Origin of the sequence: Roseiconus lacunae, from assembly GCF_008312935.1 — a bacterium.
GTDB classification, from domain to species: Bacteria; Planctomycetota; Planctomycetia; order Pirellulales; family Pirellulaceae; genus Stieleria; species Stieleria lacunae.
In genome coordinates this window covers 57,672-102,654 of sequence record NZ_VSZO01000006.1, presented here as the reverse complement: position 1 = coordinate 102,654, position 44,983 = coordinate 57,672, and the positions used below count along the sequence as shown (strand labels likewise).

The 44,983-nt window shown below is 53.9% G+C and carries 27 protein-coding genes (1 of these 27 running past the window's edge); 17 read left to right on the top strand and 10 right to left on the bottom strand.

Annotation, left to right across the window (positions count from 1 at the left end):
• Nucleotides 1-900 precede the first annotated feature (900 nt).
• The gene (ltrA, locus tag FYC48_RS10230; RefSeq protein WP_235034189.1) at nt 901-2,136 is read right to left on the bottom strand and encodes a group II intron reverse transcriptase/maturase; all 1,236 of its coding nucleotides are present in this window, start codon (nt 2,134-2,136) and stop codon (nt 901-903) included.
• Nucleotides 2,137-3,093: 957 nt separating this feature from the next.
• On the opposite strand from ltrA, the gene FYC48_RS10220 reads away from it, so the two are divergent.
• On the top strand, nt 3,094-3,393 hold the full coding sequence (locus FYC48_RS10220; protein WP_149496609.1) for a hypothetical protein: 300 nt from the start codon (nt 3,094-3,096) through the stop codon (nt 3,391-3,393).
• Nucleotides 3,394-4,008: 615 nt separating this feature from the next.
• Here the strand turns inward: FYC48_RS10220 and FYC48_RS28620 are convergent.
• Complete coding sequence (locus tag FYC48_RS28620) at nt 4,009-4,134, bottom strand: hypothetical protein (protein ID WP_261345064.1); 126 nt, start codon at nt 4,132-4,134, stop codon at nt 4,009-4,011.
• A 374-nt stretch (nt 4,135-4,508) separates the two neighbouring features.
• Between FYC48_RS28620 and FYC48_RS10215 the strand changes: the two genes are divergently transcribed.
• From FYC48_RS10215 to FYC48_RS10180, 8 genes are all read left to right on the top strand, one after another.
• Complete coding sequence (locus FYC48_RS10215; RefSeq protein WP_149496608.1) at nt 4,509-4,958, top strand: GNAT family N-acetyltransferase; 450 nt, start codon at nt 4,509-4,511, stop codon at nt 4,956-4,958.
• Between the two features lie 131 nt (nt 4,959-5,089).
• On the top strand, nt 5,090-5,986 hold the full coding sequence (locus tag FYC48_RS10210) for an alpha/beta fold hydrolase (protein ID WP_149496607.1): 897 nt from the start codon (nt 5,090-5,092) through the stop codon (nt 5,984-5,986).
• A 1,849-nt stretch (nt 5,987-7,835) separates the two neighbouring features.
• On the top strand, nt 7,836-7,976 hold the full coding sequence (locus tag FYC48_RS27720; protein ID WP_160149439.1) for a hypothetical protein: 141 nt from the start codon (nt 7,836-7,838) through the stop codon (nt 7,974-7,976).
• 526 nt (nt 7,977-8,502) lie between these two features.
• Entirely contained in the window at nt 8,503-8,937 is a 435-nt protein-coding gene (locus FYC48_RS10200) for a hypothetical protein (RefSeq protein WP_149496606.1), read from the top strand.
• A gap of 543 nt (nt 8,938-9,480) precedes the next feature.
• Complete coding sequence (locus FYC48_RS10195) at nt 9,481-10,809, top strand: TlpA family protein disulfide reductase (RefSeq protein ID WP_149496605.1); 1,329 nt, start codon at nt 9,481-9,483, stop codon at nt 10,807-10,809.
• Between the two features lie 350 nt (nt 10,810-11,159).
• Nucleotides 11,160-11,831 (top strand): metallophosphoesterase family protein, encoded by a 672-nt coding sequence (locus tag FYC48_RS10190; RefSeq protein ID WP_149496604.1) that lies wholly within the window; start codon nt 11,160-11,162, stop codon nt 11,829-11,831.
• 243 nt (nt 11,832-12,074) lie between these two features.
• Nucleotides 12,075-12,362 (top strand): hypothetical protein, encoded by a 288-nt coding sequence (locus tag FYC48_RS10185; protein ID WP_149496603.1) that lies wholly within the window; start codon nt 12,075-12,077, stop codon nt 12,360-12,362.
• Between the two features lie 240 nt (nt 12,363-12,602).
• Entirely contained in the window at nt 12,603-13,019 is a 417-nt protein-coding gene (locus FYC48_RS10180; protein ID WP_160149438.1) for a hypothetical protein, read from the top strand.
• A 294-nt stretch (nt 13,020-13,313) separates the two neighbouring features.
• Here the strand turns inward: FYC48_RS10180 and FYC48_RS10175 are convergent, their stop codons facing one another.
• On the bottom strand, nt 13,314-18,590 hold the full coding sequence (locus FYC48_RS10175; RefSeq protein WP_149496601.1) for a protein kinase domain-containing protein: 5,277 nt from the start codon (nt 18,588-18,590) through the stop codon (nt 13,314-13,316).
• Nucleotides 18,591-18,821: 231 nt separating this feature from the next.
• Between FYC48_RS10175 and FYC48_RS10170 the strand changes: the two genes are divergently transcribed.
• Nucleotides 18,822-19,661, top strand: coding sequence for a hypothetical protein (locus FYC48_RS10170; RefSeq protein ID WP_149496600.1), 840 nt, complete (start codon nt 18,822-18,824; stop codon nt 19,659-19,661).
• 48 nt (nt 19,662-19,709) lie between these two features.
• Here the strand turns inward: FYC48_RS10170 and FYC48_RS10165 are convergent, their stop codons facing one another.
• The 4 genes from FYC48_RS10165 to FYC48_RS10150 all read right to left on the bottom strand — a co-directional run bounded on the left by FYC48_RS10165 (nt 19,710) and on the right by FYC48_RS10150 (nt 24,929).
• Entirely contained in the window at nt 19,710-21,329 is a 1,620-nt protein-coding gene (locus tag FYC48_RS10165) for a Ppx/GppA phosphatase family protein (protein ID WP_149496599.1), read from the bottom strand.
• Nucleotides 21,322-22,368 (bottom strand): AAA family ATPase, encoded by a 1,047-nt coding sequence (locus tag FYC48_RS10160; protein WP_235034188.1) that lies wholly within the window; start codon nt 22,366-22,368, stop codon nt 21,322-21,324. The genes FYC48_RS10165 and FYC48_RS10160 overlap by 8 nt, the downstream gene beginning before the upstream one ends.
• Before the next feature lie 384 nt (nt 22,369-22,752).
• A complete protein-coding gene (locus FYC48_RS10155) occupies nt 22,753-23,673 on the bottom strand; it encodes a lipase family protein (protein WP_230775253.1) in 921 nt (306 codons plus the stop codon).
• Between the two features lie 233 nt (nt 23,674-23,906).
• Nucleotides 23,907-24,929: an AAA family ATPase gene (locus FYC48_RS10150; protein ID WP_149496597.1), complete on the bottom strand. Its 1,023-nt coding sequence runs from the start codon at nt 24,927-24,929 to the stop codon at nt 23,907-23,909.
• Between the two features lie 343 nt (nt 24,930-25,272).
• Here FYC48_RS10150 and FYC48_RS10145 point away from each other — a divergent pair, with 343 nt between their 5' ends.
• Nucleotides 25,273-27,123 carry an ABC1 kinase family protein gene (locus tag FYC48_RS10145; RefSeq protein WP_149496596.1) on the top strand — a complete coding sequence of 617 codons (1,851 nt, stop codon included), beginning with the start codon at nt 25,273-25,275 and terminating at the stop codon, nt 27,121-27,123.
• A gap of 226 nt (nt 27,124-27,349) precedes the next feature.
• Here the strand turns inward: FYC48_RS10145 and FYC48_RS10140 are convergent, their stop codons facing one another.
• Nucleotides 27,350-27,688 (bottom strand): scaffolding protein, encoded by a 339-nt coding sequence (locus FYC48_RS10140; protein WP_149496595.1) that lies wholly within the window; start codon nt 27,686-27,688, stop codon nt 27,350-27,352.
• Between the two features lie 128 nt (nt 27,689-27,816).
• Nucleotides 27,817-30,525 (bottom strand): aconitate hydratase AcnA, encoded by a 2,709-nt coding sequence (acnA, locus tag FYC48_RS10135; protein ID WP_149496594.1) that lies wholly within the window; start codon nt 30,523-30,525, stop codon nt 27,817-27,819.
• 467 nt (nt 30,526-30,992) lie between these two features.
• On the opposite strand from acnA, the gene FYC48_RS10130 reads away from it, so the two are divergent.
• Nucleotides 30,993-32,255 (top strand): hypothetical protein, encoded by a 1,263-nt coding sequence (locus FYC48_RS10130; RefSeq protein ID WP_149496593.1) that lies wholly within the window; start codon nt 30,993-30,995, stop codon nt 32,253-32,255.
• A gap of 58 nt (nt 32,256-32,313) precedes the next feature.
• Here FYC48_RS10130 and FYC48_RS10125 read toward each other — a convergent pair whose 3' ends face one another.
• Nucleotides 32,314-33,522: a hypothetical protein gene (locus tag FYC48_RS10125; protein ID WP_149496592.1), complete on the bottom strand. Its 1,209-nt coding sequence runs from the start codon at nt 33,520-33,522 to the stop codon at nt 32,314-32,316.
• A gap of 717 nt (nt 33,523-34,239) precedes the next feature.
• Between FYC48_RS10125 and FYC48_RS10120 the strand changes: the two genes are divergently transcribed.
• The 5 genes from FYC48_RS10120 to eda all read left to right on the top strand — a co-directional run.
• Entirely contained in the window at nt 34,240-37,263 is a 3,024-nt protein-coding gene (locus FYC48_RS10120) for a PD-(D/E)XK nuclease family protein (protein ID WP_149496591.1), read from the top strand.
• A complete protein-coding gene (locus FYC48_RS10115) occupies nt 37,260-39,785 on the top strand; it encodes a UvrD-helicase domain-containing protein (protein ID WP_149496590.1) in 2,526 nt (841 codons plus the stop codon). The genes FYC48_RS10120 and FYC48_RS10115 overlap by 4 nt, the downstream gene beginning before the upstream one ends.
• A 62-nt stretch (nt 39,786-39,847) precedes the next feature.
• The gene (locus FYC48_RS10110) at nt 39,848-41,131 is read left to right on the top strand and encodes a metallophosphoesterase family protein (RefSeq protein ID WP_149496589.1); all 1,284 of its coding nucleotides are present in this window, start codon (nt 39,848-39,850) and stop codon (nt 41,129-41,131) included.
• 15 nt (nt 41,132-41,146) lie between these two features.
• Nucleotides 41,147-44,698, top strand: coding sequence for a YhaN family protein (locus tag FYC48_RS10105; RefSeq protein WP_149496588.1), 3,552 nt, complete (start codon nt 41,147-41,149; stop codon nt 44,696-44,698).
• A gap of 4 nt (nt 44,699-44,702) precedes the next feature.
• Nucleotides 44,703-44,983: the start of a bifunctional 4-hydroxy-2-oxoglutarate aldolase/2-dehydro-3-deoxy-phosphogluconate aldolase gene (gene eda / locus FYC48_RS10100; RefSeq protein ID WP_149496587.1), read on the top strand. It continues 406 nt past the right edge of the window; the window shows 281 of its 687 coding nt (coding positions 1-281); it begins with the start codon at nt 44,703-44,705; its stop codon lies beyond the right edge, outside the window.

The following is a 44,983-nucleotide window of genomic DNA, read 5'->3' as shown; positions in this document are numbered from 1 at the left end:
CAGTTCCAAGCTGCCTGCATCACGGGTCCGAGTCGCCAGTTTAACGACGAATGACTCCCACCCATCAAACCTCGGACTTACATGGATTCTTTCGTCCATAGAAATAACTGTTACATGAAAGCGAGTCTCAAGCTGTTGTTGTTGTTGACGGCTCTCGTGGCGGTTACCGCGGCGTGGATTCGCGTTCGTCGAGACTACACTGCAATTCAATCTCAGATTCAACGGAATGCAAACTGGAACACGGAGCAAATTACCGTTTCAGAATCGAACTCTCCTCCGAGTCGCTTGACAATTGACGCGTCTGGTGCTGTTTCAAGGGTCTATCTGATGGGGCCAGCAGGGATTGACGCTATACGAAATCACCGTCACCGTGGCATACAGGTCCGCGGTGTCACGTTTGGCTCCGTTGCTGCTGTCTCCGCATTTGATGCAACCGACTTCCCAAACGTGACTCAGCTCGGGTTTGACGACTCGTTTGACCTTGATTTCAATTTCCTCTCACTTGAGTGGTTAGGGTCGCTGCCTCACTTGGAGGAAGTGTGCTTTGAGGCTAGGTCAAGTGACCCGAGGCAAACGTTTCCCACTTTCCCCAAAGACGGACAGTGGAATCTGGATATATGGACCGATCAGATTCAGTCGTTCGATGCTTTTCCGATGCCCCATAGTATTCGAATGCTGTCGGTACATGTGCCGGACACCCATGACGCTGAGGATATCGAAGCCTCTCTCAAGAGTCAGATCACTGGCTCTCACGTTGTCGTGTGGGACAATTTTGGGCCTATGGCCAACCCTTTGTGACCGATCGACTGAGCCAAACCCACGAAGGACGAACCATCGCAATCGGGATAGGGGCGCGGTTGCCCGCGGCCCCTCCCACACCACCTAGCATGCGGGTCCGCACTAGGCGGTTCGCCGTTTCGGAGCAAGCTCCGTCCATCGATCGGCTAATCCAAACAGGCCTTGAGCCGTTAACCACTCGTTCGTTAAAGCTCGCTGAACGCCGGACGTCATCGAGAGACGCCACGGGCCTTTGCCGCTGTGGGCGAAGGGGTATGCTTCGGCCGGAGGGACGCCTAACGCGGACAACTTTCGCAACCGGGTGCGTGGCAAGCGCCAGTTGTTCCAGTAACACGCACGGACCCGGCGACGAAGCCATTTGTCCAGCACGGTCATCTGCGTTCGACGCTGCTCCAGCGCGAAGTAACTCAACCAACCCCGAAGGTAGAGACGAAGATCACGAAGGCGACGACGCATCGAGCATCCGCGAGATCGTCGCAGGATGTCCTTGCAGCGCTGTCGCATCTTCTTCACGCTTGTCGGACTCACCCGGATCTGGCCACCAAAGCCATGGAACTGGTAGCCGAGGAACTCGACTCCCGCAGTCTCACGCACGCGACTTTTGTCACGGTGGATGGCCAGTTTCAATACCCCGGTGAGATAGCGTTCCACCGAACGGAACACGCGTCGTGGCGATAACTCGGATCGTACGAAGACCAGAATGTCGTCGGCGTAACGCACAAAACGCAGACCACGTGCTTCCAAGACCTTGTCGAAATCCCCCAAGAGAATATTCGCCAAAAGTGGTGAAAGCGGCCCGCCCTGCATGGTGCCTTCGGTGGAGGGTTGGAGGAGACCACCGGCGATGACGCCAGCACGCAGAAAACGCCCGATGAGCTTTAGTAGCCGTCGGTCGCGGACGCGACGAGACACGCGTGTCATTAGGACATCGTGCTGGACTCGGTCAAAGAATTTCGACAGGTCCATGTCCACGCACCAGCGGTAGCCGCTGCGAATCGTGCGCTGGATCTGCTGGGTGGCTCCGTGTGCGGAACGCCCGTGCCGAAAACCGAAACTCGATTCGGAGAAAGATGGATCGAAGATCGGGGTCAAGACTTGCAAGATGGCTTGTTGAATCAAGCGATCGACCACGTTGGGAATGCCGAGGTGTCGCTCGCCGCCATTGGGTTTGGGAATCGACTTCCGCCGGCACGGGCCCGGACGGTAAGTCCCTTCCAAGAGTTGTTGCCGAACGACCGGCCAATGGTGCCGGAAGGTCTCGAAGAACTTGTCCAGGGTGATGCCGTCGGGGCCGGGGGCACCGCGGTTCGCTTTGACTTGTTTCCAAGCACGCTCGATGTTCGCTTCGTCAACAATCGCTTCGATCAGTGATCGATGGATCAGAACTCAAGGTTAACTTCTCGGTGACCGCCGAAGCCTCAAGGCTCGTCGGAGTTTTATGCGCTTGCGTCATGCCGGTCTGGGTCTTACCTTCGCGTTAGCGTTGGGATCGTTCGAGGCCACCGTTGGTTGTGTCCTTGTGAAATGACGTTCGGCCCTTCGCCTGACCGCTGGTGTGCGGCCGACCGGCTACTGTGGCCTCAGCTGACTTCTTTGAGCACGGAGAGCGTTACCGCTTCCGCCCCACCTTTCGGGCAAGCCCTACTCGCGGGTACGCGTCAAAGATCTCCCCAGATAAGGGTCGTGAACTGTCCCTGCCCAAGCTCCTGATCTACCTCCGTCCGCTCTTCCGGTTTGCCTTCGCGGTCAGCAGCCCGCTCGTCTGGGATCGTCGGCCTCGTATCAGGTTCCTGTTCGTAGCCTGGCAGGTCTTGGCGGGATGTTGCCGGCTGCGACACCGAGCGAGCATCGCGGGCTTCCTTCCCACGGTCGGTCACCCTTCCGCAGTTGCCCTCGCCTCGTACTCACTTTTGTTAGAATTTCATTTGGTAGAATGCCTCCACAAAAGTTACCGGAACAAAGTACAGGGGACTTCCACCCCATAAGTTCACGCCCGTGCTGGGCGTACTGCACCGGAGTACGCGAGTCGGGGGCCTTTGGGTTTTAGTTTCTATTCGATCGCCTTTTACCGGTGATCCTGGCCGTTCGTCGACAAGTATGTATCAGGGACTTGGCGAAACTTACATCAACGTTTTCTTCTCGCTGACAGCGTGGAGCTTCGTCGCGGCTGCCGCGACCGTGTTGGTAATTCGGCTCTTCAAGCGTTTCGCGATAGGCTGGGGCATTGCTGCAATGTTTTTGCTCGGCCTCGCATTTACATTTGCGTCAAACTCGGTTCTCCATCGAAGGATTTTCGTGCAGCAGCATCAGGACGCCAACACGCTGGTGCCCACTTCTGGATGCGTACGCTACGAACCGTCATTCGGTCACCTGTTTGCTGCTTACAAGATCACGCCCGCCGAATTCGATGCTTGGGTTTCTCAACATCCCTGGGGCTTGGTCGAATACGACCGTGGGCTGATGCAACATGATGAGCAGAGGCTTGGTTTCTCCGAACCCACAAATGCGTACGCCACGGAAATGTCGTCAAACGGTGGCCAACTGCGAGTCTATTTCAAAGATGGCATGATGTATTTGTCGTACAATGTCATGTAGTCGATGCTTGGAGCGACGAACCAAGCGCTCCTGAAAGAGATTAGCTTTTTCAATTGAGTTTCCATCGTTTTGGGATCCTTTTCGTTAGACGAAGACATAAGGATATCGGTGACACGCTTGGCGTGACGTTTTGGTTGGACGCTAGGTTCCGTTTGTTTGACTCCGGTCGTTCATTGCTTGGGTCTTGTTTCGGGCTGTTGTGGTCGTTCTTGTCCCAGCGACCACACCCCATACATTCCTTCGTGGGTTCCTCTGGGGCGATTTGCATCAACGCTTTGACTCAATTGGTCAAACACAATTTTTCGATGCGACCCGCCCACCACACTCCAAGGCTCCAAATCAATGCAACGTGCGACTGTCAGGCCGAGAGACCGAAGCATCTGCGACGAGGTCGGATCTACGCATGGTTACGGGCGAATTGGAGTGGGTGAGCAGCTCAGGTTTGCAAGACTTGCCTCACCATTGTGTTGCAAGCAGCAAGGTGCCGAGCCGATGCAGTGACTGACTAAGAGTTGTTTTCAATGGCTTTGTACCGTGACGATGGTTCGTTGAAAGTGACTTGGGTGACGATAACCTTGCGGCGTTCTTGAGGGGTGTTGAGATGTCTTCGCTTGGTTATGCCGCTCGTTTAGCTTTGCCGTGGATCTGCCGCTTTCGTCGCTCGATCATTGCATCTCGGCATTCGCTATAGGACTGTTGTTCCTTGAGCATGTTGGTGATGATAACGGCAAGTCTTCGCATCACCGCAGTTCGTGCGATACCACTTCCGCGTGGATGCGACCGGGTACGGCGACCTGCCGGACGCCTTTGACAGGCAACCCCTTCTTGAACCTTTGGCGATTTACCCAGAGCAGCCTCCCAGAATCTCGGAGTTTCGAGTTTTTGAATCGTAAGTACAACAAACCGAGTTGAATTAGCCGAAGCCAAGGGTGAGAATCTTCATTGCCAAAGAGGCTTTGATTTTGGTGGGTGGAACGAATGCGACAGGAATTTTCAAGCTGCTCCGATCACTGGTCCGGGGCGCCAGTTTTATGACGAACGACTCCTTGCCATCGAACCTCGGACTTTCATGGAATCTTTCGTCGGCGAGAACCACTAATACGAGGTAGACACACTTGGCATTTCGTTTGGTGGAAATTGATGCTGGCCTTGTCTCTGAAACATTACTGACAGACGCTCCAGAATTGCTCGCCGATGTAGTCTTGGCCTGCAAGGACCTGTATTCGACCGTCGAGGCATTCAAGCCGTGGATTTGCTACTTGGCAGAAGTCAACGGAAGCATCGTTGGGACATGTGGTTTTAAGGGACCACCTTCCAATGGCAGGGCAGAAATTGCCTACTTCACATTCCCTGGCAATGAATCAAGGGGCATCGCAACTAAAATGGGACGCTCTCTAATCGAAATGGCTAAGCTTTCAGATCAAACGATACAGATTGTGGCACAGACCTTACCTGATCGAAATGCATCGCATCGTGTACTGGAGGAGCTTGGTTTTCGACCGTCCGCTACCATTCAGCACGTTGACGATGGCGAGGTTCTGGAATGGATATTTGAACCTGCTTAATCGTCGTCGCAAACGAGCGGCGACGAACCAAGCCATAAACCGTAGCGGTGAAGCCTGGCGGATTTGGATGGACAATCTTTCGTCGCGGCCCAGTTACGAAAAACGTTCGCTTAATTGGTGTACTTAGTGGGATGAATACCTATCGCAATGAGTCGGCACGGAAGAGATTGGACGAGTGGTTCATTCGATTCTGCGAGCGTATTGATTCTCCGTTTGAGAGTCTCGAAGTGCCTACTCGCTTCGGCGATAATCACGTTTTGGTTGCTGGTCCTCCTGGTGCAACTCCCATCGTCTGTCTTCATGCAATGCGCACTGGATCGGCCTTTTTGGTATCTGAACTCAACCCAGTTCTAGATCGGTATCGTGTCATCGCTCCAGATCTTCCCGGTCAGTCTATTCGTGGTTTAGAAACGCGGTTGCCTCTCAATGATGATTCTCACGTCCATTGGCTTACTGATATTCTGGACGAGCTGGATCTTGGAGCGACCAAGCTATTCGGCGTTAGCTGGGGCGGATTTATCGCACGGCAATTCTCAACGAGCGTTCCAGGGCGGGTGGAAAAGCTGGCCCTCCTTGTTCCTGCAGGCATCGTTAATGGATCGCACCTAACGGGCCTCGCTAAGATGGCTCTGCCATTGCTTCGCTATCGCCTATGGCGGTCCCCAGAGAATTTGCGGCGCTTGCTTGAGCCTCTTTTTTCCTCGTGGGACGAGGGATGGGCTCAATACACTGGCGACGCGATTCAAGATATGCCATTCGATTTTCGTATCCCTCCACTGGCAACCGACCAGGAATTGGAAGATCTAAGGATGCCCGTCTTGGCTCTCGGTGGCTCAGACGACATCTCGTTTCCAGGTAAGGACCTCGTAACGCGTATTACGGCGTTGGCGCCGAATGCGCAGGGGGAGGTTCTTCAGAACTGCAAGCATTGCCCTCCTTTGACACAGAACTTCCGCAGTTGGCTTGCAGATCGACTCGTGACGTTTTTCGAACTTGGCGATGACGGTGAATTGAGGGTGTCGGGATAGGAACGCTGTTGTCCGCAGCCCTTCCCAGACCGACTAGCATGCGGGTCCGCGCCAGGCGGTTCGTCGTTTCGGAGCAAGCTCCGTCCATCGCTCAACTAATCCAAACAGGCCTTGAGCCGTTACTACTCGTTCGTTATTGCTCGCTGATCGCCGGACGTCATCGAGAGCCGCCATGGGCTTTGACCGCTGTGGGCGAAGGGGGAAGCATCGGCCGGAGGGACACCTAACGCTGATAACTTTCGAGACCGGGTGTGTGGCAAACGCCAGTTGTTCCTGGAACCCGCACGGACGTGGCGACGGAGCCATTTGTCCAGCACGATCATCTGCGTTCGACGTTGTTCCAGCGCGAAGTAACTCAGGGGACTTGCACCCTATAGGTCGACGACCATGCTGGGCGTACTGCACCGGAGGATGAGAGTCGTGTCTAATGGTCGGCTTGTGAGTCTTTCGTCCGTCCCCGCGAATTCGGTCGTTCGCCAACCTGCAGATGTTCCTACGATCCCATCAACTGAATGTGTCTTCGGCTGATGACATACCGTCTGAATTTGACGTACTGGCGTTTAGCTCGTCGAATTACGCCGTAGTCACTGCGTATGAAACGCATATTTCGAAACAGACTGTCGTTCTCGGAGGTGCGAAAAAGTTGAATGTTCAGCTCGGTATACGGCCGGCTACGGGAGTCTTCGCGCACGCGGATTTTGGCGTGTACCCGGGTGGAGTTGGTTGGGGTTGGATCCCAAACTTCGATTTCCAGGAATTCGCACAGGCGAAAGTCGATGCTAGGCAGATGCTTCTACTGGATGTACTTCATCATGGAGTTGTTGAATTCGCACGAAAGATGAACTCAGATTTGACACCATTCGAGAATGCAATAACTTATATCGCGCGGATAATTCCGCTTGCGGAGGACCGGAACAAATAGTTGGATGTCTTTTGTCAATGAGGCCCCTACCAAGTCTGAATTAAGTGGCGCACTAGACGTTGCGCGTGAGTTATCTGAGGCATCGAGTCAAAGAGGTTTAGCGTATTGGAAGATTTTTCCTGTTGTTGGTTGGGGTGTGAACGTCGACAGTTCTTCCACGGCTTATGAGCTACCTTTGAGCTGTTGATCAATCGGCGCGTTAGTTGTCGCTAGACGCCTAAAGTTGCGGTCTTCGTCGTTATGATTGTTGGATTTTCAGCACTCGTGAATGATCCTTTCTCGGTAGTCCGCGAACGCACGATTTTCGGTAATGACCGATTTCTCTTCTTTGATCCGCTAGATTTAACACATTGAGGGCCCAATGAACGTTTCCTCCCGCACGCCCGAAGGGCGTCAGCACACCTGCGATATATGCGGCTACGAGTTTCGCATGAGTTCCACATCCGCAGGCGATGCTTGTTGTCCAATATGCAATTCGTTGGTTTGGCCTGAAGGTCGAGACGAATCCGAACGGAAAAAGAAGGCTCGAGCCAACGACGCGTTGATCCGCAAGAAAAAGTGTCGAAAATAGCTTCACGTTCCTTGCGACACAACAATCACCTGGAACGTAGCGCCCGATAAGCTGTCCAGCGGGGCCGTCTAACTTTTATTAACAAAGAGTCGTTGGTTTTGGTGTGGGGGGGGAATATCGCAGGAAGTTCCCTATCGATCCGATCGCGGGTCCGAATCCCCAGCATAAAGGCGAATGACCACACTAATCAAATCTTGGACCTACATACATTCGTTCGTCGACAAAGCACAATGACTGCAAAAAACTCCTTGACGCAAGCTGGTGATTCACCGCATAGAAGTTGTCCCCGGTACCTGAGCATGGTGCGTTTCAATTTCGATACCGTACCCAAGGACTACCATGCAAGATATCCATTCATGGATACTCGAACGTACATCTTTTTCGGCGAAATCCCGAACATGCGAGGCCACTGCGTAGTTGCCGACCATGAAACGGGGCAGCTGTATTCCGGTTACCACACTGAAAACTTTGTCGAGCTGACGGACGATGAAGCGTGATAGGATGGGGGCGCTTATCAATGTGCAGTCATAGTCGTATCATTACCCTCGATTTGTGCGCGATCGGAAGTCGCCAATTGCGATGGTCTTTAGCCGATTTATCAGGGCTCGATATTGGCGATCTTTTCACTATTCTCGTCATTGGATTTTGCGAGTTCGCAGGAATCCTTGTTACTCGCATGGATCGTCGCGATCAACCACGCGGTGCAGCGGTTATGCTTTTAGTTGCCGCCGCACTTCCATTCGGATTTTCGATATCGGATTTTGGTTTTCGAATCTATTCGATCGTCGGCGCAGTCGTTGTGTCGTGCCTGATGACACTCGCCTGCGCGAATGCGGTTCGGCACCTTCGGGATGAACGAGACGAGTTTAATGCAAAGCAACTTTTAGACGGGCCCGCACAGGGCAATGGAGAGCGGTCCTACGCACCGTAGTCAGGCTTGCACGCGTTTTGGCGCTCGCTGACCTTCGCTTTCCGCCCGAGCGACGGGCGGCGTTTGTTAATCGGAAAGAGTCCGCCACAATTATGAATCCCTACGCACCGCCTTCTCAGAATGGTTCCCCTGCTTCTGTGTCAGTCGTCGCAATAGGTATACTGACGATCAGTATTTTCAGTCTCGGTTTAATCTCATCTCTTCTTTGCGGAATCTCGTTTTATCTCGATATTCAAGGAGCCAATAACGACGACCTAATGGCAACTGTGCTGACGTTTGGCTGTCCACTAATTGGGATGGCATGCATCGGAATTTCGGCCGGGATGATTCATCTGCGCCGTAATTCCAATCTTCCGAGAATTCCGCTGGCAGCTTACATAGTTGCGGCAGGGGCGTTGATTGTTCTGTCGATTTGGGAGCCTCCGATCGTGCGTTGGCTCTCCATCTCTTTGGTTTGCCACGCCATGGCGGTCGCGATATCAATTCGTACGGCTTTGGGATGCCAGCGTTTGTACAACAAGTTTTAAGCAAACAAATGAGTTGTTTTGAGCCGAGTAATCCGAGCCGTTTTGATTCCAACTGGGGTCACCGTTTGGTCATCTTTTGCTTTCGCGATCTTTATTTGTTCGCTCGAATCCTTTTTGGAAGGCGTCGAAAGCAGAATTTGTGGATTCGTATTGGTAGGGGCGTCCGGCGCAATCGCAATTGACTGACTGGAGCATTTGATGGAGGTGATGTTGGGAGCGTCAAATCTGCGAGCTGGCTAATCGGTGACTACTGAGCTATGAAATCGATTCTGTCAGGTAAACCACCCGTTTATACGCGAAAGCTCTATTGAAATTGGCGATTTGTTTTTTTGAATCCTATACCCCCGTGCGCATCTCGCTATTCGTCGATGAAAATTTCTCCCGATCGTCGAGGATATTGTAGAATCTCGCCGGCGCTAATTCAGAAATCCACTTTGACGATCCTGGGCAGCACTGAGCGAATCGTCGTATGTTCGTTTGTGAATCACCATTGGGACAGTCATTATGTTGCCGAAACCTGCAATAAATAAAGGACACTGACATATGAGTTGGCAGATTGCGAGTGTAAGCTGGGGTCTTCTTCAGCGACAATCCTATAGTTTCTTCCGTCTGTCGCGAGTGAGTGTCGCAACTGTATTCCGACGGAGTTTTCTGGGGTTGGTGGCGTTAGGATACGCGTTCCTGATGATGGTCGTTTTCGAACCGAAGGCAGTATGGTCGCAGCCACCGGAGAGCTCAGTTCGAACTTCGAGCGATCTAGAAGTTCTTGTTCTTGATCAATACTCTCAGCCAGTTGAAGGGGCAAGGATTGGCTTCTCTGCAAGTTTTGGAGATTCTTCCTACGAATCGCCGTCTTGGATATATTTACCGGATCCGGCGTCGCAAGAAAGTTTTCCGCGTCAAACGCGGACCGGCAAACGTGGCACCGCGACGTTGAGCCGTGGCATGGAGATCTTGCGTGATTTCCGTATTAGTCTTGTTGCACGTCATGAGGGACGCCAACTTTCCGGTATTGTAAATTTTCCGCGAAACGTGAACGAAAAAGTTACGATTATTCTTCACCCGGAATGCCGGGTTTTTGGAAAGCTTGCATGCCAAGAACTTGCTGAACATGGCATTGAACTTGAAAGGAACTCTCTTAGCGTTTCGCTTGACGGACGGCTTTGCGTTGAACACTATTCACTCGCGCCGGACTTTGAGATTTTTCTTCCGCCTGGAGAGTATTCAATGACTGCCATCGGAGCGAATGATGGAACACTGGTGGCAAAACGGTCATTTTCGATCTCGGACGGGGTCGCGGAATTGAAATTGTACCCCATGGAGCTCTCACTCAAAGGATCAAAAAAACTGCTTGGACAGCCGGCTCCTGACTTTGCCGACGTGATCGCTTGGAAAGGAACGGGCCCAAAGTCGTTAAAGGACTTAAGGGGGAAAGTGGTCTTGTTGGATTTTTGGGGTTATTGGTGCCACGCGTGTATCGTCAAAATCCCTCGACTAATTGAACTCGACAACCGTTATCGAGAACACGGTTTACAAATCCTTGGGCTTCATATCGATGCCGGGAAGACAATCACTTCGATTTCGGAATACGACGAATTTGCAGAGTCACTAAAGGATGGGATTCTAGAAGGGAAAAACATTACGTATCCTGTCGCATTGATTGCGGAGAAACCAACTCCTTTTCGCGGGAATTCTATGAAGGATGCGACTTGCAGAATGGCTTCCGACTATGGAGTGATCAATTATCCTACAATGATTTTGATTGATAGGGATGGCAATGTTGCTGGCGAGTTCCGCGATACCCCTGAAGGTTATGCCAAGCTGGAAGCATTGCTTGGTATGCCAGAAAGAAAAAAACAACTAGATCGTTGACGCAAACGTATTCGATTGGTCCTATTTAGCAATTAATCATAAGTCTTCGGGGGGAAGCATCTGGATAACACGCTTCCGTTTGAGGGTAGGTCGGACGGGCAATCGGCCGAGGAGGGCGTCTTCTCCGGGTCTGAGAGGCCGACTCTCCCAGTGGGATAGTGAAGCAAATGTCCATCCCAGTCTCACGTGTGATAAAAATGGTGAGTTGAAAATCGATACAAACGGTAGTCGTATTGCGAGAAAGGGAAAAATGCAGGGCTGGCCGGTATTTTGGGGTTGTGATTGCATCGATTAAGACTGCGGCAATCGTGGCATTTCCCGAGTGAAAGTTTTTCAGAGAGGATAGCTAAATGCGAACTTTAGCGATTGGCGATATTCATGGCTGCTACCGATCGCTTGATACACTGGCATCGTTCGCTGCAATTTCCTCCGGTGACCGGGTCATCACGCTTGGCGACTATGTGGATCGTGGCCCTGACACGCGACGAGTGATCGATTGGCTGATCGATCGACAAGCGAGGGAGGGGCTGATTCCGCTCCGCGGCAACCATGAAATAATGTTACTTGAGGCACGTCAATCCAAGCAATGCCTCAAGGATTGGCTGACATGCGGAGGTGATGCGGTTCTGTCGTCCTACGGCACTGATCGACTCGATGGGATTCCGAATGACCATTGGCATTTTCTCGAGTCTTGTTTGCGGTCGCATTACACTACGGAGAGTCACTTCTTTGTCCACGCGAATGCAGATGCCGAAGTTCCGATTGATGAACAACCAGACTATATGCTGTACTGGGAGTCATTTGGAAATCCCAGGCCACACCAATCTGGGTTGACGATGATTTGTGGACATACGGCACAGCGTTCTGGCGTGCCGTGTTCGGTTGGTCATGCAGTTTGCATTGATACCTGGGCCTACGGGCAAGGCTGGTTAACTTGCCTTGATGTTCATTCCGGTATCTGCTGGCAATCGAACGAGTCCGGTGCTACGCGACGTTTTTGGATCGACGAGGTGCCGCAATAGCGACGCCCTTTGTTTGTACAGTGAAGTGAGCGTCGATCGTTCCTATTCCGCTTGCCAAAGAAAAAATTTTTTTGCGTTTGCAGATGTTGTCACACCGATAGTGTGTTTGACCGGGGATTGCTTTGGATTTCATCGAGGTAAATCAGATCACTCTCTCGGATCGACGCAACTGTGATGCGTGATGGTTAGAATAAGTTAGCACATTTCGTTCTGCCGGTAATCGAGAGATGCGTTGGAGCAACGATGAATGATAAACCAGAGATCGCGGAGAGAATTGGGGCAGCGATCAACGAGCTTGATATCGATTTTGATCGGTTCACTTTGGCTGGCTGGTTCGTCAGCCTTCTGTCACTTCTCGGCGGGGGCGGTGCGGCATATGCCATTTCCAGTTTCATGATTAGACGTAATGGCTTGGACGTTGCTGCCGGGTTGGTGTTCTGCCTGACGATGATAGCCGTGACGACGGTAGGATTTTTAGTCCTTCGGTGGGCATTTGCTATTTTCGGAGTTTCGATAACGAAGTCGACTTAGCATTGGACTATCGTGGGATGGTTTATGCGTTTGAAGTGTGGAATCGCTTGTCAAGCCGATATCTGGAGATTTTGAGTTTTGGGAGGGAAAGCATTGGTATTGGCAATTCCGGTGATTTTTGCAAGTTCGCCGCAGACCTTTCTATGGCAGCATTGGACAAGAACAGGACTCTTCCTATCGTCGTCGGTCCAAGGTCTGCGCCGAAGGTTTGAAGACTACTCAAATACAGGCTTGAATGCTGTGCCACGATGTTTCGTGATCGCGAGTTTGCTTTGCTGTACAATCGTTACTGGGTGTGGTGGGCCGAATGTTGATTTTGTCACTTTTGGTGCTGGGCTTCCTGCTCAAGCGACGATCGTAGCAAGAAAACCAGCCGAAGCGTTTGCTCAAGATGCCCACGAGTACATCATTTTCGATACCGATGCGACCGGAGTGGAAACGTTTGCATCCGCGTATGCTGGCGTATCACTTGCCGCATTTGCCAGAGATCGTACCAAACTCAAAGGGGCGACTCGTTCAGGGACGTGGGCTGATACTGTGAGCGGAATCCCGTGGGATTTGACGACCATCACTGATGGTCGCTTTTATCGCAGGGGCGACACCAATGGGTTTGTTGCCATCGATATGGATCTTTATCGCGTTTACGTCTTTCGGTAACAGAGATTGCCAAAGTTGCGTGGGGTGATCTGCTATCTATACCGTTGTGCTGAGAGCGTCTCTGAATCGTGAGCGTAGCGTCTCTAAGCCCGCGTTTACGTTTTCTTGACAGCAACCGGCGTTAAGCAGTGGAAATGAATGATTCGGCTTAACTCATTTTCCTATCCCACTGCGAAAGTCGGGCTCACAGGCCCGGAGAGAGCACTCTCCCCTGACGTTTGCCCGTCCGGCTTTCCCGCAAGCGGGAGGTTGTGATCCGGATGCTTAAACCCCGTGACTCATCTTTTTAGTTGCTTAGGGCTCATCGGCTGATGTATCTACGCCAAACGCGTCTATCATTCGAACGGCGTCCAGCATCGATTTGGCCAACGCGGGGTCCTTTGCTTTGGCGAGCTCCGCTGTTTCTCGCAAACATTTTGTCAGCGTTTCGCGACGTTCCTGGCTGAAGTCGTCTTTGTAGCGATCGACGACTGTTTGTAAAAACTGAGGTGTAAGTGCGCCCTCGTTTTCTTGCATCGCCACTCGTTCCCAAAACATTAAAGAGTACATAACAATCGCATAGCAGCGGTTTTTGACGTAGAAGGGGAACTCTTCTGACTCATTGGCAATCAATGCTAATTCGTAGGCAAAGCGAATCGCCTCCCGCTCGTCGCGATTCATAAGGATCTGCTGACCTTCGGCAAGCAACGTCCCGAGTTTTGCGTAGTCGCCACCGGATTGTGGGTCGACCCATCGGTGGAGAGCGCGAGCACCTTCACGTAAGTCCGCAAACAAGGGCTGTGACGGTTGAGGCTTTTGACCATGAGCTAATCGTTCACTCATGTCCTGCAACGCTTGGGTCGATACTTTGGACATTTGATAGCTGCCGTCGTTTGCTGCGTCAAAGCCTGGGTCAGGCGGTCGGCGGTGCTTAACCGTGTCAAGAATGTAGGTGAAAAGCCCGCGATCGCTGGAGCGACCGATCAGATCGATAAGCGTTCCCATGTGTCTAGCAAATTCATCCGGCGTTCCTGAATCGCCAAGGGACTTCAGTCCGGCGATCATTTTCTCGAACTGCTTTTGCTTTCCGTAAACCAAGCAAGCCGCCCACATAAACTCGCCACGCCGGAAGTCACTGATCATCTCTGGTCGCGAAAGCAATTCCGTCACCAGGTCAGCGGAAGCTAACGCATCATTAGTGTCCAGTCTCGCTTCATCAACTTTCATCTTCCATACATACCACTCGATAGCTTTGGGAAGCTCGGTCGTCAGTTGTTTTTGGGTGGGAGGTTGCTCGAAAGCATTGTTCGAGCGATCAAGTATTTGTTCACGTTCCTCTCCGTCGTAAAAACTGGACTGGCGCAGTAGTGCACGACCGAGTGAGTACTGTGCCTTCAGATCTCGTTTGCCGAGTTCCTTCGCGTTACCGAAGGCTTCGATCGCGAGTGTGAAGAACTTTTCTCGGCGTTCAATCTCTTCCTCCGAATCCCCTGCCGAACAGTAGAAGGCGATGTCCTCGCAAGCGTTCCCTTTATTGATCCATAGCGTTGCTCGATTCCATTCGGTTTGCACGGTCAACTCGTCAAGATTCATCGCCATCGCCTCGTTCATACAATCGAACGACTTCAGCAAGATAGGGAGCTTGACGTCGACGTCAGAAGAATAGAAAGCTTGGCGGACGCCGATTGCCGCGACATTACAAAGGGCATTGAAGCGGTGTCTTCGATTGATAGTTAATTCGGGAATCCCGTTTCCGAGGAGTTCGAGGACCCGTAGAAACGCTTGCCTTGATCGGCCAAATTCTTCGTGACGTAATGCCCAGTCTCCGGTTGATTCGGCGAGTTGTTTGTACGCTTCCGCACGCAGCACTGTCGCGGTTAGCGTGTCGGCACCGAGTTTGGGAGCCAGATCGGCGAATTTTAAAAATGCGGCGCCGTTGGTTTGTTCTAACGCCAAGAATGCGTTCGCAGTTAGCTGGATAAGTTTGGCTTTGTCTTCTTCTTCGGTCGATTCTTCGCGAAGTGTCAGAGTGGTGAGTGCGATATGATCACGGCAAAACTGATCTTTGTCATCATAGCCGCTTCGGGCAACGCGGTCGGTGTATACCAACGCTGCAAGTTCGCTGAAACGCTGAATCGCGTCGGAGCCCGGTGAGATCTGGCGAATCCCCTTCACGATCAGGCCGTCGCTATCAATGTCCAGGTTGGGGATCACAATCGTGCGAACCGTGGGAAGGATCACGCTGTCGACGAGACTCGTTTTTGATAACGACTCGCTTTCCCCGGGACCAAACTGTTCGATACCCAGACGGTCGATGAGTTCGATTGCGGGATTCAAGACGAATACCGTTGCCATGGTCGCACGACGACTTGAATCGTTTTCGTCAGCAACAAGGTTTAGGCCTACCCGGTGCATTGTCAATAAAAGTTGAATGGAGCGCTGGGAGGACAATTCTGCCGACGTGATCAATGCGCGTAGAGTCCCCGGAACTTCGACTGAATTCGTAGGGTCGGTGTTGGTAGCGACGGCATGGATGAACAGCTCCACCTCGAGCGTCAATGCGGTTTGCGATTCGAGATGGTCAGCTAAGAGCTTTCCCGATCTCAAATAGCTTGCCGCCAATGCATTTGCGGTCCGATTTGTATCGTCGGGTTCATAACGGCGCGATTCAAACGAATCATTGCGCACGGAAGAGATGTCAATCGCGGCATCCGCCATCAATTCTGTCGCGGAAAGCAATCTCCAATCGCCCAGCTGTCGAATCGATTGGCGCGATTGCCGGCGAAGTAATTCATCGGCCGCGTCAACGGACTGACGTCCGAGCCCGGCCGCACATAGCAGAAGGTAGGGCCGATAGCTTGGTGAAAGGATGTCCAACAATGACGTATTCGACTGCTGTATTTCCGATGCGGCGTCACGAACGGTGGCTGCGGAGAACTCGTCCGCACGAATCGCCTGTTCGAGTTTCAACGCAGATCGAAGTAGCGAATAGTCCGCTGATTGTTCAATGCGTTCGACACACGTTTTCAACGATGCGTTCAGGTTCCCATTCTGATCGATGACGCGATCCGATGGTGAAATCAAAGCGGCCATCAACGGCACTGCAAATGCAGCAGGATCAAGTGAGAGTTCGGTCACTTGTTCGAGCGACTGCAAAGTATCGACCTGTGCGTCAAAGGGGATCGATGCCGGATCGAAAGCCATCGCCAGTCGTTCTTGATTGCAATAGCGAACAAAGTTTTCCAGTACAGGTAATAGTTTTCGTGTTCGCAATTCCGTCGCTGACAACTGTTGTGATTGAATCGCGAGCAGCAACTCGCCCATCGCGGTTGGCTGCTCGCGGAGTTCTTTCATCCGCGAGAGAAGCATCAAACTTTGTCGTCGCGTTTGGTCGAGATTCGTCTGAGTGTTCAGTTGTTCGATTACGATCGCTGCGGTGTCCCAGTCATTCCCAATTATGGCTTGTCGCAACTGGGCGAGCTTGCGATCACTTTCGAGAGATGGGAAGTCACGTCGGACTTCGTCAAGAGCTTGGTCTGATACACGATCGTTTGCGATGGCACCTGTCGCCACCGGCTCCACGGATTGGATGAAGGCATCACGAATCTCGAGCCAAAGGGAAAGGTATGGATCGGTGACGACTCGTGCCCCGCCGAGTCGTTCGGCGCGGCCAAGGTCACGTCGTACGTCGGCATTGAGCCACTGTGACGCATCCCAGCTTGTGTACGATCGCTGATCGATACTTGCAATTGGAATCAACATCGAGGCAAACGCTAGATCGATCCCTTGGACTTGTTCGAATACTTCGGGGGTATTCTCGATGGCCGTACGAATGGCCTGAAGGTCCTTTGGATCGACGGGGGCATTCTCGTGCAATCGGAATCTTGTCTTGGCTGCCGAGAGGCTGATGGAAAACTGTTCGTACGAATCAGCAAGCGATTGATTGTCGCTTTCTGACCAATGACTGACGCCTTGAAGGATGGTTTTCTTGACCGATCGTTGTTGCTCCGAATCAGGCTCGACATCGGGATCGAAAACTGCGATGCCCTCGGCGAGAGCGGTGTACATATCGGAGGCGCGAAGATCGTCACCTTCGTTTTCGACTGTCGATAGAGATTGATGAACACGCTCGAGAAGCCGATTCGCAGCTTTCGCGAAAAGAATTTGACTGCTTGTACGAAGATCACCTTCTTCACCGGAAGTCGTCGCGTCTGGAGCGTGGGCGGCAAGGTCCGCGGCTTCACCAAGGACAACATTGATGATCGTAAAACTGGACTCGTTAAACGCTTGATCTTCGGTGCGTTCAAAACTGCTTTGTGTGCGAGCCAACAACTCTTTGGCGGTGTTGATCTGGCCTTGATTGATCCAGTCGTTGAAGCTTTCCGGAAAGAAGTACCACCAAGAGGTAAAACCCAGGGTCATGCAGAGCAATAGTGCGGCGACCGTCCCGATGATACGAGTGAGTGTGATGCCGCCGCTTTTATCGACCCCCGAAGCGACCGCGAGCGACTTGATCATTTCCGTGCAGGATCGAAACCGTTTCTTGGGATCGCGCTCGAGTGCCTTTTGCAAAACTTTGCGTTCAGGGGGCGAGAGCGCTGACAGATCCAAGCGTCCGGTTGATTTGGCCACGATCATACTGGCATGTGTCGTGACGTCGAACGGCAGCAAGCCAGTTCGCAATTCGTAATAGGTCACCGCTAGTGAGTATTGATCGACAAACAGCTTGTCGCCCGAGACGGTTGAGAGATGTTCGCCTTCGAGGATCTCGGGGGATGCGTAGGCGGGCGTCGCATGAGTTTGTTGTGTCGCCCGAACGTCGGCTTCGATTTTTTTTGCCAATCCGAAGTCGCAAACCTGGGCTTCGCCGCCGACGAGCAGAATGTTCTGCGGCTTGATGTCAAAGTGATACACGTCGTGCTCATGATTGAGCAGGTCGATCGCACTGGCGGCGGCACGTAGGTACCGAATGGTCTCTTCTGGTTCAAGTCCTAGCGGTGTTTCGACATCGTCGGGGGAGAGACCGGCGTCTTGCCGGATAAATCGTAGCCGGTCAAAGAGAGTGCAGTCGCCAAGTCCCATAACGACAATGAGTTGTTCGGCCGTTACTTTAGGCTTTGGCGATTCCTGTTGATCATTTGAAGGCCCCTTTTCCTGTGGCGATGCAAAGTTGTCGGCCATCGACTGATCGATCGCCATCGTACCTTGCATTGGCTGATCCGACGGTGCCGGTGGTGGTTGATTGGCCGAGTCTATCCCATTTGGATGGGGATGTGACTGAACCGAATCAAGGGTCAATTCTTCCGTTTCACCGTCAGCGAGGATTCGGCCGCTACCATCTTTCGTCCAGAAGCCAAACAGGGGACAAAGGTTTGGGTGGTGGACATCACGGATGGTCTTGAGTGCCTTGAGTTCTTTTCGGCCACCGACATCTTTAAGTGACCGGACAACTTTAAGAGCAACCTTGATCCCTCCGGCCGCCTGAGCTTGCCAAACATCGCCAGCCATCCCGCTGCCGAGCGGTGAAATCAAGGTGTAGCCGGGAACGACTTCCATCCCGGGCTGAAATTCGACTGGCGGTGGACTGGTCATCAGCAGCGCAGGCGTGTTGGGGCCGAAGTGGGAGAGTATGGAAAACGCGGTGGCCCGCGGACTTGGTTGTAAGTCTGTCTTTACAGGTTAACACGGTCAATCGTCCAACGATGTTGCAAAATGTCAACGTCTCTTGTTTGACACCCCACCCGTCTAACCTAGGTTTGTTGCGAAACCGCAACGTCTGCGGCGAATCGAACACCACCGAGAACTGCTACGGAGCGAGAAACGATGTTTTCCGCCAGATTCTGGGGCTCGCTAGCCAGCATTTTCATGCTGCTACCCGCCGCCGCACCGGCTTGTGATGATTGTGCCAAATGCAATGGAACCGGATCGTGCACGAAAGTGGTCCAAGTTCCCTGCACGGTGATGAAAACCGTGACGGAGACTTGTTACCGCGAAGAGCAGCGTATCGAAACCGTCTTGGTTCCGAAGACCATCACCGTCGAGAAGCAAGTCCCATACGAGTACAACGCACTGGTGTGTGTCGAAAAAGTGGATGAGCAGGTAATCGAAGTGAAAACACCGAAGTTTCGCTGGGTCGATCAAGAATACGAAATGATGGTCCCGGCGAAGGACACTGTCACGAAAATGCGCAAACGTACCGAATGCGTGCCAGTGACCGAAACGAAGACTTGCGTCGAAGATCAGGGATGTTGGAAGATCGAAATGGTAGCCAGCGAAACTTGTGGCGGATGCAAGTGTACCGAGAAGAAGGTCTGGTGCCCCAATCCGGTCGAAGTCACGAAGGAAGTGACAGTGATGAAAGAGGTTTGCGTCGAAGAACCGTACACCTGTGAAGTCGACATCATGGTTCCAATCAAGAAGACTCGTAAAGTCAAAGAGTACTTCACCAAGACGGAAACAAAAACAATCAAGCATCCCTACAAGAGCATGGAATACCGCAAGAAAACCAAAATGGTAACGGCGAGTATCCCCGAGTGCGTCCAGGTTGAAGAGCAACGCACCATTATAGTGAAAGTGCCCTACACGGTTGAAAAACAAGTTCCGTGCACCGTCATGAAAACCGTTGAGCAGACGTGCGCGTGTGACTGTGGTTGCGGATCCTAGACGACCCTTGGATGCCGTTTGAGCGGGTTCAAGTGCCAGCCGGCGGCATCAGCCGCCGACGCGGAGCATGACGGGAAGTCCGTAGACATCGCGGAACAATCCTGCTTGTTGTTTCATGGCAATTTGTTCCAACGAGACATCACTTACACCCGGGATTTCGATGATGAGGCGGTTTCCCTCGACTTTGCAATCGATTTCTCGGATTCGACTGGTTCGCGTGTCATCAAGAGCAGCCGCAAGTCGTAAGATCGCGGCGAGCTTGCTGACCAAAACGCGGTGCTCTCGATCGAGCGACATGTATTCCGAATGCGTCGGCTGAGGCGTCGCCCGTCGATAATAGCGGGCCACCAAAGCGACCAGCACAAGTTCGGATTGCGATAGTCCGAACAATTCGCTGTGACGGATGATGTAAAGCGAATGTTTGTGGTGTCCGCGGATATTAATTTGCATCCCGATCTCGTGCAGCAACGCGGCGACGTACAAGATGACTTCGTGTCGGTTGTCTAAACGATGCTGCGGACGCAACTGATCGAACAGTTTTCGCGACAGTTCGGCGACGCTACGGGCGTGCATTTCATCAAAATGAAATCGACGCCCCAGCGAAAGCGCGGAACGAATGATTTGGTTGCGGAACTCGGCGGTCCATCGACCTTCGGCGGCCATATCCTTCAGCAAGCCGTCACGCATGTTGGTGTCGCTGACATAAATATGCTCGAGCGAAAAATGTCTCGCGACGGCGGAGTACGCAAGTAGTGCAGGCGCCAGCGTTTGTGCTTCGATGAAGGTTGCGCCGAATCGCTTGACGATTTCTTCTTCGTCGAGCGTCAGAATATCGTCAGTCAACTGGACCAATTTTTCGGTGGGAACTTTCGTCAGGGTCCGACGTTTCCACTGAGGATTGATCAGGCGTGTCGCAAGGCGAATGTCTCCGCCGACCGCAACCAAGTTGAGCTGTGATTCGGAACGTACTAACTCGTTGAGCTGTGTTAGCATCCGGTTGATATGGTTTTCCAGCAGCGCCCTGCGACGTTTAGCTCCGGCTCTTGCTAAGTCAATTGTCTGTAGCATTCGAATCGAACCAAGCCGGTATGAGTGGCTTGCCAACACATTGCCACTGCGAACGACCAGTACTTCGGTGCTGCCACCGCCAACTTCAAGTACCATCGCCTTGCCATTGGAGAGTTCCTCATCGGCCAGCAATTGGGGCGTGATCCCCATGTAAGTGATTCGGTTGACTTCCGCTTCGTCGATGGGCTGGACATGAAGCCCGGTTTCCATAAACACGCGGTCGGCAAACGCCAGGCGGTTAGAAGCTTCACGAACCGCACTGGTCGCGACGACTCGGACGGAGGATGGCTGGTCGATTCCGTATTCCAGCAGGATACGCTGGTACTGCGTCAAAACACTTACGACGCGTTCGATACTGCGTCGGGAGAGGCGGCGAGTTTCGAAGGTCTCTTTTCCAAGTGGTACCGGCTGGATCAACTGATCAAGCTTTCGAACTTCGCCGTTGGGATTGATCTCGGCGATCGCCATTCGTATCGCAGACGCACCGATGTCGATCACGGCGACGGGGCGTGGGAGTTCTGTCTCAGTCGAAATCGCGGTGCGTCTTCGGTTCGCAGTTGAGTCGGCGACATTCCGTTGTAGCTTAGAAGTCTCAGACATTGAAGTCGTCATCCTCATCGTCTTCATCGCGATCGGGGTGCATCGGGTCGTCGCGATCGAAGAACAAGTCAGCCAGTCCCAGTGGAACGGCGTCACCACCGAGCGTTCGGCTTTTGCGTTGCGAAAGTTTTTCTAGGTCGAGTGCTTCATTGCCCAAGCACTTTTCGAGAGCTTCTTGCCACGCCTGATCGCGGCTCACCGGATGCCCCGGATCTTGCGAAATCCGCTTAAGTGCATAGCGGAGTAGATTGATGCCGTCGCGTGGGGAAAACTCAAGTTTCAGCTGATGCGATCGTTGCAGAAATTCGACCGTCATCGCAAGCATCTCCGCCTCGGCAAACGGAAGATGGTATTGCAAAATCGCCATCTCGTCTTGCTTATTCGGGAAGCCGACCGGCAACGTGGGTTGCAAGCGGCTCATGATGTAATCAGGGATCTCGAACGTCGATTCATCTTGGTTCATTGTGACCGCGGCACGAAATTCCGAGTGGGCTTCGATAGTGATTCCGGCGACGATCGATTCGACATAGCGGCGGTGGTCAAACAAAGGAGCGAGCGACGCCCAGGATTTTTCGTTCATCCGGTTGCCTTCGTCCAGCACGCAAACGCCTCCACAGACCATTGCGGTGACAAGCGGTGAGGCATGGTACGCGATTTCGCCTTTCTGACTGAGGACCGGAGTGACGAGCAGATCCTCAGGTCGGGTATCGGCAGTGCATTGGTAGATGAAAAGCGGTCGTCCTTGGGCTTTGGCCGCTGCGATCGCGAGTTGCGTTTTCCCTACACCGGGGGCCCCAACCAGCCGCGGCGTCAGCGGCAGGTCGGCTTCGTCGATCGAGATCCAACACGCCAGGAGCTGTTCTAAGATTTCTCCTTGGCCGATCCACTTTCCACTATCGCGAAACGGTTTCGCAAGTTTAAGCCGTACGCCGTCGATCTCGATATGCGTCGGCAGCAAATCCGACGCTTGGGATTTGAGTGTCCGGGGCGACTCGGGCATTGAAGCGTCGTCGTTGGCAGGGTCGCGTTCTTGTGACATGTGGTCTTAAAGTTCGTTCTCGCTTCCGAAGAAGGCGTCATTGCGTTGTCAATCCGCGTGGGCTCGTTCGGGCGAACATCGCTTCGTCGCGGTTAACAACGAGTTTGTACGTTTTGACTTGAGGTATAGCAGGCCGTTGCCGCCAGGGAAGGACGGCATGCCGGTGAAACTACATCAATCAGTGGAGCAGTCTTTCATTGTAGGCGAGATTGCCTTCGGGGTGCATGCAGGGTGCGGCCAATGAATGTCGAGTTTACGAGCGACCGAGCAAGTTGGCTCGAGAAACACCGCGTCATCAAAACACTCAAAACTCGTAGGACGGCATTCGATTTGCCGTCGCGCATCGGCTTTCTCGTCAGATTCGACGTCTGGTGAGCCGAATCGCTAGTGCTCATCGAGATCGGCGTAGGCGGTCGCAGGCTTTGCTTGTCCCCCCGATTCGACAGATTCGGACTCTTTTTCGACCGCTTCAACGAGTGGTTCGATGTACCGATGGATGGAATGGTCAGTAAAGTGATCGATCTTCCAGCGTTTGAGAGATCGAATAAAACCGCGCCATTTGTCACGACGTTTGGAAACCAAACCGAGTTTCCGAATCCTTCCGTTGTGGTCAAAGTAGACCTCTGCACCATTGTGACGGTAACCCAAAAAGGCCGGCGGGACGCGAGTCACAATGTCGTTATTGTTAACAAACCGATAGTGATCGAGCGTGACGTAGTTGATGTAGCGTTTGTCTCCGACGCGAGGACTGCCATAGGTGAATAACTCGGCCGGGTTGCTGGAAATATGCGATAGGAAACATCGTCCGGCACAGATCGTGGCCATCGCACCTCCGAGGGAATGACCGCAAAAGTACAGCGGACGACTGTTATCCATCAACGCGGTTTCGATCATCGGCCATAGGTCGTCGACTTCACGTTTGAAGCCACGGTGGACTCGCCCGACCGTCTCGGCGAGAACGCTGCCCACGTTCGCATCGGCTTTGATATCGTTCCATTCGTTTGGCTCGGTCCCGCGACATGCGATCACACAGTCTTGTCGATTGCGAAACCGATACGCCTGAGCCCCATCACGATCATAGAAGGTCACTTCGTCGAAACCGGCGATTTCAGCTGCCGCTTGTGCTTCCGTCAAGTCGTTGTACGCGATCATCGCCAACTCGGCGAACAACAGGCTCCGCCGCAGAAAACTCAGTTCTGCAATCGACGTGTCTTTGACCGAGGAGCGGATCAAAAGGGGCACTTCACCGGCTTGGTGAACCACGTTGCTATTGACCGCGATTCTCTCAGCTACCTTTTCAATCACGCTTCTACCTCGATTCGGCAAGTGCGGTGTCGAAATCTGATCGTGGAATGATCCTAAAATCGATGTTTACTTAATTACCAGCCGTCGTCATCAGCAACGTTTCGATTTTTCGCCGCCGTGGCGACGCTCGTGGATGATAAAACGCATCGCAAGAAACGTCTACGTCGGCTGTTTCATCGCATCGTTAGAGAGGCCATTAAAGCGACGTTCCACCGCTGAGCATTTACGACGCATTAAGCTTGAATTGTCGGCACGGCGATTTCACTGACGATTTCTTGAAGTACCGAATCGGTCGTCAATTTGCGTAGTCGACTCTCTGGCTGCATGATTAGACGGTGGTTCATCACTGGACCAAGAATCCGTTTGATGTCGTCGGGGGAAACAAAGTTTTTGCCACGGATAGCCGCCATCGCTTGCCCACATCGAAACAACGCGATCGACGCACGTGGGCTGCCACCGAGTGCGAGATCGGAATGATGACGTGTCTGCGTGATGATCTGCAGAAAGTACTGCCGGACTCGAGGGTCGACGTGAACCTTGCGGATCTCACGTTGAGCAGCAGTCAGTTCTGCAGCCGTCGCGACAGGCTGCAGTTGGTCGACCGGGTGGGTGTGCTGTAGCAACTCAAGCATCCGCATTTCTTCCTCCAACGACGGATACCCGAGGCTGAACCGCATCAGGAAACGATCGAGTTGGGCTTCGGGCAACGGAAAGGTACCCTCGTGGTCCACCGGGTTTTGGGTTGCGATCACCAGAAATGGTTTTTCAAGGTCGTGTGTCGTGCCGTCGACGGTGACGCGAGACTCAGCCATTGCCTCAAGCAGTGAGGCCTGAGTTCGCGGCGTGGCGCGATTGATTTCATCGGCCAGCAGAATTTGGGTGAACACCGGACCGGGACGAAATTCAAACTCCGCCGTCTTCTGATTAAAAATCGAAGTTCCCGTGACATCGCTGGGTAGCAAGTCTGGTGTGCACTGAACGCGCTTGAATTCACAGCCAACGCTTCGCGCAAGGGCCCTCGCAAGCATGGTCTTGGCAACACCGGGAACGTCTTCGAGCAACAGGTGGCCTCCGCTCAGCCATGCGACCAACGAAAGCACCAACTGTTTGCGTTTCCCGACAATCGCGTGTTCCACGTTGCCAATGATTCGTTTGGCTAAATCGGCGACGGCGGCAACGTTCGCCGATTGTGCTGTCCGTTCATTCGTGGCGCCGCCACCGGGCTGGGTGGGTTCGATTGGTGGTGCTTCGCTCATGGAAACGACGGGGCTTAAAAGTTAGTGGTGTGGCAACGTGCGTCGACGGAGATTGATCTAGGCGTAACTTGTCTTGGCAAAAAACAGCGATGAAAGCGGGGACTGAAGCGGTTTACAGCTTGGACCGGCGATCGCCGAGTCGAATTGAGTCCTGACCCCTTTTTTGGGGTGGGGAGGCCGAATGTACAACCGGGCGAGCTAGTTTAATCGATTGAGATTTGCGGGTATTTTGCCTGAAAAAATCCTCGCAGCTGCTCAAGATCAACCGAATTTCTGCCCTGTTTACAATTGAGAGTTGCCAAAGTGCTTCTTTAACGGCATTTGACCCGGGCCGTCTTAACGCATGAAAATCACCGCGATTCCTCAACTGTACCGAAACTTGCGCCGCTGGCGCGAGATCCTTGCCGTGTTACAGCGGTATGGGCTCGCAGATTGGCTTAGCCAGCACCAGCGGCTGCCATTCAGCAAATGGTACAAAGACCATCGCGGTACCCCTCTGGCTCACTACACCCGTGAAGAACGGGTCCGAATGGCGTTCACCGATCTAGGTCCGACGTTTATCAAACTGGGGCAGATTTTGGCCGCACGGCCCGATTTGGTGGGGCTGTCGATTAGCGAAGAACTGAAAAAGCTACGCGTTGACGTCCGTCCTGACAGTATCGAGACGGTGCGAAAGACACTCGCATCTGAACTCGGCGAAGACTACCAATCCAATTTCCGGTCCATCGACGCGTCCCCCCTGGCATGTGCGTCAATTGGTCAAGTACATCGCGCAGTCTTGGTCGACGGCAGTCGCGTCGTGATCAAAGTCCAACGCGCAGGCCTCGAGAAAACAGTCCGGCAGGACATTGAATTACTCGGCGGACTCGCCGACCTCGCTGAACGCGTCGAGACACTTGCCGCCTGGCGACCGAGTGACGTTGTCCGGCAGTTGGCTCCAATGATTTTGCGCGAGCTGGATTTCAGCCGTGAACGACAAACCCTGGAACACTTTTGCGATTGGATGAAGCGGCACAATGCCGCGGTGGTTATACCGCGTCCCTTTCCGTCGCTCTGTACGCGACGGGTTTTGGTGATGGATGAGTTGATCGGACGTTCGCTCGCGGACCTCTTGCAGGAACAACAACGCAGCGACGTTTACACTGGCAACGGCAAAGCAACCCGCGAAAACACCGCATCAGATCAGTCGAAGCGGGCGGCGCGATCGAATGACGCTCCCGAGCCGCCTAGCGATTTTATGACCGACGCGGATCTGATCGACCATTTGAGAATCCGCCTTGATGCAGATCGGTGTGAAGAGTTTGGTCAGACGATCGCGGACGTTTACCTGGCGATGATCTTTGAAGAAGGCCTGTTTCATGCCGATCCCCATACCGGCAACCTGTTTTGTTTGAAAGATGGTCGCTTAGGGATTCTCGATTTTGGGATGACCGGGCGGCTGGATGATTCTCTTCGTGAGAATATCGAAGACATGTTGCTGGCCATTTCGGGCGGGGACCAAAATCGATTGATTCGGCTGATCCGCCGCGTCGGTGAGACTCCCGCGACACTGGACGAGTCAGCACTTGCGATCGACGTGGCTGACTTTATTGGGACCTATGGCAGTCAATCGATGGAGCAATTTGACTTGACCGGTGCCCTCAACGCACTGACGGAAATCTTGCACCGGCATTCAATTAAGCTACCCAATCAGTCTGCACTGCTGCTGAAAATGTTGATTTCGTTAGAGGGGACGCTTAGCGAATTGGGGGTTCGGTTTGATTCGATGAAGGTCGTCCAGTCGCTCGCTCAGAAGACGATGCTGCGACGACTCAGCCCGCAACGACGTCTGCGTCAGGCTCGACGAATCTACTTGGAAGCAGAGAATTTTTTAGAATCTGCGCCGGACGAAGTGATCTCGATGATGCAGATGTTTCGTCGCGGTGAAGCCCGGCTGACCCTGGAGCATCAAAAGATGGGGCCCTCGGTGAATCGGCTTGTGCTGGGCGTGATGGCCAGCAGTGTCTTCGTCGGATCTTCCCTGATGATGTCGCAACGGGTTCCGCCGATGTTGACCATCAACCTGTATTTCGTCCAGCTTGAACCGATGAGTTTGTTCGGTTTGCTCGGCATCATCGGCAGTTTCGCAGTGATGCTATGGTTGCTCTTGGCAATCGCCCAAAGCGGCCACCTAACCCGTGACAACGAAGACTGACAGATCGGATCAAGCGTGGTCGACGCACATGCCTGAAAGGCCATGTGGTTACAGTAGACCGTATCGTGACAAACATCATTTCGACTGTAATCGATCAGCCAACAGGGGTTCAGCCAACAGGGGTTTGACCCGATCCTTGCGACTGAACCGTGGCTAACGCCAAGCGGCTGATCCAACGATCAAATATTGGTGCAGCGCTGAGGCAAATTTCCGAGTTGGCGAGCCGTTAGGCTTGCGAACGCAATATCTGAGCTTTGGCTTTCGCATCTTCCGCTTTGACGATGTACTGTTGATCTTGGGTCCCAGCCCAAGCTCGTTGGTACGTCACGCTCATCGCGGTGAAGCTAAAGGGATCGTCCGGTTCAAGTTCACAGGCCCGTTGGCCGTGTTCAATCGCTAGATCGTGTTGGCCAGTTTTCGTGTAAACCTTTGAAAGGGCCAAGTGCCCGAGGACAAAGGTGTCGTCCTGTTCAACGATTTCTTTCAAGCCTACGATCGCTTCTTCGTACTTTTCGTCGTCAATCAGCTTTTCGACTTCGTTGTAACGGGCGTGAATCTCACTCATTGAATTAAGTCTTCTTTAGTCAATTCGGTAGGAAGCAATCGAGACCGCAACGTCCGTGCGGTCATGATTACATGGAAGGGAGTACGAAAATGTTTGACACAACCGGCTGGATTGAAAGCAGCACCGGTTTAGATGTCGGCAAGTTTTCGTAGAACGGTCGGTAGGATGCCACCATTCCGATAGTATTGCAATTCGACCGGCGTGTCGATTCGGACGATACAGTCAAATTCGGTCATTGAGCCGTCGGCTGAAGTTGCCTTCACGGTGATCTTGCTCCGGGGCTCCAAATCGTCGGAAAGACCCAGGATATCGAAGGTTTCTTCCCCCGTCAGGCCCAACTTTTGCCACGTTTGGCCATCGGCGAACTCCAACGGTAGAACGCCCATTCCCACCAAATTACTGCGGTGGATTCGCTCGTAGCTTGCCGCAATCACCGCGTGTACGCCCAGCAGCATCGTCCCTTTCGCCGCCCAGTCGCGGCTGCTGCCGGTACCATATTCGCTCCCGGCCAGAACGACCAAGGGGGTCCCGTTGGATTGATACCGCATCGAAGCTTCGTAGATGCTGGTGACTTCATCGGTCGGCAGATAACGGGTGTAGCCACCTTCGGTGCCTTGGGCGAGCTGGTTTCTGATTCGAATGTTGGCGAAGGTACCACGCACCATCACCCGATCGTTTCCGCGTCGCGAACCAAAGCTGTTGAATTCGACGATCGGCACTCCGGATTCTTGGAGGTACTTACCTGCCGGCCCGTCGCTCGCGATCGCACCCGCCGGAGAGATGTGATCCGTTGTTACCGAGTCCCCCAGCAACACCAAGCAACGTGCACCTTCGATCGGTGAGATCTCGAAATCGGCGTCTTTTTTGATGTGGTCAAGGAACGGTGGGTGATGGATGTACGTGCTGTCTTCACTCCACGGATACAACGCACCCTCGGCCGCATCGATTCGATTCCACAATTCGTTCCCTTTCACCGCCGCACTGTATTCTTTGGTGAACATCTTCGGGTCCATCGAACTTTTGATCGTATCGCGGATTTCGTCTGCGGTGGGCCACACGTCTCGCAGATAAACGTCGTTCCCATCGTCGCCTTTTCCTAGCGGTTCGCTGTCCAAATCAATGTCGGTCGTTCCCGCGAGGGCATAAGCGACAACCAGGGGTGGGCTGGCAAGATAGTTCGCCTTCGTCAACGGGTTCACACGACCTTCGAAGTTCCGGTTGCCGCTTAAGACGGCGGATGCCACCAAGTCACCTTGCTTGATCGCAGCGGCAACCGGATCGGGAAGCGGTCCGCTGTTACCGATGCATGTCGTGCAGCCATAACCGACTGTGTTGAAGCCAAGTTGATCAAGAGCGTCGGTTAAGCCAGCTTTGTTGAGGTAATCGGTGACGACACGGGATCCCGGCGCCAAACTGGTTTTGACGTGAGACGCGACCTTCAATCCGCGCTCGGCGGCTTTCTTCGCCAACAATCCGGCACCGACCATAACCGAGGGGTTGCTGGTATTCGTGCAGGAGGTGATCGCAGCGATGACAACCGCGCCATGGGTTATCTCGGTCGACTGCCCGTTGTTTTTGACGGTGCCTTTGCGTTCCAAAGCCGACGGTTTCAGACCAAAGCCGGTCTTACCAACCGGTGCGGTCAACGATTCGTTAAACGAAGCTTTCATGTCTGTCAGAGCAATTCGATCTTGTGGCCGTTTCGGACCAGCTAAGCTTGGTTCGACGGTCGAAAGATCAAGCGACAGGGTTTTGGTGTACTTACAGGCTGGTTCGCCATCGGTTCGGAACAGTCCCTGCTCTTTGCAATAACGCTCGACGAGTTCGATCGACGATTTCGTTCGACCGGTTTGGCGGAGATATTCCAGCGTCAGATTGTCGACGGGAAAGAACCCCATCGTTGCGCCGTATTCGGGGGCCATGTTGGCGATCGTTGCACGGTCGGCAACACTCATCGCATTCATCCCGTCACCGAAGAATTCGACAAACTTTCCGACGACGCCTTCGTTTCGGAGAATCTCGACGACACGCAACACCATGTCGGTCGCGGTCGCACCGGAAGGCAATTCACCGGTCAATTCGAAACCAATCACTTCGGGCATCAGCATATAAAGCGGTTGCCCTAACATGTTGGCTTCCGCTTCGATGCCTCCGACGCCCCAGCCCAAGACACCTAGCCCGTTGATCATAGTCGTGTGGCTATCGGTGCCAACCAAAGTGTCCGGGACCGCAACCGGACCATCATCTGTATCGACCAATGCGACGACACGTGCGAGGTACTCGAGATTGACTTGATGGACAATGCCGACGTTTGGTGGGACAACGCCGAAATTAGCAAACGCTTGCTGTCCCCACTTCAAAAACTCGTACCGTTCACGGTTTCTCTCAAACTCGATCTCGACATTTCGTGACAGTGCGTTGTCGCTTCCAAAGAAGTCGACTTGCACACTGTGGTCGATCACCAAATCGACCGGGATCAACGGGTTGATCTTATTTGGGTCGCCCCCAATACGCTCCATCGCCGATCGCATCGCCGCCAAGTCGACAACCGCCGGAACACCTGTGAAGTCTTGTAGCACGACGCGATACGGTTTAAACGGCAACTCTTGCTTTTCGGGAGCCGCCGCGTTCCAGCCCGCTAGATTCTTGACATCTTGTTCGCTGACCGAAAAACCATCGCAGTTGCGTAGCACTGATTCAAGTAAAACTCGAATTGAGTAGGGCATTCGGTCGATTTCGCCCAGGCCTGCGTCTTGCAATTTACTCAGGCGGTACATCGTTGCGGTGCCATTGCCGGTTGCAAATTGGTCGCGAACGTCAAACGGATCAGATTTCACAGCGTTTGTCTCTCTGGTTGTAACTGGAGGGTCAGTGCTTGTGGATTGAGCAATGATTGCAATGCCTGTGCACGCGACAAGGGGACCTCATGTAGCCAACAGTTTATCGACTCTGGATTCTCAGCGTGTCTGGGTGACCGTCGCGGTTGCTGGTTCGATGCTCTTGGCCGCCGCAGCGACAAGGGGTAGCACGTCGGCGGTTGCGGGTGAACTCGTGGACTTCGAAGGCTCGCGAACGTCGAATCAATCGGCTTTGCAATAACAGTGCCCGACATCAGGTTCCGACGATTGCTGCAAATGGCGGGCCGATCAACTGCGGCACAGACCGGTCGAAGACAGACCGGTGAAAGAATGTTAAACCGGGCAATCTGCAGCCTGTGTGCCGGAAGTGCCGTTTCTTTTGTTGAGTCCGACTCTCGCAGGTCGATAAGCCTTCGCGGAAACGTTATTTCTATCGAGGTTATCGAATGTACCAGCCAGACAACCGTTCGCTTTGCCTTTCCAACGCGTCGAATTTCGACGCCGCGACAGCCAACTGTTTACCCCCGAACACCATTCCGGCCGGTGTGTCGGGCTTCGTTGGTCAGGCACCTCGGTGGCATCAGCGTTTGAAATTTACGCTTGGAATGCTCGGCGGTTTGTTGCCGATCAGCTTGGGGGCATTGCCAGTCGTGGCGGGAACCCCATGCGACATCCATGGCCCCGGTTGTGGCGTTGACGTTTGCGATTCGTGTGACGGCGCACCCGAATGGTTTGCTGCGGCATCCCAGTGTGACGACGCCGGCTGTGACGCGATCGGGCAGGGACAACGCCGGAAACCACACAATCCGCTCTACGGAGCCCTCGATGCGGTTGCCGGCGGAATCGAGAAGACACTGGGTTTGGATCGTTGTAAATCTAAGCGAGCGTGTTCGTGCGGCAGTTGCGGAACCGGATCGCACCTACATACGTTGCCTTCCGACGCGATGAACGCGATCCCCGCCGTTCCGGGCTCGATCGAGCCCCTGATGCCACGTTCGCGACATCAACCGACGCAGCCAAGGGATGCTACCACGCCTTCTTTGCCGTCGGTCCCTGCCGCCGAATCGATTGAACTCGACCCAAGTGGTCTCGGACACCCGTCGCAACCGCCGACGGCACCGGTCCCGCCGAAATCGGAGTTGTTACCCGATCCAAAGAGTCCGGCAAACCCAACGACTCCTGAGCGTCAATTGCCACCGGCACGTGAAACCTCGCCCGCTTTGCCTATGCCAGCTCAGCCCACGCCGTCGGACGTCATGCCGTCGGAAGCGTTTCCAAGCGAACCGATGCCTCGCGACGCGGCACCGGCGTCGCCTTTCCAGGATGACGTTCAGCCGATGCCACAACCGAGCGATGACCTCGATAACATCTTCGATGATACGGAGTCTCCGATGCCGCAGCCGACACCGCGAAACACTCCCCCGGCCCAGAAATCGCCGTTCGACATTTTGGACGAGGAACTGGACCAGCTTGACGACCCCTTCAAGGAAGATGCCAACTCACTGCGCCAACCTTACCAACCGATTCGGCCTACCGGTGTGCGAGCGTCATCGTACCGGCGCTCACGACCATCGCAGCCGGTGGGAAGCGGTCTGCGTCCGGTAAGCGGCCCCGCGCTTTTGCAACCGGTCAATCATGAGGAACCGATCGGTGGGTTGGCCCCACTGGGTGGTGGCGGAAAACTGGTGCCGTACCGAGCCAAGCGGTAGCTCTGAAACCCCGCCACAGCGTAGGTCAGTACGCCGTGTCGTGTAACACAGCAAACGCCTAACCGCCCGTCGAGTCTTCGGCAGGGCGGTTTTTGCGTAGTGATTCGCTCACTCGCTGCAATAACGCGAGTTCATCGGGACTAAGGCTTTCGATCCCTTGTTCGTTGACTCTTTCGAGTATTTCATCGAGTCGGGCGGCGTCTTCGGCTTCGCTGCGTTCCCGTTTCCATACCGCTTTGGCGCGTCGCCGTTTTCGGTGCATTTGGACGGTGTCGATCATTTGCCACAGCGGTCCGGCCATCTGATTTCGACGAGGCCTGGTGTGGGCAAGCTTGCTTATGCTCCGATGCGAATCCATTGAATCCGAGTCCGCCCCTTCGAGGGCTAGCGAGGGTACCGTTGACTGATCGAGTTTGGCAATTTCGATCGAACGGATCCAGGCGATCAAGTCGCGTCGTCCGGAAGATTGCCAAAGCAGCAGGGCCAGCGCCAGCAAGACCAGCCAGCGTGGGATGCCCTCGGCAGTTTCGACCACCAGGACCGAAAGTGCGACCAAGACCGTCACGATCGAAACCAACTGGATCACTCGGCGAACCAGTTTTAATTTGAAGGCCTCGTTCGCTTCGCTTGCAAACAACACCATCGCCGAAACCAACGCCCCGCGACCAAGGTTGCGCGGCATCGGGTAGGCTTGGCAGAATGCTTGAAACCAGAACAACCAAGCGGCGGAGAGGTAGACGTTATTGATCGAACCAAGCCCAAATCCCGGCGTTGCCAGTGCTTGCCGCCAGGATTGGAAGGACCCGATCGGTAGTGACTGTCCGTGAAGGTGCACGACCAAACAAGCGACGCCGAACATCGACAATCCGCCCAACGCGATCGAGGTCACCACCAAATTGGTCGCCGCGGTCCAACAGATCGGACGTGACAACGGATGCCCGACTTCCACACCGATCAGCCCGATGGTCAAGACGTCGCTACGGGTGGCTGGACCGTTTTGAAACATCAAGTAGACGATCAACTGAACACACCAACCGGTTACCCAAAACGCCATCGCAGCCGATGCGATGACCGGCAGGTCTGCCTCGCCTTGGCGATTTTGGACGGTGGCGATCACCACTGCCAACACGGCGAGGGCTATGAAGACCGAGTAACTGAGGTAGAGCTGCACACCGGCGAGCCTACCAACCGGGATCGACCAATGATCAACCGGTGGGTATTCCGAGGGCCCCTGGGGACTGTGCGAATCGAGGTCGAACGCTTGCATCGTAACGCGGTGTGTAATTCGCCTAAGTTTGTTAGAGCACGGTGTTTGTTAGAGCACAGTGCTTGTTAGAGCACAGTGCTTGTTAGAGCACAGTGCTTGTTAGAGCACAGTGCTTGTTAGAGCACAGTGCTTGTTAGAGCACAGTGACTGGTGCGTTGCTTGGAAGGTAACGAGGGCGAAAGCGGCAGGCGACTGTCTTGCGACGGCCATTGCCAGCGGGCTCAGCTCTCCCTGGATGGCGGGACCAACTGTTTCACGTGTTTCGCGAAAACAAAATTATCGGGCGGTGGGTAATCAGTGGCTGGCGTTAACCCTGGCGATCGCGGCTTGTCGGTGGGCTAGGCGATTCGCGCTAATCCCAGTCAAGTAATAGGAGTTCCGGCAGTGAGAGGCAATCCTACGGCGAAGGCGACATCCCGTCGTGACGTCGGTAGCCGTAACATCGTCTGGCCCGCGGAATTATACGGTCGGGCAACCCAAAATCGTTCGACGAAAATCTGATTGCCCCCCGAAAATTGATTCGTTGCTCGCTGTCGGGTCACGTTTGATGGCAAAAGCGGATACGATTTGACCAAAGGTGTCACGCCGATTGGCGAAAAAGGGACCGACGACACGGTTTCCGCCCCGTAGCGGCATGGATGAGAGCGAGCTCCTTCGGCCCCACACCAACGGCGGATCAACGCACGGAATCAGCTCAGGGGGGAAAGGTCAAACGCGATGGAATTGTTCCAAGACCTTCTATTTCAAAAGTTTTTTTTGGGCTGGGAAAGCCCGCTGCCGGTCACCGCTGTTGATTGGCTGGTGGAACGTTTCGGCAAAGGCGATGTACTCGATTTACGTTCGTGTCTTTGTGTACTACCTACGACGCAATCGGCCAGACAAATTGAGCGTCGGCTGGCACATCGCGCCGGCGAACTCTCACTGCAGTATTCCCCACCGATCACTCTCACCGCGGGTGAACTCCCCGAGCGAATGTATCGGCCTGAAAAAACGATCGCGATCGAGTTCGAGCAGACCTTAGCTTGGGCCCGGACGTTAAAAAAGCAGCCCGACGATCGATTGCGGCCGTTGATGCCGACGCTCCCAGAAGCCGATTCGTTGGCGCCTTGGTTGGAAATCGCCGGTACGTTGCGACGACTGTCCAGCGATCTCGCCTCCCACGACGTGACATTTGAGCAGGTGCTTGGCAAAGTCCAAACCGCTGCCGAAACGCGGCGTTGGGAACTACTAAAATCACTTTATGAGGGCTATTTATCAGAGCTTTCTCAGGCCGGTTTGTCTGATCCGTTCGAACAGCGGCGGCGCGCGATTGAGAAGAAACAGGTTCGTTCGGAAAAGTCGATTTGTTTGATCGGCACCAGTGACTTGAATGAATCGATCGCGGCGATGGTCAATGAAGTTGCCGGGGAGGTATTTGTTTTGGTCGCTGCTCCGCAATCACGCGAAGGAAGCTTCGATCATCTCGGACGTCTTCGCACCGACGCATTCCTGAATGACGAGTTACCTCTGAATGATGAGCAATTAATTTCTTGTGGCGATATCTCTGATCAGGCGGTCATCGCCGCCGCGATCGTTTCCGATTTTAGCCAGCGGTTGGACAGTTCTCAGATCACGGTCGGACTCACCGACGAATCTCAGCTGGCACCGGTCGAAATGGAATTAGAAGATCGTGGACTTCCGGGGCATCGTTACGCGGGCTGGACAGTCGCGCAAACGGCACCAGGAAAGCTGATCGCGCTCCTCGCCCGACTTGTCACCCGACCGACCTGGGATTCGCTCGCCGCCTTCGTTCGGCATTCCGACGCACACCGTTGGATTCAAAGTCAGCTTTCCAAGGGTCATCTTTCCAAACCAGACGTTGATTTTCTTGGCGATTTCGACCGACTCCTTGCCGATCACTTCCCGATCAACCTTGCCGATCCACTTCCTGCCCTTGCGCTGAAACATCACCGGATCGCGGTCGAAGTTCGAGAGTTGGTTTGTCAGTGGATCGCGTCATTCCTGCCGGCAGACTTTTTGACTACTACAGAGGCGGAGCCGCCTAAGGGATTGGCTCGCAAAAATCTTAAAAAACGATCGGGGGACAAACAGCCGATATCGAAGTGGAGTCGACTGTTGCTTCAGTGGTTAGCGACATCGTATCACACGATCGAACTTGAAACGCTTGTCGAAGGGGAAGAGACGAGTGAAGCTGAAGAGGCAGCCAATCAAAAGAATGCGGTACGCTCGAGCGAAGCGACATCGGCAACATTGACCGAACAAGCCGCGGCGAAAGTCGGGGAACTTCTGGCGCGTTTTGCGGAATTGAATGGACGGCTGGACGTCGAAGAAACCGCGTCAATGGCACTCGAAACGCTGAACTCGCGTTTGGCGGAATTGCGTGTCGGAATCGAACGACCAGCCAATGCTGATCATAATCGCGGTGATCAGCGAAAGGACATCAGCTTGCACGGTTGGCTGGATTTGTCGCTGGACGATGCCCCGGCAATGGTCGTGGTTGGATTCAATCATCCTTTCGTCCCCGGTGCGGTCACCAGCGATCCGTTTTTGCCGGGAGCACTGCGAAGTGAATTACGGATGGCAGACAACGATCGTCGCTACGCTCGCGATGTCTATGCGATGCATTTGATGCTGCAATCGAGATCCGACATTCGGTTTATCGTCGGATCGAACGCGGCCGACCGCTCGCCGACGCCGCCCAGTCGATTGCTGTCGGCCGCGTCGGCGGATTCCATTGCCAGGCGGGTTCGCACGCTGCTTCACGATCGTTTGCCGACCCCCGAAAGTGATTTCGGATCTGCTAAACCGCTTGATGCCACGCAACTGCCGATGCCATCGATCGAGACCGATGGATGCCCAATTGAATCGATGAGTGTGACGGCATTCAAATCCTATTTGGAATGCCCATTTCGATTCTATTTGCGTCATGTCCTCGGTCTGAAACCGCTGGATGACTCAGCCGGCGAGTTGGCGGCCAATCAGTTCGGTGACCTAGTCCATGGGGCGCTAGAAAATTTTGGTGAATCAGACGACAAAACGCTGACTTCGTCAAAAAGAATCTACGACGCATTGCTTCATCATCTCGATGACTATGCGGTCAAACGCTACGGTTCGAATGTTCGTAGTGCCGTTCAGATGCAAATTCGGCAAGCTCAACAGCGGTTGCGGTTTGTCGCCGAGGCGCAAGCTGAGCGGATAGACCAAGGCTGGCAAATTCATGCGACCGAAGCTTCGGTTGACCCGTCGATGGGGGCGGCTATCGAGGTCGACGGACGCAAGATGGGACTGAAAGGGCGGTTCGATCGGATTGACTATCATCCTGACAAGGATTGCTGGGCAATCCTGGATTACAAAACCCACGGGTCACCACCGGAAAAGAAGCACTTGCGAAATGCACGTGACGGTGACGATGCCGAATGGATCGATTTGCAGTTGCCGCTTTACCGCGAAATGATCCCCTACTTAGGCATCGAAGTCCCACGCGACGAAGTTCAATTGGGTTACTTCAATGTCAGCGATAAGAAAGAGGAAACACGAATTAATCTCGCCAACTTCACTACGGGCCAGTTGGACGTGGCAAGCGAGTTGATCCGAGAGTGTATTCGCAGGATTTTCGCCTGCGATTTTGCCCCCTCCGAAGACCTCGTCCAATACGACGACTATGAAATGATTCTGCAAACCGGGGTCCCGACTCGGATGCTGACGCAAATGGACTTAGCCGAAGACGAGGTCAACGCATGAATCAATCCACAATGACGAACGAAGCGTCAGCCCAAGATGCGTTTCACGATGGGCACCTTCCACCGATGTTGGTTCGCGCGTCAGCGGGAACCGGCAAGACGTATCGCTTGACCGCCCGGATGCTACAGATATTCTTCCAGGGTGCGGCACCGCAAACGGTCCTCGCGACCACGTTCACGCGTAAGGCGGCGGGGGAAATTCTGGACCGAATTTTGATCACGTTGGCCGACGCCGCGGATCCGGAGAACGATGCGGCGTTGGAAAGTTTGCGGCAGCAAGTGGGGCTGGAAACGCTACCACGGGCGACATGCTTACAGTTGCTGAAGAAGCTTGTCGCTAACATCCATCGGCTTCGTATCTGCACGCTCGACAGCTTGTTTACACAGCTCGCCAAGTCGTTTCCGTTTGAATTGAATTTGCCACCGGCTTGGCGACTTACCGATGAAATTGAAGAAGTATGGCTACGTGAGCGTGCGATCGATTCGGTCATTTCAACACTCAAGCCGACCGAATTGTCGACGCTGTTGTCGATGCTTAGCAAAGGCGAAACCAAACGCTCGATCGTTCGCGAGTTGGATTCGGTGGTTACGGGGGCGTATCAGTTATCCCGGCGTTGCGCCGATGATGCTTGGCAACTACTCGACCGGGTGACCGAGCCGGATAACGCCGTCCTTACGCAAGCGGTCGCGACCCTTCGCTTTGCCGAGCCACCCCAAAAGTCTATCCGAAAGAAACTCGGTGAGCTCGCCGATGCTCTTGAACAACGTGAATTGGACTCCATCGTTTCTGACCGATTGATCCAAAATTACGCGAAAGCGAAGGCGTTGGGCGAACCGGTCAAGTTCGGGCGTTCTGTGTTACCCGATGGACTTGATGATGCACTGGGGGCCCTCTATGCGGCTGCCCGTAGTCATACGTTGACATTGTTGAGCCTACAGAACGAAGCGACCGGGGAGATTTTGGGAATCTATGATGGGATTATCAGCCAACTAAAGCAGTCGGCGAGGACCCTGGGCTTTGACGACATCACGATTCGACTTGCCGCTTTTTTTTCGTCGGTTGATTACAAGTCACTCAGTCTGCGAATGGACGGCGCGATCGATCATCTGTTACTCGATGAATTCCAAGATACCTCGCCCGCACAATGGCAAGTCCTCCGGCCACTCGCGCGACGAAGTGCCGATACGACGATCGATCAATCCGCTTCGGCCGAAGATGCGGTTCCACGCTCTTTTTTCTGTGTCGGTGATACGAAACAAGCGATCTACGGTTGGCGCGGTGGTGTCGCAGAAATCTTTGGTGCGGTCGATCAAGAGATTCCCGGCGTTCGCGCGATCGAGCAAAACACCAGTTACCGCAGTAGTCCCGTGATCATGGAGGTCGTCAATCGAGTCTTTAAGAATTTGACTCGCCATCCAATCGCCGATCCCACCGAGGATCCGATGGGGACCGATAAGGCGACCTACGAAGCCAGTGCGGTCAGGAATTTTGCGACTTCTTTTCCGACACATGTCGCATTCAAGGAATCGTTGCCGGGTTATGTTCGCTTTGAAACCAGCCCAAAGGTTGCCGCCCCGAAAGCGGCTTTAAAAACAGCCGCCTGTTTCGATTTGGCTGTGAAACAAATCATCGCCCTGAACGAAGCCGCCCCGGATATCAGTATTGGAGTGTTGACACGGACAAACCGTGCGGTCGCAAATCTGATTTTCTTACTGCAATCGCATGGCGTCGATGTCAGTCAAGAAGGCGGCAATCCGTTAGTCGATTCGGCGGCGGTGGAGTTGGTATTGTCCGCCTTAATGATGTGTGAACATCCCGGCGACGGGCGTTGGAGATACCATGTCGAAAGTTCCGTGGTCAGCGATCTGCATTCGGTCACCGCCGACCAGGTTCGAAGTTGGGTTTCCGATTTCGGCTTGGCCCGAACCGTCCGACGATTGTCTGCGATGATCGCGCCACATTGCGACGCCCGTGATCAACAACGGCTCAAGCAACTCACTCAATTGACCATTAACTACGAAAACAACGCACCACCACGAATTCGCGATTACGTTCGGATGGTTCGCGAAAAACGAGTCGAACGTCCCCAAGCTGCGTCGGTGCGTGTGATGACTGTCCACCAGTCGAAAGGTCTGGAATTCGATGCGGTTGTTCTACCTGAACTCGATGGTAGCTTGTCCGGTCAGTCGCCGCTCTACCTCGCGGACGCGCCGACGGTTGGCGACCCACCTCGCGCCATGACACGTTTTTTGAACAAAGACTCTTGGCATTTTCTTGAACCCCGTTGGCGAAAAGCGTTTGGGCATCACTCGCAAGCCAAGGTCACCGAGACGTTGTGTTTGATGTACGTTGCCATCACCCGGGCTCGACAAGCCTTGTATATGTTCGCTCACCCGGCAAAGCCGGAAACGAAAACATTGGCGTCGCTGATTCATGCCGGACTTGCGACCGAACATAGCTTTGCCGATCCCGACTTGGTTCACTACGAACTAGGCCGTGCGGACTGGTATCAAGCGAACTGACACGCATGCCGCCCGACTTCGATTTTCCACTCCGCTACCTCTCAAGCTGACGAACTAGCGAATTGAAGACACGCAAGATCCTTCATGCGGCAGACATCCATTTGGACAGTCCGCTTCAGAAACTTGATCGTTATGAAAATGCGCCCGTTGAACAGATCCGCGGTGCCAGTCGTCGGGCGCTGGAGGCGATGACGACTTATGCGATCGAAAATGATATCGACTTGGTTGTGATTGCCGGCGATTTGTATGACGGCGAATGGACGGATCAAAACACCGGTTTGGCCTTCGTCGCCCAGGCGACCCGGCTTTCCGAGGCTGGGATTCCGTTACTCGTCATTCGCGGCAACCATGACGCGGCGAACCAAATGACGTCATCGTTGCCCCTGCCGTCGCAGGGCGATGTCGGTCCGATCTTCCTGTCCGAACAGCACGCCGAAACGCGTGTGCTGGACGATTTAGGAATCGCCGTTCACGGTCAGTCATTTGCCAAACGTGCCGAGACCGGGAATATGGCGGCCGCCTACCCGGATCCGATCAGCGGGATGTTCAATCTTGGTATGCTGCACACCGGGCTGGAAGGTAATTCGATGCATGCAACCTATGCCCCCTGCACCCCGCAGCAATTGTCCGACAAAGGATATCAGTATTGGGCGCTCGGGCACATTCATACCCGCGCCGATCATGCGCTCGATGGAGGGGCACCGATCGTCTTTCCCGGCAACCTCCAGGGACGACACATCAACGAAACGGGGCCAAAAGGGTTTGTTGTAATCGAGATCGATGACCGCCAACGCTGCGATCATAGCTTTCACTGTTGCGACGTGTTGCGTTGGCACGAATGTGTGATCGACTGCACCGATCTCGATCATCGTGAGGCCTTGTTTGATCGGTTCGAGGACGAAATTCGGTCAGCCATCGCCGAAGCCGAAGACCGCCTATTGATCACTCGCGTTCGCCTTGTCGGGCAAACGAAGCTTTCGTCCGAGTTGATCCGCCAACAAGATGCCCTGCGTGGTGAACTGCAAGCGGTCGGCGTCATGGCGGCACGAGATCAACTCTGGCTCGAAGACCTCCGTGTTCGGACTCAATTGCCACAATCGGGAAGGCCACAAGACCTTGATGGTCCGATGGAAAGTGTTCACGAAGTCTTGCAAGAACTGCGTCAGTCACCTCAGCAGTCGAAACTGATCGCAAAGGAACTCGATGCGTTGCTACGGAAGTTGCCTCCGGAACTCCGAGGGCAATCGATGACCGCTGCGCTTCCGACCGAAGATCCGCAATGGATCGAAAGCTTGATCGAAGGGGCGGCCGCCGAAGTTCACGCTCGTATTCAAAACGCCCAGTAACGGAGGACCAAGACGATGTTAATTGAACGACTTGATCTATTGGCGTTCGGCGGATTTACCAACCATGCTCTTGAGCTTGCTGCGGAGCCGCGAAAGTTTCATTTGATCTATGGTCCAAATGAATCCGGCAAGTCAACTTGCTTACGAGCGATCACCGCGTTGCTGTTCGGAATCCCGAATCAAACGACGGACAACTATTTGCACCCCAACGCAAAACTTCGTGTCGGCGCAACGCTGAGGGTCGGTGACGATGAGCGATTGCAATTTATCCGTCGCAAGGGACGCAAGAACACCGAGTTAAAAGCCGATGGCACGACCCCCCTGGCACCGGAGGAATTAACGCGAGCGCTCGGTGGCATAGATGAGCAGACCTTTCATCATCGCTTCGCACTTTCTCACGAACATTTAGTCGAAGGCGGAAAAGCGATTTTGGAGTCCCGCGGCGAATTGGGAGAAATCTTGTTTGCTGCCGGAGCCGGCGTGGGAAAGTTGCGTTCGATTTTGTCACAACTTGAAACAGAGGAACGCGATCTCTACGCCGCTCGTGCCCGGAAGGCGGCCATCAACGCTGCACTTTCCGAGTTGGAGCAAAAACGCAGCGAGATCCGTGACCTTCAAACGCCGCCCGCCGAATATCGGTCGGTATGCGACCGTATCGAACAAAGTGAAGCCAAAGCGGAGCAACTTAACGGCGAGCAATCTGAATCACGACAGCAGCTGAGTCGAAATCAGTCTTTTCGAGAGGCGCTCAAGTATGTGCCGTTGTGGCGACACGCCCAGCAGCGTCTTGAGCAGTTGCACCAAGTCCCATCACTCGACGACGATTTCGCAGCCCGGCGCCGGGAGGCCAACGCAAACCGCGCCGCGAAACAAACGCGTGTCGAAGAACTGCGTGCCGAGCTTGAGAGTCATCTTGGCCGACTGCAAAAACTAAAAACGGACGCGGCAATTCTTGAAAATGCGGACCAAGTTGTTTCGTTGTTTCAGTCGATTGCCACTCGCGAAGTGGCCGATACCGAGCGTGTCGGCTTGCAGCGATTACTTGACGATCAACGCGGGGTGGTCTGCCGCGTTCTTTCAGAGTTAGACGTGGATTTGCCGGAGGGAGCATCCGTCGAGGTAATCGAAGAAGCCGTTGAACGTCATCAACTTTCCGATTCGGTTCATGCTCGGATCGGTGAGCTGGCCGGTGATTACGAAGTCGTCCGGCAACAGGAACAAGATGCCAGTGACCGCCTTCGCACGATTCGGCGTGAACTAGGGGAGATCGATGAAGATCTTGAAAACAGTCCCACGTCTGGCGATCCTCACGCATTAGAAGCGGTGCTTACTGAAATCGGCCAGCCACGTGATCTATTGAGCCAACTGGACCAACAACAGTCGACGTTCTCTGATGCCGAGCGAGAGTGCCAACAGTTGTTGCAAGCGTTGGGCTTTAGCGATCGATCAATCAAAGAAGCCACCGCGTTTGTTCCGCCGACCACGGCACAACTCGATCAATTCGAAGAATCCTTTGCGGAAGCCCGACGCGAACTAGATCATTTGAATGATCAACGGACGTCGAAGTCACAGCGACAGCAATCACTTCGACAACAACTCGCGAGTCTACAGACCAAGCAGGTTTTACCCACCGAACAAGAATTGTCGGATCAGCGTGAGCGTCGTGATCAAGCGGTCGACCGCTTGAGTATGGCGAGCACCGATGAAGCGCGGATCGAAATGTCTCAGCAGACCCGCCGCGAAATTCGGTTGGCCGACCAGGTCGTCGACACGTTGCGGTCACAACAACAAAAGGTGCTGCAAGCGGAAACACTACGCATAGAGATTGCGGCGATCGACGAGGAGATTGCGCTTTGTGAGCGAGAGATAGAAACGGCAACCGCAGCGACTTCCGCATTAACGACGCGCTGGGAATCACTTTGGCAGGACAAGGGTGTCGCACCGGGAACGCTGAAGGAAATGAGGCAATGGCTGGGAAGGCTCGATAGCTTGGTCGAAAAAGCGGAGAGTTTAAGTCAATGCCAATCCCAGTTGTCGCAATCGGAGGAAAAACTAAAACGCGTCAAAGCACGACTCGGTAACGCTGTCACGTTGGCATGGTCCATGCGGCCTGTTATGGCCGGAAACTTGGACGCCGCAACTCCAATACCTGGCGATTTGGATCTCGAAACGCTTCATGACACCGCCAACGGGTTGCGTCAAGAGCTTTGGGCGACCGCCGAACGCCGCAATCGAATTCAATCCAAACGTGACGAACTCGCCGCCGAAGTTCCTAGAGCAGAGGCAAAGTTAGAATCTTGCCGCAAACGCCGCCAGCAATGGGAGGAACAATGGCGTGCGGCGACATCCAACGTCATCTCTGATTCTTTGGCCACCCCAGCGGTCGTCAATGCTAGGATTAAACGAATACAGGAGCTGTTCCAAGCGAAACGTGATCATGATGCTACCGTTAACCGAATCGCGGCGATCCAACGTGATCACGACGCGTTCCACCAACACGTCAAATCCATCGCAGCCATTGTTGGTCAACCTACCACGGGAACGCAGAACGAATCGGACTTGGCTCAAACGCTCTACCAACGTTTGCAGGCTGCCAAAGAATCCGATCGAGAACGGCAACGTTTGACGAAAGTTGGTGACGAGATTCGAGCCAAGCTTGATCATGTGACCGAAGGGCTTCGCCAAGACGAATCGGCGATCGCGGAACTCTGCCACGAGGCCGGCGTCACATCCGTCGAGGATCTTCCTGAAGTCGAAAAGCTTGCTCAAGAAAAGCGATGTGTTCAAACCGAATTCGAAAGCATTCAAAAGCAACTGGTGATGTTGGCCGGTCAAACAAATCTCGATGATTTCGTAGCCGAAGTTGAGTCACAGAATCCATCAGAACTGGAAGAAAACGTCGACCGTTTGTCTCGCCGACTTGACGAGCTATCGAAACAGCGAACGGAGATAGAACAGCACATCGGTGGGCTCAAGCGAGATCGTGAGCGGATCGATGGAAGTGATCGCGCGGCTAGCTTGAATCAAGAACTTCAGATGGTTCTCGGAAGAATCAGTCGGCATGCCGAGCAATGGGCGAGACTGCGAATCGCCTCTTTAGTCATGCGCCAGGCGATTGACCATTACCGACGTGCTAACGAAAGTCCGGTCCTAAACATCGCGTGTCGTGCCTTTTCCGACTTGACGTTGGAACGTTACACCGGATTGCGTCCAGAATATGACGACAAGGATCGTTGGTCACTGGTCGGTGTTGAACATGACACCGATGGGATAGAAAAGACCGTCCCCGTCGAAATGATGAGTGACGGGACGAGAGATTCGGTCTTTCTGGCGATGCGTCTTGCGTCGATCGAGCATCAGCTCTCATCGGGCAGGACGTTTCCGGTGATCGTGGATGATTGTTTAATTCAACTTGACGATGCACGAGCCGCGGCCGGCCTACGGTTGTTTTCAACGCTCTCGGAAAAGACGCAGGTGCTGATGTTCACTCACCATGAACACGTTTTGGATCTCGCCGCTAGTACGCTCGCCCCCGATCAGTACCACGTCCACCGACTGCCGTCCTAATGCCATGCAAATCGAAAATCGACATTGCCATCGATTTCCCTCCGACCTTTCCGCGCGAATTCGCCGAGCCGGCGTGATCGCTGTGTTGGTCGTTGATTCTGCGGATGATGCGATTCCGTTGGCGGAAACGCTGCTCGCCAATGGAATCGACGCCATCGAACTGACGCTGCGGACACCGCAGGCCCTTGGGGCGATCGAACGTCTTGCGGACGAGTTTGCCGAGCTTGTCATTGGTGCGGGGACAGTGCTCACGATCGATCAGGTTCGGGAAGCGAAAAGTGCCGG

Coding starts and splice junctions, on each gene's coding strand:
- FYC48_RS10175 (WP_149496601.1), bottom strand. CDS start 18,590: ATGACCAGTCCACCGCCAGTCGAATTTCAGCCCGGGATGGAAGTCGTT.
- FYC48_RS10105 (WP_149496588.1), top strand. CDS start 41,147: ATGTTAATTGAACGACTTGATCTATTGGCGTTCGGCGGATTTACCAAC.
- FYC48_RS10160 (WP_235034188.1), bottom strand. CDS start 22,368: ATGTCACAAGAACGCGACCCTGCCAACGACGACGCTTCAATGCCCGAG.
- FYC48_RS10130 (WP_149496593.1), top strand. CDS start 30,993: ATGTACCAGCCAGACAACCGTTCGCTTTGCCTTTCCAACGCGTCGAAT.
- FYC48_RS10165 (WP_149496599.1), bottom strand. CDS start 21,329: ATGTCTGAGACTTCTAAGCTACAACGGAATGTCGCCGACTCAACTGCG.
- FYC48_RS10170 (WP_149496600.1), top strand. CDS start 18,822: ATGTTTTCCGCCAGATTCTGGGGCTCGCTAGCCAGCATTTTCATGCTG.
- FYC48_RS10195 (WP_149496605.1), top strand. CDS start 9,481: ATGAGTTGGCAGATTGCGAGTGTAAGCTGGGGTCTTCTTCAGCGACAA.
- FYC48_RS10115 (WP_149496590.1), top strand. CDS start 37,260: ATGAATCAATCCACAATGACGAACGAAGCGTCAGCCCAAGATGCGTTT.
- FYC48_RS10125 (WP_149496592.1), bottom strand. CDS start 33,522: ATGCAAGCGTTCGACCTCGATTCGCACAGTCCCCAGGGGCCCTCGGAA.
- FYC48_RS10200 (WP_149496606.1), top strand. CDS start 8,503: ATGAATCCCTACGCACCGCCTTCTCAGAATGGTTCCCCTGCTTCTGTG.
- FYC48_RS10150 (WP_149496597.1), bottom strand. CDS start 24,929: ATGAGCGAAGCACCACCAATCGAACCCACCCAGCCCGGTGGCGGCGCC.
- FYC48_RS10190 (WP_149496604.1), top strand. CDS start 11,160: ATGCGAACTTTAGCGATTGGCGATATTCATGGCTGCTACCGATCGCTT.
- FYC48_RS28620 (WP_261345064.1), bottom strand. CDS start 4,134: ATGCGAAGACTTGCCGTTATCATCACCAACATGCTCAAGGAACAACAG.
- FYC48_RS27720 (WP_160149439.1), top strand. CDS start 7,836: ATGGATACTCGAACGTACATCTTTTTCGGCGAAATCCCGAACATGCGA.
- FYC48_RS10120 (WP_149496591.1), top strand. CDS start 34,240: ATGGAATTGTTCCAAGACCTTCTATTTCAAAAGTTTTTTTTGGGCTGG.
- FYC48_RS10185 (WP_149496603.1), top strand. CDS start 12,075: ATGAATGATAAACCAGAGATCGCGGAGAGAATTGGGGCAGCGATCAAC.
- FYC48_RS10210 (WP_149496607.1), top strand. CDS start 5,090: ATGAATACCTATCGCAATGAGTCGGCACGGAAGAGATTGGACGAGTGG.
- FYC48_RS10145 (WP_149496596.1), top strand. CDS start 25,273: ATGAAAATCACCGCGATTCCTCAACTGTACCGAAACTTGCGCCGCTGG.
- FYC48_RS10140 (WP_149496595.1), bottom strand. CDS start 27,688: ATGAGTGAGATTCACGCCCGTTACAACGAAGTCGAAAAGCTGATTGAC.